At 68.4% G+C, this 56,678-nt stretch carries 56 protein-coding genes and 2 pseudogenes; 30 read left to right on the top strand and 28 right to left on the bottom strand.

The window, feature by feature from the left end:
- Positions 1-221: 221 nt before the first annotated feature.
- Positions 222-896 (top strand): HD domain-containing protein, encoded by a 675-nt coding sequence (locus AB0I53_RS28815; RefSeq protein ID WP_358609533.1) that lies wholly within the window; start codon positions 222-224, stop codon positions 894-896.
- 167 nt (positions 897-1,063) lie between these two features.
- Here AB0I53_RS28815 and AB0I53_RS28820 read toward each other — a convergent pair whose 3' ends face one another.
- Positions 1,064-1,309 carry a hypothetical protein gene (locus tag AB0I53_RS28820; protein ID WP_358609536.1) on the bottom strand — a complete coding sequence of 82 codons (246 nt, stop codon included), beginning with the start codon at positions 1,307-1,309 and terminating at the stop codon, positions 1,064-1,066.
- A 970-nt stretch (positions 1,310-2,279) separates the two neighbouring features.
- Between AB0I53_RS28820 and AB0I53_RS28825 the strand changes: the two genes are divergently transcribed.
- On the top strand, positions 2,280-3,890 hold the full coding sequence (locus tag AB0I53_RS28825; protein WP_358609539.1) for an FAD-dependent oxidoreductase: 1,611 nt from the start codon (positions 2,280-2,282) through the stop codon (positions 3,888-3,890).
- 216 nt (positions 3,891-4,106) lie between these two features.
- On the opposite strand, the gene AB0I53_RS28830 is transcribed toward AB0I53_RS28825, so the two are convergent.
- The 10 genes from AB0I53_RS28830 to AB0I53_RS28875 form a co-directional block, all read right to left on the bottom strand.
- Positions 4,107-5,021 carry an alpha/beta hydrolase gene (locus AB0I53_RS28830; protein WP_358609542.1) on the bottom strand — a complete coding sequence of 305 codons (915 nt, stop codon included), beginning with the start codon at positions 5,019-5,021 and terminating at the stop codon, positions 4,107-4,109.
- A gap of 44 nt (positions 5,022-5,065) precedes the next feature.
- Complete coding sequence (locus tag AB0I53_RS28835) at positions 5,066-5,773, bottom strand: isochorismatase family protein (RefSeq protein ID WP_358609545.1); 708 nt, start codon at positions 5,771-5,773, stop codon at positions 5,066-5,068.
- Positions 5,760-6,449 (bottom strand): SRPBCC family protein, encoded by a 690-nt coding sequence (locus AB0I53_RS28840; RefSeq protein ID WP_358609548.1) that lies wholly within the window; start codon positions 6,447-6,449, stop codon positions 5,760-5,762. Before AB0I53_RS28840 ends, AB0I53_RS28835 begins: the two co-directional genes overlap by 14 nt.
- The gene (locus tag AB0I53_RS28845) at positions 6,446-6,982 is read right to left on the bottom strand and encodes a (2Fe-2S)-binding protein (protein WP_358609551.1); all 537 of its coding nucleotides are present in this window, start codon (positions 6,980-6,982) and stop codon (positions 6,446-6,448) included. The genes AB0I53_RS28840 and AB0I53_RS28845 overlap by 4 nt, the downstream gene beginning before the upstream one ends.
- Positions 6,979-9,426, bottom strand: a complete 2,448-nt coding sequence (locus AB0I53_RS28850) for a xanthine dehydrogenase family protein molybdopterin-binding subunit (protein ID WP_358609554.1) — start codon at positions 9,424-9,426, stop codon at positions 6,979-6,981. Before AB0I53_RS28850 ends, AB0I53_RS28845 begins: the two co-directional genes overlap by 4 nt.
- Positions 9,423-10,319, bottom strand: coding sequence for an FAD binding domain-containing protein (locus AB0I53_RS28855; protein WP_358609557.1), 897 nt, complete (start codon positions 10,317-10,319; stop codon positions 9,423-9,425). The genes AB0I53_RS28850 and AB0I53_RS28855 overlap by 4 nt, the downstream gene beginning before the upstream one ends.
- A 44-nt stretch (positions 10,320-10,363) precedes the next feature.
- Complete coding sequence (locus AB0I53_RS28860; protein WP_358609560.1) at positions 10,364-11,773, bottom strand: MFS transporter; 1,410 nt, start codon at positions 11,771-11,773, stop codon at positions 10,364-10,366.
- A gap of 37 nt (positions 11,774-11,810) precedes the next feature.
- Positions 11,811-13,082, bottom strand: a complete 1,272-nt coding sequence (locus AB0I53_RS28865) for an FAD-dependent monooxygenase (protein WP_358609563.1) — start codon at positions 13,080-13,082, stop codon at positions 11,811-11,813.
- Between the two features lie 270 nt (positions 13,083-13,352).
- Positions 13,353-14,135 (bottom strand): Asp/Glu racemase, encoded by a 783-nt coding sequence (locus tag AB0I53_RS28870; protein WP_358609720.1) that lies wholly within the window; start codon positions 14,133-14,135, stop codon positions 13,353-13,355.
- A 14-nt stretch (positions 14,136-14,149) separates the two neighbouring features.
- Positions 14,150-15,196 carry a leucyl aminopeptidase gene (locus AB0I53_RS28875; RefSeq protein ID WP_358609566.1) on the bottom strand — a complete coding sequence of 349 codons (1,047 nt, stop codon included), beginning with the start codon at positions 15,194-15,196 and terminating at the stop codon, positions 14,150-14,152.
- 383 nt (positions 15,197-15,579) lie between these two features.
- Here AB0I53_RS28875 and AB0I53_RS28880 point away from each other — a divergent pair, with 383 nt between their 5' ends.
- Entirely contained in the window at positions 15,580-16,089 is a 510-nt protein-coding gene (locus AB0I53_RS28880; protein WP_358609569.1) for a MarR family winged helix-turn-helix transcriptional regulator, read from the top strand.
- Positions 16,090-16,673: 584 nt separating this feature from the next.
- Here AB0I53_RS28880 and AB0I53_RS28885 read toward each other — a convergent pair.
- The 4 genes from AB0I53_RS28885 to AB0I53_RS28900 are packed head-to-tail and all read right to left on the bottom strand — an operon-like array spanning position 16,674 to position 20,397.
- A complete protein-coding gene (locus tag AB0I53_RS28885) occupies positions 16,674-17,135 on the bottom strand; it encodes a lipocalin-like domain-containing protein (protein WP_358609572.1) in 462 nt (153 codons plus the stop codon).
- Between the two features lie 31 nt (positions 17,136-17,166).
- Positions 17,167-18,105 (bottom strand): VOC family protein, encoded by a 939-nt coding sequence (locus tag AB0I53_RS28890; RefSeq protein ID WP_358609575.1) that lies wholly within the window; start codon positions 18,103-18,105, stop codon positions 17,167-17,169.
- A 1-nt stretch (position 18,106) separates the two neighbouring features.
- Complete coding sequence (locus AB0I53_RS28895) at positions 18,107-19,276, bottom strand: alpha/beta fold hydrolase (RefSeq protein ID WP_358609578.1); 1,170 nt, start codon at positions 19,274-19,276, stop codon at positions 18,107-18,109.
- Complete coding sequence (locus AB0I53_RS28900) at positions 19,273-20,397, bottom strand: FAD-dependent monooxygenase (protein ID WP_358609581.1); 1,125 nt, start codon at positions 20,395-20,397, stop codon at positions 19,273-19,275. The genes AB0I53_RS28895 and AB0I53_RS28900 overlap by 4 nt, the downstream gene beginning before the upstream one ends.
- Positions 20,398-20,594: 197 nt before the next feature.
- On the opposite strand from AB0I53_RS28900, the gene AB0I53_RS28905 reads away from it, so the two are divergent.
- Together AB0I53_RS28905 and AB0I53_RS28910 are read left to right on the top strand one after the other, a co-directional pair.
- Entirely contained in the window at positions 20,595-21,449 is an 855-nt protein-coding gene (locus tag AB0I53_RS28905) for a fumarylacetoacetate hydrolase family protein (RefSeq protein WP_358609584.1), read from the top strand.
- 46 nt (positions 21,450-21,495) lie between these two features.
- Entirely contained in the window at positions 21,496-21,639 is a 144-nt protein-coding gene (locus tag AB0I53_RS28910; protein ID WP_358609587.1) for a hypothetical protein, read from the top strand.
- Positions 21,640-21,679: 40 nt separating this feature from the next.
- Here the strand turns inward: AB0I53_RS28910 and AB0I53_RS28915 are convergent, their stop codons facing one another.
- Together AB0I53_RS28915 and AB0I53_RS28920 are read right to left on the bottom strand one after the other, a co-directional pair.
- Positions 21,680-22,060: a hypothetical protein gene (locus AB0I53_RS28915; protein WP_358609723.1), complete on the bottom strand. Its 381-nt coding sequence runs from the start codon at positions 22,058-22,060 to the stop codon at positions 21,680-21,682.
- Positions 22,061-22,088: 28 nt separating this feature from the next.
- A complete protein-coding gene (locus tag AB0I53_RS28920) occupies positions 22,089-22,457 on the bottom strand; it encodes a DoxX family protein (protein WP_358609590.1) in 369 nt (122 codons plus the stop codon).
- Positions 22,458-22,554: 97 nt separating this feature from the next.
- Between AB0I53_RS28920 and AB0I53_RS28925 the strand changes: the two genes are divergently transcribed.
- From AB0I53_RS28925 to AB0I53_RS28935, 3 genes are all read left to right on the top strand, one after another.
- Positions 22,555-23,163 (top strand): TetR/AcrR family transcriptional regulator, encoded by a 609-nt coding sequence (locus AB0I53_RS28925; protein WP_358609593.1) that lies wholly within the window; start codon positions 22,555-22,557, stop codon positions 23,161-23,163.
- Positions 23,164-23,245: 82 nt separating this feature from the next.
- On the top strand, positions 23,246-24,871 hold the full coding sequence (locus AB0I53_RS28930) for an FAD-dependent monooxygenase (protein WP_358609596.1): 1,626 nt from the start codon (positions 23,246-23,248) through the stop codon (positions 24,869-24,871).
- Positions 24,872-24,905: 34 nt separating this feature from the next.
- Positions 24,906-25,778 carry an SAM-dependent methyltransferase gene (locus tag AB0I53_RS28935; RefSeq protein WP_358609599.1) on the top strand — a complete coding sequence of 291 codons (873 nt, stop codon included), beginning with the start codon at positions 24,906-24,908 and terminating at the stop codon, positions 25,776-25,778.
- A gap of 191 nt (positions 25,779-25,969) precedes the next feature.
- On the opposite strand, the pseudogene AB0I53_RS28940 reads toward AB0I53_RS28935, so the two are convergent.
- Positions 25,970-26,505, bottom strand: a pseudogene (locus AB0I53_RS28940) (DUF4158 domain-containing protein).
- Between the two features lie 103 nt (positions 26,506-26,608).
- Here AB0I53_RS28940 and AB0I53_RS28945 point away from each other — a divergent pair.
- Genes AB0I53_RS28945 through AB0I53_RS28955 form a run of 3 tightly spaced genes read left to right on the top strand, consistent with a single transcriptional unit; the run spans position 26,609 to position 28,853 of the window.
- On the top strand, positions 26,609-26,734 hold the full coding sequence (locus tag AB0I53_RS28945; RefSeq protein ID WP_358609603.1) for a hypothetical protein: 126 nt from the start codon (positions 26,609-26,611) through the stop codon (positions 26,732-26,734).
- Between the two features lie 46 nt (positions 26,735-26,780).
- Entirely contained in the window at positions 26,781-27,875 is a 1,095-nt protein-coding gene (locus AB0I53_RS28950) for a prolyl oligopeptidase family serine peptidase (protein ID WP_358609606.1), read from the top strand.
- Positions 27,876-27,878: 3 nt separating this feature from the next.
- On the top strand, positions 27,879-28,853 hold the full coding sequence (locus tag AB0I53_RS28955) for an AraC family transcriptional regulator (RefSeq protein WP_358609609.1): 975 nt from the start codon (positions 27,879-27,881) through the stop codon (positions 28,851-28,853).
- Positions 28,854-29,159: 306 nt separating this feature from the next.
- Here the strand turns inward: AB0I53_RS28955 and AB0I53_RS28960 are convergent.
- Positions 29,160-29,340: pseudogene (locus AB0I53_RS28960) on the bottom strand (IS256 family transposase); the annotation flags it as partial.
- Between the two features lie 247 nt (positions 29,341-29,587).
- On the opposite strand from AB0I53_RS28960, the gene AB0I53_RS28965 reads away from it, so the two are divergent.
- Entirely contained in the window at positions 29,588-29,941 is a 354-nt protein-coding gene (locus AB0I53_RS28965; RefSeq protein ID WP_192772849.1) for a VOC family protein, read from the top strand.
- A gap of 13 nt (positions 29,942-29,954) precedes the next feature.
- On the opposite strand, the gene AB0I53_RS28970 is transcribed toward AB0I53_RS28965, so the two are convergent.
- The 3 genes from AB0I53_RS28970 to AB0I53_RS28980 all read right to left on the bottom strand — a co-directional run bounded on the left by AB0I53_RS28970 (position 29,955) and on the right by AB0I53_RS28980 (position 32,986).
- Positions 29,955-31,226 (bottom strand): IS256 family transposase, encoded by a 1,272-nt coding sequence (locus AB0I53_RS28970; RefSeq protein ID WP_358609612.1) that lies wholly within the window; start codon positions 31,224-31,226, stop codon positions 29,955-29,957.
- A gap of 396 nt (positions 31,227-31,622) precedes the next feature.
- Positions 31,623-32,519, bottom strand: coding sequence for a TIGR01777 family oxidoreductase (locus AB0I53_RS28975; RefSeq protein ID WP_358609726.1), 897 nt, complete (start codon positions 32,517-32,519; stop codon positions 31,623-31,625).
- Entirely contained in the window at positions 32,519-32,986 is a 468-nt protein-coding gene (locus AB0I53_RS28980; protein WP_358609615.1) for a hypothetical protein, read from the bottom strand. Before AB0I53_RS28980 ends, AB0I53_RS28975 begins: the two co-directional genes overlap by 1 nt.
- Positions 32,987-34,621: 1,635 nt before the next feature.
- Here AB0I53_RS28980 and AB0I53_RS28985 point away from each other — a divergent pair.
- The 16 genes from AB0I53_RS28985 to AB0I53_RS29060 all read left to right on the top strand — a co-directional run bounded on the left by AB0I53_RS28985 (position 34,622) and on the right by AB0I53_RS29060 (position 52,021).
- The gene (locus AB0I53_RS28985) at positions 34,622-35,095 is read left to right on the top strand and encodes a peptidoglycan DD-metalloendopeptidase family protein (RefSeq protein ID WP_358609618.1); all 474 of its coding nucleotides are present in this window, start codon (positions 34,622-34,624) and stop codon (positions 35,093-35,095) included.
- Between the two features lie 231 nt (positions 35,096-35,326).
- Positions 35,327-35,806, top strand: a complete 480-nt coding sequence (locus AB0I53_RS28990; RefSeq protein ID WP_358609621.1) for a M23 family metallopeptidase — start codon at positions 35,327-35,329, stop codon at positions 35,804-35,806.
- 809 nt (positions 35,807-36,615) lie between these two features.
- Complete coding sequence (locus tag AB0I53_RS28995; protein ID WP_358609624.1) at positions 36,616-36,855, top strand: hypothetical protein; 240 nt, start codon at positions 36,616-36,618, stop codon at positions 36,853-36,855.
- 545 nt (positions 36,856-37,400) lie between these two features.
- Complete coding sequence (locus AB0I53_RS29000) at positions 37,401-37,826, top strand: SsgA family sporulation/cell division regulator (RefSeq protein WP_358609627.1); 426 nt, start codon at positions 37,401-37,403, stop codon at positions 37,824-37,826.
- A gap of 1,086 nt (positions 37,827-38,912) precedes the next feature.
- Positions 38,913-39,140, top strand: a complete 228-nt coding sequence (locus AB0I53_RS29005) for an integrase core domain-containing protein (protein WP_358609729.1) — start codon at positions 38,913-38,915, stop codon at positions 39,138-39,140.
- 550 nt (positions 39,141-39,690) lie between these two features.
- The gene (locus AB0I53_RS29010; RefSeq protein ID WP_358609630.1) at positions 39,691-39,966 is read left to right on the top strand and encodes a hypothetical protein; all 276 of its coding nucleotides are present in this window, start codon (positions 39,691-39,693) and stop codon (positions 39,964-39,966) included.
- A 296-nt stretch (positions 39,967-40,262) separates the two neighbouring features.
- Positions 40,263-41,408 (top strand): 4-hydroxyphenylpyruvate dioxygenase, encoded by a 1,146-nt coding sequence (gene hppD / locus AB0I53_RS29015; RefSeq protein ID WP_358609633.1) that lies wholly within the window; start codon positions 40,263-40,265, stop codon positions 41,406-41,408.
- Positions 41,409-41,436: 28 nt separating this feature from the next.
- Positions 41,437-42,486: a prenyltransferase gene (locus AB0I53_RS29020; RefSeq protein ID WP_358609636.1), complete on the top strand. Its 1,050-nt coding sequence runs from the start codon at positions 41,437-41,439 to the stop codon at positions 42,484-42,486.
- Between the two features lie 43 nt (positions 42,487-42,529).
- The gene (locus tag AB0I53_RS29025; RefSeq protein ID WP_358609639.1) at positions 42,530-43,570 is read left to right on the top strand and encodes a polyprenyl synthetase family protein; all 1,041 of its coding nucleotides are present in this window, start codon (positions 42,530-42,532) and stop codon (positions 43,568-43,570) included.
- Positions 43,567-45,252, top strand: coding sequence for a prenyltransferase/squalene oxidase repeat-containing protein (locus AB0I53_RS29030; protein WP_358609642.1), 1,686 nt, complete (start codon positions 43,567-43,569; stop codon positions 45,250-45,252). Before AB0I53_RS29025 ends, AB0I53_RS29030 begins: the two co-directional genes overlap by 4 nt.
- Positions 45,245-46,516 (top strand): NAD(P)/FAD-dependent oxidoreductase, encoded by a 1,272-nt coding sequence (locus AB0I53_RS29035; RefSeq protein ID WP_358609644.1) that lies wholly within the window; start codon positions 45,245-45,247, stop codon positions 46,514-46,516. The genes AB0I53_RS29030 and AB0I53_RS29035 overlap by 8 nt, the downstream gene beginning before the upstream one ends.
- Positions 46,513-47,919 carry an FAD-dependent oxidoreductase gene (locus tag AB0I53_RS29040; protein ID WP_358609732.1) on the top strand — a complete coding sequence of 469 codons (1,407 nt, stop codon included), beginning with the start codon at positions 46,513-46,515 and terminating at the stop codon, positions 47,917-47,919. Before AB0I53_RS29035 ends, AB0I53_RS29040 begins: the two co-directional genes overlap by 4 nt.
- Positions 47,916-48,719, top strand: coding sequence for a methyltransferase domain-containing protein (locus tag AB0I53_RS29045; protein WP_358609647.1), 804 nt, complete (start codon positions 47,916-47,918; stop codon positions 48,717-48,719). The genes AB0I53_RS29040 and AB0I53_RS29045 overlap by 4 nt, the downstream gene beginning before the upstream one ends.
- A gap of 50 nt (positions 48,720-48,769) precedes the next feature.
- Positions 48,770-49,609 (top strand): methyltransferase domain-containing protein, encoded by an 840-nt coding sequence (locus AB0I53_RS29050; protein WP_358609650.1) that lies wholly within the window; start codon positions 48,770-48,772, stop codon positions 49,607-49,609.
- Positions 49,606-50,790, top strand: a complete 1,185-nt coding sequence (locus AB0I53_RS29055) for a cytochrome P450 (RefSeq protein WP_358609653.1) — start codon at positions 49,606-49,608, stop codon at positions 50,788-50,790. The genes AB0I53_RS29050 and AB0I53_RS29055 overlap by 4 nt, the downstream gene beginning before the upstream one ends.
- 13 nt (positions 50,791-50,803) lie before the next feature.
- A complete protein-coding gene (locus tag AB0I53_RS29060; protein ID WP_358609656.1) occupies positions 50,804-52,021 on the top strand; it encodes a cytochrome P450 in 1,218 nt (405 codons plus the stop codon).
- A 265-nt stretch (positions 52,022-52,286) separates the two neighbouring features.
- Here AB0I53_RS29060 and AB0I53_RS29065 read toward each other — a convergent pair whose 3' ends face one another.
- Both AB0I53_RS29065 and AB0I53_RS29070 read right to left on the bottom strand, forming a co-directional pair.
- Positions 52,287-52,631 carry a hypothetical protein gene (locus tag AB0I53_RS29065; RefSeq protein ID WP_358609659.1) on the bottom strand — a complete coding sequence of 115 codons (345 nt, stop codon included), beginning with the start codon at positions 52,629-52,631 and terminating at the stop codon, positions 52,287-52,289.
- Positions 52,632-52,670: 39 nt separating this feature from the next.
- Positions 52,671-53,156, bottom strand: coding sequence for a hypothetical protein (locus AB0I53_RS29070; RefSeq protein WP_358609662.1), 486 nt, complete (start codon positions 53,154-53,156; stop codon positions 52,671-52,673).
- 19 nt (positions 53,157-53,175) lie between these two features.
- On the opposite strand from AB0I53_RS29070, the gene AB0I53_RS29075 reads away from it, so the two are divergent.
- Positions 53,176-53,526, top strand: a complete 351-nt coding sequence (locus AB0I53_RS29075; RefSeq protein ID WP_358609665.1) for an FCD domain-containing protein — start codon at positions 53,176-53,178, stop codon at positions 53,524-53,526.
- 247 nt (positions 53,527-53,773) lie between these two features.
- Here the strand turns inward: AB0I53_RS29075 and AB0I53_RS29080 are convergent, their stop codons facing one another.
- Together AB0I53_RS29080 and AB0I53_RS29085 are read right to left on the bottom strand one after the other, a co-directional pair.
- On the bottom strand, positions 53,774-54,538 hold the full coding sequence (locus tag AB0I53_RS29080; protein WP_358609668.1) for an SDR family oxidoreductase: 765 nt from the start codon (positions 54,536-54,538) through the stop codon (positions 53,774-53,776).
- Entirely contained in the window at positions 54,535-54,852 is a 318-nt protein-coding gene (locus tag AB0I53_RS29085) for a hypothetical protein (protein WP_358609671.1), read from the bottom strand. Before AB0I53_RS29085 ends, AB0I53_RS29080 begins: the two co-directional genes overlap by 4 nt.
- Before the next feature lie 70 nt (positions 54,853-54,922).
- Between AB0I53_RS29085 and AB0I53_RS29090 the strand changes: the two genes are divergently transcribed.
- Positions 54,923-55,798 carry a LysR family transcriptional regulator gene (locus AB0I53_RS29090; protein ID WP_358609674.1) on the top strand — a complete coding sequence of 292 codons (876 nt, stop codon included), beginning with the start codon at positions 54,923-54,925 and terminating at the stop codon, positions 55,796-55,798.
- Positions 55,799-56,174: 376 nt separating this feature from the next.
- Here the strand turns inward: AB0I53_RS29090 and AB0I53_RS29095 are convergent, their stop codons facing one another.
- On the bottom strand, positions 56,175-56,375 hold the full coding sequence (locus AB0I53_RS29095; RefSeq protein WP_358609677.1) for a hypothetical protein: 201 nt from the start codon (positions 56,373-56,375) through the stop codon (positions 56,175-56,177).
- A gap of 25 nt (positions 56,376-56,400) precedes the next feature.
- On the bottom strand, positions 56,401-56,601 hold the full coding sequence (locus tag AB0I53_RS29100; protein WP_358609679.1) for a hypothetical protein: 201 nt from the start codon (positions 56,599-56,601) through the stop codon (positions 56,401-56,403).
- Positions 56,602-56,678 lie beyond the last annotated feature (77 nt).

Raw genomic sequence — 56,678 nt, forward strand, 5'->3', positions numbered from 1 at the left:
CACGCCAACCTCCAACGGATGCGCCAGATCATCCACGACTGCGGCGGAGCCACCGCCGGAGCCGACGCCCTCGAAAACCACCTGAACTGACCACGACTGCCGGCTCGACCAGCGCCTGGTGGCCCGCCGCCATTCCGGGAATCGGTGGACTGCTCGCACTGCGGAAGATCCGCGATCACTCCCCGACGCACGCGCAAGCCCACACCCCCAGGAGAACTGACGTGACCGACACCTACTCGGAACTACCGTTCCCGCAGACCGATTTGGCGCACAGCGCGATCCGCTTCGTGCGGGGCATCGAGGATCCGGCGATCTTCAACCACAGCATGCGAACCTACCTCTACGGACGCTTCCTCGGCGAACAGCGGGGCCTGCGACCCGATCACGACTACGACAACGAACTGCTGTTCCTGGGATGCGTGCTGCACGACTCCGGGCTCAGCAACGAAGGCAACGGCGATCAGCCCTTCGACATCGACGGCGCCGACCTTGCCGCTCGCTTCCTCACCGACCATGGACTGCCGGCTGATCGGGTCGAGATCGTCTGGGACGCGATAGCACTGCACCTCTGCTACGAGGTGGCCACCCGCAAGCGGCCCGAGATCGCCTTGGTGACAGCCGGCGCCGGATACGACCTCGGCCCTGCCGGGTTCGCCGCCCTCCCGCCCGGGTATGCCGACCGCATCCATGCGGTCCTACCACGCCTACACGCCTCGGCCGTGCTCTACGACACGATCGTCGGCCAGGCACTCGACAAGCCACAAAAAGCTCCACCGTTCAGCATGCCGGGCGAACTCCTCCGCCAGAAGACCCAGGAAACCTGGCCGACCTGGCAACAGCTGATGACCCAACCGCCCAGTTGGCAAGACTACGACGGCTACCGGTCGTCGATCTGAAGTTCGCCGCGTTCGACCACACGAAGGGAAATCGCATACGCCCGAGCCAGCAATGCGACGCACGAGTCCGACAATCGTGCCACCACCTCGCTTTCCCGGCGCATTCTGACAGTGGTCGCAGGTCTTCTCCGGACGGAGCTTGCCGGGTGTGCCCACTGCGGCGTGCGTCACCAGCGGTGCCGCAAGATGGCCATGTTCAGCATCGCAGAGGCCACGAATGCACCGACGTCGAGCAGGAAGCAGACGAGGTCGAAATCGTAGAGGACCATGAATGCCATGGTTCCCAGGGCGAGTGCTCCGGCGATCGTGAACAGTCCTATTGCGACGGATCGGTGGAACGGATCGTCGAGGTCCAGCGCACTTTCGTGGTTCGCCCCGTCGTTCATCCTCGCTGCGCTCCGTTCGTCGAGCACGGATGTTCGTTCCAGCCCCGTGGGTCGAAAGCGCCCCGGCCGTGACAACTCGTACCGATCGACTCCGGTGGTCTCATCCGGCCACCGCACGACCTGCGCCCATGTCCCGCAGTGCGGAACACGCAGAGATCGAGGCTCGGCGACCGACGAGTTTCGGGAACCGTTGGAAACACGGCACGAAAGCCGCGGTGTCGCGCAAGACTGGCAGCGACCGCTATGCACGGCCGGACGCGTAACCACCAGCGAACGCGCCGATACCCGCCGCGACGACGGCGACCACCGATGGACCGGCCACGGACGCGGCGGCGATCACACTGACGCCGGCCGCAGCCACGCTCACAGCGACAGCCGTTCGGCGCAACGCTGGCCTTGGCCGGCTGGACCGCGCCGCGCGAGCCACCTTGAGCACGTCCAATGCCTCATCACTACCGTTGGCAACACGCGGAACTTCTGCCGCAACAGGCCGGCCCGGCACGGCAGCGGTTCCCGAGGGGGTGGAAGCGCCGGTCTGCGCAGTGATCAACTCGGCGAGCCGCTCGGCGAACGTGCTGACGAGTCGCGCAATCCGAGCCCGACGAGTACGTGCGGATCATGCACAACCCCGACCGGGCACGGCACCGCAGATGATCGCGCGGCCCACGCAACTCGGCCGTCAAGTCGGTTGCGGTGGATACCGGTCCGGTCGACATGTTGACCGACCGTGCTGTTCTGGACATCACCGGCTACGCCGTGGCTGATCAGGCGGCGGAGTGTTCCAGGTCGCCCGCGCCTTGCGGCGCCGCGAACCAGTGTGCAGAACCTGTTCCACAGGGGGCACATCGACGTGATCGGACTCAGCGCGTTGTCGGTGCTGTCAGGTGCGGTTGCTGCGATGCGCGTATGGACAAGGATCTAGAACGTGTTCTAACCTGATCGACGCTTGAACTGCCACTCGTCTGAACAAGGTCTGCTTGCAGTGAAAGGCATCGGGATGTCTGAGGCTGATTACGTCGTTGTGGGCGCGGGCAGCGCCGGATGTGCCGTGGCGCGACGACTCGCCGAGCGGGGATCCAGCGTCATCCTGGTCGAAGCCGGGGCCCGGGACGACCGAGGGCCGTTGAAGAGCCTGTTGAGCATCCCGGGTGCCATCGCCGTGGTGCACTCCACGCCGCAGCTGAAGAAGTTCTTCGACTGGGGCTACAAGTCGGTCCCCCAGGAACATGCGGCCAACCGCAAGATTCCCCAGACCCGCGGCAAGGTGCTGGGCGGATCCAGCTCGGTCAACGGCATGCTCTTCGTCCGGGGCAACCGCGAGAACTACGACGATTGGGCGAACGACGGCTGCAAGGGCTGGTCGTACGACGACGTCCTGCCGGCGTTCAAGCGCCTGGAGCACTGGGAGGGCGGCGCGAACGACTTCCGGGGGGCGGGCGGTCCGATCCGCGTCCGGAAGCAGGACGGCCTGACCGAGGCCGCGCAGGGCTTCATGGACGCGGCGACGAGCCGCCTCGACGTGCCGATGCTCGACGACTACAACGCGGCAGGCCAGGAGGGCATCGCGGCCATCCAGCTCAGCGCCGATCCTGGTGTGCGGTACTCCTCGTCGAAGGGATACCTCCACAACGATTCGGTGGACGATCTCACCATCGTCACCAATGCGACCGTTTCCAAGGTGGTGCTGAACGGCTCACGCGCTACCGGAGTGGAGGTCATCGGCAAGAACGGCAGCCGACGCGTCATCAGGGCGGGTCGCGAGGTCATCCTGTCCGCTGGAGCGTTCGGTTCCCCTCAGCTCCTCATGCTGTCCGGCATCGGCCCGGCGGACCACCTGCGCGAGCACGGCATCGAGGTGCGGGCGGACCTGCCGGTCGGGGACAACCTCCACGATCATCTCTTCGTGCCGGTGTCGTTCCGGATGGACTCGGCCCTGCGCAGGCCGACCCCGTCGTACTTCGCGCGTGGCCTCGCCCGGGAGTGGTTCCGCCCCGGCTCGGGCTGGGCCGGCGGCTCGCAGTTCGAAGCGACCGGCTTCGTGCGCACGTCGCACGCCGGTTCGGTCCCGAACCTCCAGCTGTTGAGCCTGTACTGGGTTTACCCGATTCCGAACCAGGACTCCGACAAGGCGGTGCGACCGCCTTCGACGAAGCCCGGGCAGAGCGTCTTCCCGGCGTTGATCTACCCCGAAAGCCGCGGCACCGTTCGCCTGTCCAGCGCGGACCCGCTGGCCGCGCCGCTGATCGACCCCGCGTACCTGAAGGTCGGCAAGGACAGCGACGTGCTTCTCGAAGGCATCAAGATGGTGCGAGAGGTGATGGACGGCGTCGGCGACAACCAGGGCGAGATCGGACCGGGCCAGCAGTACTCGGACGAGAAGGAACTGCGCCGGATCCTCCCGGACTACGTGCACAGCGTCTACCACCCGGTGGGAACCTGCCGAATGGGCGCGGACGAACGAGCAGTGGTCGGGCCGGACCTCAAGGTCCTCGGCATCGACGGCCTCCGAGTCGCGGACGCCTCGGTGATGCCTTCCATCATCGGCGGCAACACCAACGCCCCCTCGATCATGATCGGCGAACGCTGCGCAGACCTGATCCAGAACTGAAAGCCCTCAGCCCACCGACGATTCCAACCGATGGCTGCGCCGCCCCTCCAACGAGGGGCGAGGACGGAACGTGTGGAGAAGCATGCCCGGCCTCCGTGCCCACCACGACCGTGCTGGGCATCATGCCCTCTTCAGACGGCGTCTGGTCCGCGGCTTCACGGGATCGACAGGGACAGCTGTGTGCCGTCGGTCCGCGGTGTCGTTGAGGCTGGGCGATCAGCTCAGCTTCCGCAGTGCGGCGCGCACTGCGGCGAGGCTCGCGTTGGGTTCGTCCCAGAAGACCATGTGCCCGGCTCCGGGGATTTCGACGAGTTCGGCGGAGGGATTGGCCTTGGCGGCTTCCTGCGCGCCAGCGGCGGTGACGACCGGGCTGTCGGCGCCGTGGACGAGAACCACGGGGGCCGGCACGTTGGGCCAATGGGCGAAGAAGTCCTCGGATTCGAACCCGGCGTGAGTTGCCGCGATCGCGGTCCGGGAGCAGGAGGACAGCCAGCGGGCGCGCAGCTCCTGTTCCCTGCGGGGCCAGCGGGGCCAGGACTGCGCCACCTCGTCGGCGTTGGTGCCGTCGCGGGCTTGGTCGAGTTGGCGGAGGAAGGCTTCGAGGGTTGTGGGGTAAGGATCCCTGCCCGGGCCGCTCATCGGGGGGTCGACCAGAACGGTGCCGCGCAGTTCGTGCTGGCCGGTGGTCGCGGTCATCGCCGCGATCCGCGCACCCATGGAGTGTCCGAGCAGGATCGGGCTTTCCAGCTGTAGCCCGGACACGACCGCATCAACGTCCGCGGCGTAGCTGGCGAGGTCGTAGCCATGTAGTGCAGCGGCACCATTCGCGGTAGCGGGCTCGGGCGGGTTGTCGGAGAGTCCGCGGCCCCGGATGTCGAGCACGAGCGGGCGCACGAGGTCGGTCAGTTCTCGCGCCACGAAGTCCATCGTGATGGCGGGGCTGGTGATGCCGGGCAAGATCAGCACCGGCACGCCGTCGGCCGGGCCGTAGTCGAGCAGATGCAGCCGGAGCGGTCCCGAACGCACCCATCGGCTCACCGCGGGGACGGCGCCGAGATCGGCCAACGCCGGTTGGCTCATGGTGCGGGCAGTCGGTGGTTCGGCCGGGATCGACGGGAGGGACGTGGTCACGAGTGGCCTTTCTGTGTCGGCGAGTCGGCTCAGCGGTCGGCGCGCTACCCAGCCGCCGATGCGAGGGGCGCGGCGGGGTTGCGCCCGGGCAGGCGGTCGAGGTGGGCCAGGGCGTCGTAGAGGCCGATGACATCGGCGTATTTGGCTTGCAGGTCGAACAAGGCGGCATCGTGCGGGCCTTGCGCTCGGTCACCGCAGGCTTCTCGCACGATGAGGGTGTTGAAGCCGCACTGCACGGCATCGACCGCGGTGGCGCGGACGCAGCCGGAGGTGGTGGCGCCGCAGACGAGCAGCGTGTCGGTGCCCAGGCTGGTCAGCAGGGTGGCCAGGCCGGTTCCGTGGAATGCGGAGGCGCCCTTCTTCAGGACGAGGTGGTCGCAGGCGTGCTGCTCAAGTCGGGGATCGAGAGCGACCTCTTCGCTTCCTTCCCGCAGGGCGCGCATGCCCGGTGCTTTGCGGAGCCAGGCGATGGAGTCGCCATCGGCCTCGGCGGGCGTGTAGCTGATCGCGGTGTAGATCACCGGCACGTCGTGTTGCCGGGCCGTGGTCGCGAGGACGGCCGCCGCGGTCACCTCCCGGGTGAGGTCGGATCCGGAGGCGAAGCCGGGTTCGGTGAATCCGCGGGTCAGGTCGACCACGACCAGTGCCGGGCGGCTGCCGCGGGGAACAGCGGCGCCGAACCCGGCCCGGTCGTAGGTAGCATCGGTCTCGGCCCCGTGCAGGCCGGCGGATCGGTGGTCATCGACGGGCACGCTGCAACTCCTTGATCAGTTTGTCCTGGGTGCGGATCCGGCCGAGCAGCCAGCCCTGGAAGAACCCGAGCGCTGCGGCGGCCGCCAACGCGGCGTATCGCCGGGTCTCGGGTGGAAGCAGCATCGCCAGCCCGTCGAGGCTGTCGTTCGCAGCGGGGCTCGCGGCCGGAGCGGGCGCGGCGGCGTTGCCGGCCGTGGTTCCGAGGGCCGGTTCCGGAGCTGCGGTGCTCGGCCCCTGCTGCAGTTGAACGGCGAGGTTGCGGGCGAACTGGTCGAGCAGCCGGTTGGACACGGTGCTGATGGCGCCTTTGCCGAACTGGGCGAGCTTTCCGCGCACGGACAGGTCGGTGTGCAGGTTCAGCGTCGCTCCCCCGGGAGCTTCGACCACGGTCAGGGTGACATCGGCTTCGGCGTCGCCGTTGCCGTGGCTGTCCGCTCCCCGCGCGAGCAGTCGCAGCCGGCGATCGGCGGCAGCGACCTCGCTGAACCTCACCGTGCCGGAGTAGGCGGCGCTGATCGGGCCGACCTTGAACTTGACGCGGCCGCGGTAGGTGTCGCCGTCCCGCCCGTCGAGGGTCGCGCCGGGCAGGCAGCCCGCCACCCGCTCGACGTCGTTGATCAGGGCGAACACGGCATCCGGGTCGGCCGGGACTTCAAGGTGGTTTTCCAGGATCACGGTGTCTCTTCTTTCTCGGCAGAGGTGCCGCCCGGGCAAGCAGGTTCGGTGTCCGAAGTGGACCGTCGACGCACAGCGGTCGCGGCGATCGCGTCGACGATCGTCTGGTAACCCGTGCAGCGGCACAGGTTGGCCGAGACCGCCTCTCGGATCTCCTCGCGGTCGGCGTCCGGCTGCTGAGCGAGGAAACCCTCGGCGAGCATGAGGAATCCGGGAGTGCAGAACCCGCACTGCAGTCCGTGGTGGTCGCGGAAGGACCGCTGCAGATCGGAGAGCTCCCCGTCCTCGCCGAGCGACTCGACTGTGCGGATGTCGCTGTTTTCGGCTTGTACGGCGAACATCAGGCAGGCCCGCACCGGTTCGCCGTCGACGAGGACGGTGCAGGCCCCGCACACCCCGTGCTCGCATCCGACGTGGGTGCCGGTGAGACCGAGGTCGTGGCGCAGGGCGTCGAGCAGGGTCTTCCGCGGTTCGACGAGGGCCTCGTGCGTTGCACCGTTGACGTTCAGCCCGATCAGGTGTCGCTCGCTCATGACGGGGTGGTCGCCTCCTCTCGGCTGGACAACTGCGGGGATCCGGCCGCGTCGAGCGCGGCCAGCACGGTCTGCGGGTGCACGGGCGTGGTGTCGAGTTCGACTCCGGTGTGGCGCAGTGCGTCGTTGATCGCGTTCAGCACGGCGGCCGGCGCACCGATGGTGCCGCCCTCGCCAGCACCCTTGGCGCCGCTTTCGGTGAAGGCGCAAGGTGTTTCGAGGTGGGTGACGGTGATGTCCGGGATCTCCGTCGCGGTCGGCACGAGGTAGTCGATGAAGCTGGCGGCCGAGGGCTCGCCGTTGTCGGCGTAGGTGACCTCTTCGAACAGCGCTCCGGCGATGCCCTGGGCGATCCCACCGCGGCACTGGCCATCGACGACCTGCGGGTGGATCACCACTCCGCAGTCCTCCACACAGGCGTAGCGCAGGATTTTGATCTGGCCGGTGCCCGGATCGGCCTCGACGACCACCGCGTGGGTGGCGTTGGAGAACGTGCCGTCACCGGCGACGTCGAAGCTCGCGGTCGCCGTCAACGTCGGTTCGACGCCCTTGGGCAACAGGTGGCTGCGCAGATAGGCCACGTCCGCGATGTCCTCGAAGGACACTCGCTGCGCGGGGTCGTCGATCTGGACGACTCCCCCATCGCCGTCTAATCGGACGTTGTCCGGGCGTGTCTTGAGCAGGTGCGCGGCGATGGTGCACAGCAGCTCGCCGAGCCGTCCGGCCGCGACGGACACGGCCGACCCGCCGATCGTCACCGACCGCGAGGCGAAGGTTCCCCATCCGTAGGCGATGCGCTCGGTGTCGCCCTGCCGCAGCTTGACCTTGTCCAGGTCGAGTCCCAGCCGGTCGGCCACGATCTGGGCGAGGGTCGTCTCATGCGACTGCCCGTGGTTCATCGTGCCGCTGGTGACCACCACCGACCCCGTGGTGTCCATCCGGATCTCGGAGACGTCGAAACCGGGAACCACCTGCATCTTGCGCTTGGCGAAAGCATCGGAACCGTAGCCGGTCCGCTCCGAGAAGCAGCAGTGGCCGATGCCGATGTGCCGCCCCTCGGCGGCGGCCCGCTCCCGAAACTCGTACCAGCCCTCATCACGGAGGGTGGCCTCGGCGAGGTCGAGCGATTCCCGGTAGGTGCCGGGATCGTAGGTGACGTTGTTGACGCCGGTGTAGGGGAATTCGGTGATCACGTTGCGCCGGCGGATCTCGACCGGGTCGATGCCGAGTTCGCGCGCGGCGCGCTCCATGACGCGTTCCATCGCCATGACGTACTGCGGACGGCTGACCCCGCGGTAGGGCGCGGTCGGCGCCTTGTTGCTGGTGATGGCGCGGCCGCGGACCCGGTAGGCGGGCACCTGGTAGACGCCCGGCATCTCGGCGGAGGCCATCAGCGGTTCGATGCCGGCCGTGAACGGGTAGCAGGAGTAAGCGCCCATGTCGCAGACGACGTCGACGTCCAGGGCGGTGATCCTGCCCTCGGCGTCGAACGCCGCGCGGGTGCGGTAGCGCTGCTCGCGGGCCAGGAATGCGGCGGTCAGCGCCTCCCGGCGGTCCTCGATCCACTTCACCGGGCGGTCCAGCTTCCGGGCCGCCGCCGCGACCGCGATCTCCTCGCGGCCGACCACGCACTTCTGGCCGAATCCGCCGCCCATGTCGGGGACGGTGACCCGCACGGTGCGCTCCGGAACGCGCAGCGAGCGGGCCAGCACCGTGCGCACCTGGTGCGGGACCTGCGTGCAGGTCTGCACCAGCAGCTGGTCGTCGCGGTCGTCCCAGGAGGCGACCACACCGCGCGTTTCCAGCGGCAGCGCGTTCTGCCGCCCGCTTCGCGTGACGACCTCGACCACGCACCCCGGTCCGGATTCGGCGGCCTCGAACGCGGTGTCGACACCGGGTGTGTCGAACATCGACACGTCGAGGAGGACGTTCCCGGGCGCTTCCTCGTGCACGAGCGGTGCGTCCGCGGCGAACGCGGTCTCCTCCGAGACGACCGCGTCGAGGGGTTCGTAGGTAGCCACCGCGGCTTCGATGCCGTCTTCCACGCTGTACGGGTCGCGAGCGATGACCACGGCCACCGGTTCGCCGACGAAGCGCACCTTCTCCGTTGCGAGGATGGGCATCGCGGTGGGCGCGAACTCCTCCGGCGGGCGATCGAGCAGCGCCACGATGTCGCCGAGGTCGAGATCCTCAGCGGTGTAGGCGGCGACGACGCCCTCGACCTCGCGGACCGCGGAGAGGTCGATGTCGAGGATCCGGCCGTGCGCGACGGTGGAGCGGACGAAACCCGCGTGCAGCATCCCGCTCAGCTGGACGTCGTCGATGAACCGCCCCCGACCGCGCAGCAGGCGGGGGTCTTCGCGCCGGGGGACGGCAGCCCCGACCCAGCGCTTCCCGCCGGGCTGCGGAGATCCGTGTCGGACACCGGTATCGCGTCCGGTCATCGCGTCACTCCTTTCTCCCACGCCTCGTGCAGGGCCTGGGCGACGAGCGTCCGGGTGAGCCGACGGCGATAGGCGCCGGTACCCGCTGCGTCGTCGGGTGGATCGATGGCCGCAGCGGCAGCCTCCCCGCACGCGGTGAACAGATCCGGCCCGGGGACACCACCGGCCAGCACGGCCTCGGCCTCGGGAACCCGGATGGGCGCCGGGGCCACTCCGCCGAGCACCACCCGACCTCCGGTCAGCGGAACCGCTTCGGCGACGGGGTCCGCGTCGAGCGCGACCGCTGCGTCGACGGTCGCGAAATCCCCGTGGCGGCGGGCGAACTCGGTGAGCGCGGCTCGCGGCGCCGGGCGCGTGAAGCGCACTTCCACGACGACCTCGTCGGGTTCGACGGCCGTGGCGTAGAACCCGTAGAACATCTCCGCGGCCGGGATCTCCCGTTGCCCGTTCGGGCCTTCGGCGACGATCACGGCGTCGAGTAGCAGGGCGAGCAGGCACCACTCGGCGGTGGCGTCTCCGTGCACGATGCTGCCCGCGACGGTGCCGCGCGAGCGGATCGGCAGGTGGCCCACCCACCGCATGGCCCGGGAGATGACGTCGAACTCCGGCCCCAAGGCGTGGCCGGCGGTCTCGACCGAACGATGGGTGCTCAACGCCCCGATCCGGAGTTCCGAGCCGTCGCGCCGGATCGAGCTCATCGCCGGATCGCGGCGCAGCAGTCCCATGTCGACCAGGACCGTCGGCCGGGCGAGCCGGAAGTTCATCATCGGTATCAGGCTCTGGCCACCGGCGATGAGCTTCGGCTCCTCGCCCGCTGCGGCGAGTTCGCCGAGCAAGCCGACTGCATCGGCGACGTCATGCGCCCGGTGGTAGCTGAACGCAGCGGGCTTCACGCGGTCAACCTCCTCGTTGTTCGTTACCTGGACGGATTTCGCCGTCAGCGCGCCGAAGTCTCCGTTGTGGCAGCGGCTTTCACATCCGTCGGCTCAGCACCGAGATCGGTGATGTGGTCGAGTTCGCGGCCTCGGGTCTCCGGCGCGACGACCATCATGAACACGACCGCGGCCACCACGAGCACACCGAGCACCGTGAAGGTCAACGGCAGGCCCAGCACCGGCCACAGCACGCTGCCGAACAGCAGCGGGGCGAAGCCGGTGACGGCGCGGCTCGACGACGACGCCCAGCCGAAGCCCGAGGCACGCAGCTCCGTCGGGTAGAGCTCGGAGACGTAGGCGTACATGACCGGGATGACCACCAGGGCGAACAGACCGAAGGCGCCGATCGCCACGACCGCCAACGTGGGCGTTCCCAGCAGCAACGAGAACACCACCAGCATCACCGACATGATCGGCCCCGCGGTCGCGATGACCCGCTTGCGGCCCACCCTGTCGACGACGAGCACCGCCAGTGCGACGCCGACGATGCCCACCGCGTTCATCAGCGCGGTCGAAGCGAAGGCCGCGATCTCGCCGAAGCCCTCCGCCTTCAGGATCGACGGCATCCAGCTCAGCGCGGCGTAGTACACCAGCATCACGCTGGTGAACAACGTCCACGACACCGCAGTGATCCGCGGGTTGAAGGCCCACACCCGGCGAAGCTGGTCGAACGCTGCCGCCAGTGCCCCACCGCGGGTGTCCTCCGCTACCGCCGCCGGAATCACGTAGGGCTCCGGCTTCGCCCCGGTGCGCCGGACGAGATCGTCGATGACTGCGCGAGCTTCTTCCTCACGGCCCTTGCGGACCAGGTACAGCGGAGACTCCGGAACACCGCGTCGCACCCAGATCAGCAGAACCGCCGGCAGGATCATCAGCACCAGCATCCATCGCCAGTTCCCGTGCACCGGGACCAGCAACGTCGCCGAGACGCCTGCCAGCGTGGTCCCCACCGGCCACCAGCCGTCCATCGCCGAGAGCACCCGTCCCCGTTGTCGGCGGGGTGAGAACTCGCTGACGATCGCATAGTCGACCGGGATGCACCCACCGAGACCGACGCCGGCGAGGAAGCGGAGGAGCAGGAAGATCTCCAGGTTCGGCGACAGCGCCCCGATCGCGGAGAACAGCGCGAAGAGCAGCAGCGTGATGCTGAACGCCCGCTTGCGGCCGATGCGGTCGGCCACCGTCCCCCAGGCGACCGCACCGACCGCCATGCCGATCAGGTTAGCGGTGGCCACCAACCCCTTCTGGCCCGGCGACAGCCCGAACTCGGTCCCCACCAGCGGGGTGAGGAAGCCGTTCAGCGCGACGTCCCAGGCATCGAACATGTAGCCCAGTCCGCCGATCAGGAAGATCTTGCCTTGCACGCTCCATCGCCAGGGCAGGTCCTGGACGACTTGGTCTCCGGTACGCATGAGTCACTCCGTTGTGCTGTGGCGGCGGCGTCACGCGTCAGCGTGCGAACTGGTATTGGATGGATTCGGTGTCCGGGTCCGTGAGCGGGCTGCCGTTCCACAGCCAGTCGTAGGACACGTCGGACTCACCATCGAAGCGACGCAGCTTCTCGTCGCGCTCACGCTGCTCCGGGCCATCGGGCAGGTGGTAGAAGCTCATGTTCTGCAGGGACGCATCCTGGACCATGCCCGCGTGCTTCGCCCGTCGATCGACGTAGCGGACCAGGGCCGCCTCGATCCCGTCGCGGGTCACCCGGCCGAGCTCCTCCGCGAGCACAGCGGCGTCCTCCATCGCCTGGGAAGCGCCCTGCGCCTGGTAGGGCAGCATCGCGTGGCAGGCATCGCCGAGCAGGGCGACCCGCCCGTCGACCCAGACCGGGTCGCGGCGCCGGCGGTACATCGCCCACACCGACACGTCCTCGTCCTTCGCCTTGGCCAGCACGGCCGGAACGCGGTCGTCCCAGTCCTCGTACTCCGCGGCGAGCTGCGCCGCGGTCGCCGGGCCGCTCCAGTCCCGGGCGATCTCCTCCGTGCACGGGACGATCGCGACGACGTTGAGGTACTGACCGCCGCGGATCATGTAGTGCACCAGGTGCTTGTCCGGGCCGTACCAGATCGTGGAGTGGAAGCGGTCCACGAGGAACCGGGTCGCCGGGTCGGCGGCCACCAGGTCGCCGGGGATCAGCGCACGGTAGGCCATCTCCCCGGAGAACTCCAGGGTGTCGTCGAATCCCGCCAGATCCCGCACCGCGGACCGGATGCCGTCCGCCCCGATCACGAGGTCCCCGGCGAACCGGCGTCCATCAGCGGTCAGCACCGCCGGGCGCGCCGGATCGGTGCGATCGAGATCGACCACCTGCGCCGAGGTGGCGACCTCGACCACCGGGCCGGGCCCCGTCGGGTCCAAGCACGCCTCGAGCAGGACGCCGTGCAGGTCGGCGCGGTGGTAGTGCCAGTAGGGCGCCCCGTACTGGTCGATCACCCGCTGCCCGAGCGGCAGCTGGCCGATGATGCTCCCGTCGGCCCAGCGGCGGCGGACCTGGTCCTGGGGTTCGGTGCGCACGCGCTCGAGCTCGGCGCGAAGCCCCAGTCCGATCAGGATCCGGCTGGCGTTGGGCGCGGTCTGGATTCCCGCGCCGATCTCCCCCAGCTGCGCCGCCGCCTCGACCACGGTGACCCGCAGGCCGCGCTGCCGCAGCGACAGCGCGGCGCACAGGCCTCCCAAGCCGGCACCGACAACAACGACTTCGAACGACTGGCTCGCAGCCACGCTGGCCTCCTCGTCCTCGCCGGAACCCGCGTCGGATTCAGATGATCCGAACACGTACTATCCGGATATGCAAGGTCTTGTTTGAAAAGATTTTGTTCGCAGGTGATTACCGCTTGATGCGCTTCTGATCAGCGCGAAAAGGGCGCAGGCGATCAGGATGCGGACGAGCGAGCACGAGCTCGCATCGGGTGAATACGTGCAGCGCAGCCCGCGGAGCCGGGACGCCCCACCAGAGGGCAGTCCCGGCCGCGAGCGTCGCGCGCCGGAGAGTCAGGCCGCGTGCGTCGGCACTCCCGGGGCGGTGACCGCTCCGCTGAGCAGCTTGCCCGCACCGGGCACTCGGGGTTCGAGTCCGAGTTCGGACAGGATCCGGAAGGTGGTGGCGGTCGCGGCCGAGAGCACCGGGATCCCCACCTCGTCCTCGACCGGCTGGATCGAGGGCAGGGACGGCATCTGCACGCAGGCCGACAGGACCAGCGCGTCAGCGTTGGACAGGTCGAGCTTGCGGTAGTGCTCGCGCAGATCGGCCGGGTCCAGCCGCGCCACAGCGAGGTTGTCCGGCACCTCCAGCGAGAGCGCGTCCACCACCTCGACGCCGGCGTCCTCGATGTAGTCCGCCACCGCCTTGGTCAGCGGCTTCATGTACGGCGTCAGGATCGCGACCTTGCGCGCGCCCAACGCACCGATGCCGGACAGCAGTGCACCAGCACTGGAAACGACCGGGGCATCGGACCCCTCGGCGCGCAGCGCGCGGGTGATGTCGTCCTCCGCGGTGCAGTGGTAACCCGGCCCCTGCGCCATGATCGCCACCAGGCACGCGGTGGCCACGACCGCCGGGCGAGCGTCGGCCAGTTCCGCCGCCGCTCGTTCGGCCTGCGCGTTCATCGCCCGCAGTTGTTCCGGGGTCACGTGCTGCATCCGCGCCCGCGCGGAGTGGAAGATGAACCGGTCCCCCGGATCGACCTCCTCCCGAGCTCGCAGCATCCGCGGCAGCTCGGTCTCCATGGTGAGGTTCGAGCTGGGCACGATCATTCCGATGTGGTGCTCGCGCACCACCGCCGCCGCGCTCATCGGCGACCGACCGGGCGCATCTCGGCAACGGTCAGCTCGCCCGCGTCGACGATCAGCTCGTCGTCGAGGTACAACGAGTTGCCGCGCATCGGGATGTCGAAGTGGCAGGCGGTGTCGTTCGGGCCGCCCAGCTCGTTGTTCGGCCCGATGGAGAACATCACGTTGCCGTAGAAGCTGCGCAGCTCCATGCCCATCCCGCCGGGGAACTGGGTCAGGCCGTGCCAGTGGGCACGCTCGTCGAGACCCCAGCCGACGTGGCTCATCCCGTAGCCGCGCGGGTCGTCGAAGCTCTCGATGTACGAGCGCAACAGGTCCGCGTCCAGCCCGGACGCCCCGGCGCCGCCGCGGATGTCCTGGATGAAGCCTTTCTCGATGGTGATCTCCACCGGGGTCTGCACGTAGGTGTTGAACGGCAGGAGCACGTCCCCCGGCGAGAGCACGATCTTCCCGTCGACACCGTCGTCGGCCCCGCCGGTGAACACGAACGCTGCCGGCCAGTGGTCCCATCGACCCGGGGTGTCGGTGTAGCCGTACTCCGACAACGTCGGGTACATGCCGAGCTGGTAGGTGACGTCGGTACCGGCCGGGCTGGTGATCCGCATCGTGCTCGCCTTGGCCAGCAGCTCGGCGCCGATCTCCACCCGCTCGCGCAGTTCCTTGGTCGGCATCAACCGGGCGAGCAGCTCCGGCGGCTCGACGGCGGTCAGGATCCGGACTCCGGCGTCCTGGATGGCGAACTGCTCCTTGCTGAACAGCAAGAAGGTGCAGTCCACGACCATGTCGACGCCCTTGAGGGCATCCACGGCCTTGGGGATGTTCCCGAGGCCGGAGTCGCCCACGGCCCACGCCCCCGAGGCGCTCGCCGGCGAGGGCAACCGCATGTGGAACGCCGCAGCTCCCAACTGCTGAGCAGCCCACAGGAACGCGTCCGCGTACTCCGCGCGCTCCCCGCCGCGGGTGAGCACGACGACCGTCTCACCCTCGTGCACGCCGGACAGGCGCAGTTGCTGCAAGCAGATGTCGTTGAACAGGTTCTGGTCCACCGTTGACCACCTCCTCATGTAATCCGAACACGTATTATCCGAGCACGCAAGAGTTGTTTTCGCGGAACCTGTGTGCACCGAACCTGCGAGCAAGATCCACGCGTCAGCAACGGCGCTTGCACACGTCACGCGCGGGAACAACCCCTGCTACACGCGGAGAGCCGGTCAACCAGATGACATGGCGGACAAGATGATTCCCTTGCACAGCCCAAGTTACGCCGTCCAGGCGAACCCACACCCCGGACGAGCGCGACCTGGCTCGGATCGCACCGGAGCGACCTGGATCCACCCCGGCCAAGCCAGTCCTGTACCAGCGCAACCATCCGGGTACGTATTATTAATCGGCACCTAACCCAGGTGCCGAGCTGCATGGGAGGAACGCAATGGGGGAGCCAGCGCGCACGGACCGACGTGTTGCAGAAACGTCCGCCGTCGCTCCGGCACCACCCGCCGACCTGCTAGCCGCCCCCGGCTACGGCGCCCGCCGGCTGTACCAGGCCTACCTCGCCGCTTGGAACCGGCACGTCGACTCGGTGCTGACCGGTCCGCAGTTCGCGGTGCTCTCCGCCGTCCGCGCCTATCCGGGCAACGACCAGAGCTCGCTGGCCGGTGCCGCCGCGCTGGACACCTCGACGATGGCCGACTTGTGTCGCAGGCTCGAGCGACGAGGTCTCATCCAGCGCATCGAATCCCCGCGCGACGCCCGGCGCAAACTGCTGTCCCTCACCGAGGAAGGCGAGGCGGTGCTCACCCAGGTGCACCACCGAGCCCGGCAACTGGACGAGGCACTGCTCGCCGGCAACGACATCGCCCGCGACGCCAACATCGCAACACTGCTCAACGCACTCGGTGCCCGCTGGGAAGCCGTCGCAGCATTCGAAAAACTGGACTGAGCCGGGCACAGTACCCGCTGACCAGCACACCGGCAGCAGGGTTGGCGAGGCCGGATGGCCGGTCAAGCAATATTTCAACCCCGACGGCATTCGGGCCCGTTCGCTAGGCGGGCCTCCTGCTGAGGATCCGGGCGACCGACCACATGTCGGGCGCGGTGCGCAGGACTTCGGCGAGCTGTCCGCGGCCAGGTGAACCACCCCCGCCGAGCACTGGCCAACCCGCCGAGCGCCCCACTCGCACGCCGTGGCCGAATCCTCCACCACCAGAAGCGATTCCGGCGCTACACCTAGGTCCTCCGCCGCTCGCAGGTAAACCAGCGGCGCCGGCGCTTGGGCCGGATCACCTGGTCTCCGGCGACCACGCCCCGACGCGTAGCACGCTGCCCGGGCCGGGGGCGCCAGCGGCACCCCGGGTCCGACCGGGTCGAGGTAGGGGCCCGCGTTGCCGGGGCGTCCCTCGTGCAGCCAGAGGTTGGTCACGGTGGCGTTGGCGGTGATCTCGACGTGCGGACATTCGCGGTCTTCGGCGACGGCGGATCGTCCGTCGCGGTCATGGCCGGTGACGATCCTGCGGAATGCCCGCATTATCGGGCCTCCGTCCCTTTCCGCTGCCAGCGAATGTAACTTCCGAGCGATTCGCCGCCGATCTTCATCGGCGGAGTGTCGAGTTTCAGCGTGTCCTCGCCCTCGAAGACGCACGTTCTGGTGAGGTCGGTACCGACGAAATTCGGGAATGTCGCGATCTGCACGTGATGGACGACCGTCGCGGTTGGCTCGTCGACCTCGTAGGTACCGGCGTACGAGATGACCGAGCGGTACGCTTCGGCCCGTTCCTCTTGCGTGCCACCGTCGAGCGACCCGTCGGCGAAGGACGCTCGCTCGGCGAGCATGAGATTGGCGCTCATCGTTCCCTCTTCGGTGTAAATGAGTAGCCCCGTGCAGTCCGCGACCGGGCCAAGGGGCGGATCGATCGCCTCCTCGCCACGGAAAACCTTCCAGTCGATCATCCGCCAGCTGCCGAAAAGACGGGCGCGGACCGAGGTCATTGCCGGTGATCCTTTCATCTCGTCCGCCCGGTCACATCGGCGGCGCGATGAACAGGCCGCGGTCGACGTCGTTGTGCGAGCGGGCGGCGATGAACTCGTCCATCTCGTTCGCGGTGCCCCACTGGTCGGCGTTGGCGGGATCGGTCAGGTCGTAGATGTGCGGGTGCCAGGTGTCCTCGTCGATGACCTCGAGCTCGGTCGTGTACTCGACGGTATTCCCGGCGTGGTCGAGGAAGTAGCTGAACGAGTTGTCCCCGGCACGGTGTCGTCCCGGTCCCCAGAGGCGCTCGAAGCCAAGGCGGTGCAGGCGCCCGGTGCCACGCATGAACTCGTCGACGCCGCGCATCTCGAACGAGGCATGGTGGAAGGCGGCATGCGGACCGCGTACGAAGCCGAAGCTGTGGTGGAAGGTGTTGCACCGCAAGAACCACATGATCTCGCGGTCGCCGATGCGCATCGTGTCGGATAGCCGGAACCCGAGGTTTTCGACATACCAGCGGACGGTCACTTCTGGGGTGGGCGTGTTCATCAGCACGTGCGAAAGCCGTACCGGCACGGACTCGCGCTCCTCGATCTTGCGGTGCGCCCGGACCGCGACGTCCGCGGAGACCTCGACGACTCGCCCCTCGTTGTCGAAGAACCGGACGCCGTAGCCGCCGCCTGGGGTGTCCAGCACGCGGGGTTCGTGGACGAGCGTCACTCCTTGACCGATCAGCTGCTCGGTCAAGGCATCCACGTCGGCGGGGCTGGCGGAGCCGAACGCGATGAGGTCCGTGCGCTTCTGGTCGTCCTTGCGCAGCCGGACGACGTACAGCTCCGGTGAGCCCTCGGCGGCGAGAAAGGAAACCCCCGAGTCATTGGCCGTCTCCGTCAGCCCCCACGTCTCCTGGTAGAACGTGCGCTGTTCGGCGAAGTTCGGCATCGCGATGTCGACGTGCCGCAGGTGTGTGATCAGACCGGTGGCGGGCATATCAGTTCCCTTCTGTTGCTGGTCGGCCGAGCCGGTCGGTCAGCCAGTCGACGATGGTTGGCAGGACGGGGCCGGATCCCATGTGTCCGCCGGGAAAGAGCCGCGCGGTCTTCGGGTCACCGTGCTCGAGGGCGAGGTGGATGTCGGCGGAGGCGTTCTGCTGATCGTCCTTTCCGTTGACCAGCAGCAGCGGGCACGACTTCAGGTCCAGAATTCCCTGGTCCAGCAAGGAAAGTTCAGGGCAGCGCGCGACGTAGTCCGCGAAGGTGGCGCCACCGAAGATGCGAGCGCGGGCGGGCATGAGATCCATCAGGTAGGACGAGGCGTTCCGGGACTTCTCCTGCCATTCGGGCTGGAACGTCAGGTGCACCCCGCCGCCCCAGTTGACCGCGGCGGTGAGATGTTCGCGGTGCGTGTGCGCCAGTTTCATCGCCCAGTACCCGCCGAAGGACAGCCCGAGGGCCGCGACCCGATCCGCGTCGAGGTCGTTCCTGCTCCGCAGCCAGTCGAACACCGGATCCCACTGGCGTTCCGCGTCCGGACCGGCCAGCACCGGAGACTGCCCGACACCCGGCTTGTCGATGTGCACCGTGGCGAAACCACGTTCGCGCAGTAGCCGGCCGCGGGCGTAGCTCTCCTCTTTCCACACGTCGATTCCGCCCCACATCAGCACGATCGGTGACCTGGCCGCGCCGGAGCCGGGCGGCCGGGCCACCAGGAACGAAACGGAGTCGCCTTCGCCCGCACGGCCGTCGAACGGGACGCTGACCTGCTCGACGGGCGTGCTTTCCAGTTCGCAGACCCGGGCGAAGTAGGTCCGAGCCAGCTCGTATGCGGCCAGTTTGGCGGGATGGATGGGCGATGGGTATCGCCCGAGGAATGCGAACTGGTAGGCCTGCCACCAGTTCTCCAGCGCGGTGCCGCGGTCGCCGTCGACCTCGGCCCGCTCGGCCGCCGCCGCGAACTCCGCCGCGCCGCCGAGCCAGTGCTCCGCCCAACGAACCGGGTCGACGCCGGGAAGCGTCTCGATGTATCGGGAAGCCGCGGCCTCGCCGATGGCGTTGAACGGGTTGCGCCGCTGCGCGAGATGCGTGCGCAGCCACGACTTCGCCTCGGGCAGGGACGGGGCGGTTTCGTCGGACAACCGAACCTCCTCCTTCACGTCGGTCATGCCGGGAGCGCCATCCGTTGGTGGCACGCCTCGATGAGCGGATACGAATCGCGATGTCGTTGCTCCTGCTCCAGGCCTGCGATCGCGACCGATGTCTTCACCAAGACCGCGCACCGTTCCCGACGGCGGTCCATGAATGCCTTGAGAGCCTTCCGGGTGTCCTGGCAACGGTCCAACTCCTGCGCCAGGACCAGGCCGTCCTCGATGGCGAGTGCGGCCCCGCTGGCCATCTGCGGCGAGGGCGCGTGCGCGGCGTCGCCGATGACGATGCTGGTCCCGTCGGACCACGACGTGTCGACGAACGCGGTCTGCACGGGCCGTCGAATCACCGAATCGGACCGTGCGACCTGGGGACGAATCTCGGCGACACGTCCGGTGAACGGTGCCAGCAGATCTCCCATCCGCGGGGCGAGGTCGGCATCCGGGAGCACGTCCGGTCGAACCCCGTTCTCGGTGAGGAAGACGTATGCCTGGCTCGGGGAGATCGGCACGACTCCCGTCTGGTGGCCGGTACCGGCGAAGGTGTGGATGCTGGTGGCCCAGTCGGGACGCGGCACGAGGGCCCGCCACACCATCTGGCCGTGATGGCGAATCGGGGTAGGACGGCCGATAAGGTCACGAACGACGGAACGAATGCCGTCGGCACCCACGAGCAGGTCGACGGTTCGCACCGTTCCGTCGGTCAGCTCAGCACGTGCCTCACCGTCTCCCTGGTCCAGGCGGGAAACACTGAGTCCATAGTGGATCCGCGCACCGCGCCGCAGCGCCTCGGTGCGCAGGATTCGGTGCAGTTCTGGGCGCGCGATTCCCGCCATGGCCGGGCGATCCTGGCCGATCAGGCGCGGGAGCTCGATCGGGTTCGCCACCCCGTTCGCATCGACGTTGGTGATCACACTCATGCCGTATCCGGTGGCAAGGCACTGCTCGGCCAGCCCCAGGCCGTCGAGCGCACGAAGCGAAGGGCCGGTCAGGCTCAGCCCCCATCCGGCGGCGGCACCCTCGGCGCCCGTTTCGATGACCTCGACAAGCCATCCCCGTCGAGCCAGGGCGCTCGCTGTAGTCAATCCCGCGATGCCGGCACCGACGATCAGCGCGGAACGCGCGCCGTCACTGTTGTCCATAGGCCCTCCTTGCCGCTGTACTCGGCCAAGCTAGGTCGGCAGCCTCGGGTTCCCAGTCCGGTTCAGGCGGATGTTGTCCGGTTCCGGCAACGGTTCCGGAATTGGACACCGACGTCTGGAACCGGACAACGACCTGGTGGCCGCCGACCTAGCGTGTCCAGCACGGCGACCGGAGGTCCGAACCAGGAGGACGACACGTGCGCATCGGCAACCTTGCAGGACGGCTCACCCTGTTCACCGCGACCGACCCGGTCCGCGCGGTCGACGTCGAGAAGGCGTCGGCCGGCCGGTTCGGCTCGGACCCGCAGGCGGTGTTCGCGGTGTGGGAGGAGTTCCTCGGCTGGACGCGTGCCGCCGACCTGTCCGGCGCGACCGGGTTCGACCGAGCCGACCTCGGCGCCCCGGCGCCCGCCCCCGGCCAGGTTTTCGCGATCGGGCTCAACTATGCCGAGCACGTCGAGGAGTCCGAAATGGACTGTCCGGAGCGGTTCCCGTTGGTGTTCACCAAGTTCCGATCGGCCCTGTCCGGCCCGGTGACCACGGTGGTGCTGCCCGACTGCGGGCACACCGACTGGGAGGTCGAGTTGGTCGTGGTGATCGGCCGAGACGCGCGAGCCGTCGCCGCCGATGCCGCGTGGAGCCACGTCGCCGGGCTGACCGTCGGCCAGGACATCAGCGAGCGGATCGGACAGCTCGCCGGCCCCAGTCCGCAGTTCAGCCTCGGCAAGTCACATCCGGGCTTCGCGCCGCTGGGGCCGTGGCTGGCCACCGTGGACGAGTTCGACAACCCGGACGATCTCGCCCTCGGCTGCGAGATCAACGGCGAGCCCGTGCAGCACGGCCGGACCCGGAACCTGCTGTACGGGATCCCCGCGCTGATCGAGGGACTGTCCAAGGTCACCCCGCTGCGCGCAGGGGACATCGTGTTCACCGGCACTCCGTCTGGGGTCGGACTTGGGCGCAGGCCGCAGCGTTTCCTGCGCGATGGCGACGTTCTCACCAGTCATGTCGAGGGCATCGGGGAGCTGCGCCAGACCTTCACAGCGGGCTGAGCCCGGGAGTGCCACACAGCCACCGCCCAACCCGACGAGGAGAACCATGGCACTACACAGACTGGCGCGCGCGGTCATCGGCGTTCCGGACATCGTCGCGACCGGCGCCTACTACCGCGACTTCGGACTGGACCAGCTGTCCAACGACCCCCGCGGGCAGCGCTTCGGTACCCGGGGCGGTGGCGAGTAACTCGGCCTTGTCCCGAGCCCACGACGCAGGCTCGTCGAACTCACCGTCGGCGCCGACGACCGCGCTGGAACAGGTCGTTGAGGACGATCAGTCCTTTTCGTCTTGACTGGCCCGAATGGCTCCAGCCACCACCCCGACGTGCCCTGGGCTGAACTGTGCGTTCAGTCCAGCAGTTCCTGCGAGCGTTCCCACAGGCGGCGGTGCGGGGGGCGAGGGCGGCGAGTTCTGCCTGGTCGCTCCAGGTGAGGGCGATCTGGGAGACCAGGGCCATGATGTCGATCGGGTCCCAGGCCGCGTCGAGGAGGCCGTCCTGCTGCGCGCGGCGGATGCGCGCCAGCTTGCCGACGACGGCGTCGCGGTAGGGGCCGGGCTCGCCGTCGGCGGATTCGGCGGCGGGTAGTTCCATGCGACCCCAAGCGATGAAGCGGTGCTGTCACCGAGCTCTTTGCTCAGGAAGTCGCGAGTAACAAGGCCATGGTTGTTCCGGTGACCACGGCCAGCACCACGGGCGCCACGGCGTGGGAGCGGTGGCGCCGGTGCGCGAAGTCGCGGGTGCGGAGATGGAATCCCACTGCGCCGATCAACAGCAGCGTGAGACCGGCGGCGGCCGTGATGGCGAGCGGTTTGAGCCAGAGGCCGACCGCGAGCCCGAGCGCGCCTGCGATCTCCAGGGTGCCGATCGATCGGGTCATCGTCGAGCCGACGCCGAGCCTGAGCAGGTTGGCCGTCACGGGATCCCGTAGCAGGACCTTCTGGGCGCCGGCGAGCAGGAAGACGAGAGCGACCAGAGTGCTCAGCGCGTTGGCGGCAAACGACATGGTACGACCTTTCGCGGCAAATAGAACGAACATTCCTTTTTTAAGAGAGAGGCAGCAAGGTTGTCAAGTACGAATGTTCGTTCTACGTTGTGACCCCATGGCACGCATGCCCAAGGAGCACCTCGAAGCCCGCCGCCGCCAGATCCTGGACGCCGCCCGGCACTGCTTCATCCGCAACGGCTTCCATGCCACGTCCATGCAGGACGTGCTGACCGAGGCCGAGCTGTCGGCGGGGGCCGTCTACCGCTACTTCAAGAGCAAGGACGACATCATCGCGGCGACCGCCGTTGAGGCTCTCGCCGAGGTCGCGTCGGCGTTCGAGGCGGACGACGGCGCGCAGCCGCCGGATTTGGACAACATCGTCGATCTCGTGCTGGGGGTCGAGCACCCGCCGCTGTCCGGATCGCAGGAGTCGGCTCAGCTACTGGTCCAGGTCTGGTCGGAGGCGCTGCGATCGCCGTCGCTGGGCACGAAGCTGAAGGAGGTCATGGCGGAGGCCCGCGGCGTGGTCGGCGGCCTCGTGGCGCAGCATCAGCAGCGCGGGCTGCTTCCCGCCGACGTCCCTGCCGAGCACGTGGCCGATGTCCTGATGGCTCTGGTCGACGGGTTCCTGGTGCGCCGCGCGGTATACGGCCACGCGGATTCGGCGACCTTCAGGAACGGCATGCGAGCCCTGATGTCAGCGCCCGCGCAAGCCGCCCGATAGAGATGAACGTGCGCTCTTGACGACGATCGGAGGATCATGCTCTTCTAAAAAGAACGATCATTCGTTTTAAGAAGGTGGATTTGTGACTACGAAAGCGGACGTTCTCATCGTCGGCGCGGGGCCGACCGGCCTGGTGCTGGCCATCGACCTGGCACGGCGGGGAGTGATCCCACGGATCATCGACGCCGGGCGCGCGGACCACCGGGAGAGTCGAGCCGTGTCGATCGTGGCGAGATCGCTGGAAATGCTGGACGATCTCGGGCTGGCCCAAGCCGCCATCGAACGAGGCGTCCCGCTGCACACGCTGAACTTCTACCAGGGCACGACGACCCTGGCCGAGATGGACGTGACGGCCGTGGACTCCCCGTTCCCGCTGGACCTGTGCATCCCGCAGTGGCAGACGGTCACGCTGCTGCGCGAGCGCGCCGAGGAACTCGGAGTCACCATCGAATGGGGCACCCGCCTGGTCGGGCAGCAGGCCGGCGAGCACAGCGTCAGCGTGGAACTCGGCCACGGGGACGGCCGCGGCGAACGGTGCGAGACCCGCTGGCTGATCGGCGCCGACGGCGCCCACAGCACCGTGCGCGAGACGGCGGGCATCACCCGGGAGAGAGCCGACCTGAAGCGGGGGTTCATCCTGGGCGACGTCGCCGCGGACTGGCCGCTCACGCGCGACCGCTTCCATGTCTACTTCGGCAAGTCCGGCCTCGTGGCCGCCTTCCCCATGATCGGGGGCTACTGGCGCATCCTGGCCAGCACGCCGGACGACCGGCCGCCGCAGACCCCAGGGCTGGACGACTTCGCCGCCTACGTCGCCGAACGCACGCCCCTGGACTCTCGCGTACGCGATCTGCAGTGGAGTTCATCGTTCGTGGCCCGCGAGAGCCTGGCCCACCGGCTTCGCCAGGGCCGGATCCTCCTAGCCGGCGACGCCGCGCACAGCCACAGCCCGGTGGGCGGCCAGGGCATGAACACGGGCATGCAGGACGCCTACAACCTGGGCTGGAAACTCGCGCTCGTTGTCGCCGGGCGCGCTGAGGAGTCCCTCCTGGACAGCTATCAGGCCGAACGCTGGCCCGTGGTCAAGGCCGTGGTCGACGCAACCTCGGCCACCACAAAGGTCGCCACCGGCAGCACGCTGGTCGCCCGCAGAGCCAGGCGGCACACGCTGCGCCTGTTCGGCAGGCTCAACCCCGTGCAACAACGGCTGTCGAACGCCTTCGGCGAACACCTCGTCCACTACCGCGACAGTGACCTCGTCTTCGAACGCTGGCACGAGTCGCAAGCCAGGGCATGGAGTGACGTCGCCTGTACCGGACCGGAAGCCGGCGAGCTGGTACGGGACGCCTACGTCGAGAACCGTGAGGGGCCGGTGGCGCTTCGGCACCTCCTCCGGACGCCGGGCCACCACCTCGTCCTGTTCGCGGCGGACACGACGGACTCCGCCACCCTGGCCGCCTGGCAGGCCTCCGCACGCGAGGCAATGGCCGGGCACGGCGAGGTCCATGTCATCACCCGCGGCCACCTGCCGCACGACCCCATGGACGGGGTTTTCGCCGACCTGCGCAGCGAAGCGCACAACCGCTACGGCGTGCGCCGCCCCAGCCTGTACGTGATCCGGCCGGACAAGTACGTGGGCTACCGCGGCGACAACGTCGACTTCGCACCCGTGAACGACTACTTCCACGCCCTGGGCGCCCGCCCGTGACACCGCCTGTCAAGAAGAGGAGCTGGACAACCCCGTGACACAAGAACCGACCGTCCCCAAAAGCCTGACCGGAATCGGCGCGACCGCCTTGGGCGTGGCTCTCCTGCGCGCCCAGGAGAGCAGCCGACCGGACCGGCTGTTCGACGACCCCTACGCGCGGCACTTCCTCCAGGCCGTCGATCCGGCGTTCACCCCTTGGGCCGCCGGGCCTTCTCCGGCGACCGCACGTTTCCTGCAGGTCATGGCCGAGCAGGTCGCCGTCCGCACCCAGTTCCTCGATCGCGCGCTACTGGATGCCGCCGAACGAGGATGCGAGCAGGTGGTCCTGCTGGCGTGCGGCATGGATGCCCGCGCGTTCAGGCTCGCCTGGCCGCCCGGCACCAAGGTCTTCGAGCTGGACTTCGCCGACGTGCTCGCGTTCAAGGCGGCCGTGCTCGACGGCCGCGGCGCGACCGCCGCGCGCCACCGCGTCGAGGTCGCCACCGACCTGCGCCAGGACTGGCCGCGCGCGCTGGCGGAGTCCGGCTTCAACCCGGAGCGGCCGGCCGCCTGGCTGGCCGAGGGCATCCTGTACGCGCTGCCGCCCGAAGCCGCCGACCTGCTCCTCGACCGGATCACCACCCTCTCCGCCCCAGCAAGCATGCTCGCCCTGGATCACATGAAGGACTCCGAGCTGCTCCGCAGCGCCCGCGCGGACATCTCCGCCGAGCTCGTCGACCTGTGGCGCGGCGGCCCCACCGAGAACCTCAATGCCTGGCTTACCCGCCGCGGCTGGCAACCCACCGTGACGGACATCGCCGAGGCTGCGGCCGCCTGCGAACGCCCGATTCCACCCGCGTTCGATCCCGCCCGCGCCGACGCCGGCCGCGGCTGGCTGGCCACGGCACACCTCCCGAAACCTCGCTAAGAGGCCCTCGACGTGCCAACCATCGAGACCGAGTTCGCCCCTTGCGTCAACACCAACTGCCGCGTTCGGGCCCATCGCGCATCTCAAGCACGATCCTGATCTCCTTCGGACTGGCCCGACGCCGAGTCTCCGCCGAGGGGCAGCCGCTTGGTGACGTCCAGCCGTACCTCGCCGTAGGGCTGGACGTGCTGCTAGAACAGCGGGGTCAGCCCGCGGCGGTCGGCGGGCTTGAGCAACTGGGCCCATGCGGGTCGGCAAGGACGTCCTGGAGCCACGATCCTCGAGATCCGTCCAGGCGTCGGCGGCTCGATCCGCTCCTCGCACAGATGCTTGAGCAGCTCCTCCCGGACCCGCTCGGCGTGCGCGACGTTCTCGGCCAGCCACACCGTCAGCTTCGTCGCGTCCGCCGTCGTGCAGGTGCGAAAGCCCAGGTGCGTGCGGATCTGATGCCGGTGGTACTCGATCGTGGAGCGGACCACTCGTAGAAGCCCAGTTCTGAGGCAGGCACCTGCACCTGCTTGGCCACATGCTTCACCACGTCGTCCGGCAGCTCCGAGCGACCGCGCGGGAACCGGCCGTGCTGCGTGTAGAACTTCAGCAAGATCGCGAAGCCGAGCCGCGTGGCGTCGCGTTTCCGGCGATGAGGTCGCGCTCTTCGTCCAGGATTGTCCAGTGCTCGACCAGCTCGTCGATGTGTATCGGGGGGTGTTTCATGACCAGCCAGCATTGATCAGGCAAGTCACAGCAAGATCAACGCCGTTTGGGGCTCATGACACGTTTCTTACCGGCACCCCTACTACGCCGGCTACTTCGCCCGGACCGGCGTCTCGATGATCCTCTACCGCCCGGACTTCCACGTCTTCGGCGCCGCCGAGGCCAGCGGCGCGGTGGGCCGGGTCGTCGACGCGCTCGACCGGGCGATCGGTGGGCCGGCGCGGATCGCGGCCGCTTCGTGAACGAGACCCCGAGCTGGAAGGCCGCGGCGGAGGCGCACAAGGGGCGATGCCGGTGCAACGTCTCGTCGGCAACGGCATGGATTTCGCCGACGTCAGCGAGCTCTACCGGCTCGTCGACACCGGACGGCCGTGGGACGAGGCCGCCGAGGAGCTGGGCGAGCAAAACCTGGCCCGCGCGGATGCCGCGCTCGCCGAGGGGCACACCGCGACCGCACGCGACTGGTACCTGTTCGCCTCGGCCTGCTTCCGGGTCGGGCAGGTCCCGCTCGCCGACACCGAGCCGCGCAAGCGGGAGCTGTACCGCAAGCTGATCGCCGCCTTCGGTGCCGCGGGCGCATTGGCCGAGCCGGTCACCGAGCACCTGGACGTGGACACCCCGGCCGGGGTCGTGTCGGGCTGGCTGCTGCGCCCTACCGAGGCCCAGAACCCGCCCACCGTGGTGATCGTCGGCGGGTTCGACGGATGGCGGGAGGAGTACCACATCGGTGCCACGTATCTGCTCGACCGCGGAATCGCCGCGTTCCTTGCCGATGGTCCCGGCCAAGGGGAAAGCAGGCTGTTCCATGGCAGCCGGATGACCCCGGACGTGGACAAGGCGTTCGGGACTGTCGCGGAGACCCTGCGTGTCGACGGCCGGCTCGGCGACCGGGTAGGGATCTGGGGGAACAGCATGGGCGGGTTCCTCGCGGGGCTGGCCGCGAGCGCGGGCGAGGGGTTCGCGGCCTGCTGCGTCAACGGCGGCACCGTCCGTCCCGCCGAGATTTTGGACCGGTACCCGAGGTTCACCGCGAAGGTGCGGCCACTGCTCGGGATCGACGACCCCGAGCAGGCTCGGGTGGCGATGGAGCGCTACCGGCTCACCCCGGAGCGCCTGGCCTGCCTACGGGTCCCCTTGCTGGTCCTGCACGGTAGGCCCGACCGAATGTTCCTCATCGAGAACGCCCACACGCTGTTCGACGCCGCGGGATCGCCCGACAAGCGCTGGGCCGAGTGGCCTGACGGCGACCATTGCGTCTACAACCATTCGCACGAGAAGCACGTGCTCGTCGCGGACTGGTTCGCCGACCGACTCTCCGCCTCGATGGCCGGTGCTCCGTCACCTCGATCGGTAGCATCATCGTCCCGCCTACCAAAGAGGTGAGCAGTGTTGTCGAGTCCCCTCCGTGATTTCGTCATCACGAAGTCCGGCAATCCGGTGAACCTGCTCCACTCGGCGGCCCGGCTCTTCGGCGGGGCGGTCACCACCAGCCCCCTCGGCCCCCTCTCCGACGGTGAGCACGAGGTACGCGGTGTCGCGGCCGCGGACTTCGCCGTTGGCTACTTCGCCTCCTCGTTGGCGGTGCGGGTCGGCACGGCGCCCGGCAGGGACTCGTACTTCGTCAACCTGGGCCTGGCCGGTGAGATCTCCGCGAGCCGTGGCGGCCGGCAAGTCGTCCTCAGCCGGGCAAGGGCCGGGGTGTTCAATCCGGGCGACGCCCAGGAACTTCGCCCGAACCGGCCGGGGACGAGATTCCTGGGTCTGCGGATCGACGCCGGACTCGTCCGGCGAGAACTCGCGGCGCTCACCGGGCGCCCGACCGGTTCCGCCGTGCGTTTCGACCTTCCGCTCGACCTGTCCGAACCGCGGGGCAGGGCGGTAAAGCTGCTGATCGGGTCATTGATCGAGCAACTCGACTCCGGCGATCCGCTGTTCCAGCGGGAGGAACTGCAACGGAGCCAGTTGCGCTGCATCGTGACCGCGCTGCTGCTGGCCCAGTCACACACCCATACCGCCACGCTGCGCGGCGTCCCCGGGACGCCGCATCCCAGAGCGCTGCGTGCAGCCGTCGCCTTCGTCGAAGCCAACCTGCCGGAACCGATCTCCCTCGGCCAGATCGCGGATGCAGCCGGTTGCAGCGCACGGACGATCAGCAGCGCGTTCCGGGAGAAACTCGGGACATCTCCGATGGGTTACGTCCGCAACCTCCGGCTGGACCGGATACGCCACGACATACTGTCGACCGATGACCGGATCGGAGAAATAGCGTATCGCTGGGGCATAACCCATCTTGGCCGATTCGCAGACGAGTACCGTTCGCGGTTCGGCGAGCTTCCGTCGACCACCGCCGCCCGGAGGTAGCCTCCACAGTCCTGGGGCCCCTAAGCCGCCTTCAGCGCGGCGGGTCGTGGGTTGGATCAGGAGTGATCCGTTCAACATGGAAGCGGAAAACCAACGTCGGCTCGACGCCATTCTCGCCGCCAGCCCACAACTAGCCGCGCTGGCTGGTCATGTCAGGGCCTTCGCCACCATGATGTGCGGCCTCCGCGGCCACGAGCTGGAGGGCTGGATGGCCGCCGTCGACGCCGACGAGGCGCGTCCTGCTCAGCGACTGAGCCCCCGGGCCAGATTCACGGAGCTATTGTCAATACCTGTGGATCAAGATGGTTAGGCGGCGGTTGAAGTGGTTCGCTCGTCGGGTCGTTCGACCAGTTTGCCGTTGACGAATGTCGCGCCGGAGCGCACCAGCGCGTCCAGGTGAGGCGCGTTCACCGCCCGCCAGCGGGCCCGGAACCGCGCGGCCACCACACACCGGGCCTGGCGGGCTTGCGGACCTTGCTGCCGGCCCCGGTGCGCACGATGAGCGCGTTCGCAAGTGGCCCGGCTACTCGGTTCTGCGGAGGGTTCGCGAGCTCCTGATGGTCACGTGGCTGTCTCAGAACGCGGCCACAGGTTCGCGCGCCACGGCCGAGGTTGAGAAGAGAGTCCAGGCCCTGCGTACGGGAGCGTCGCGACGCGACTGGGCACCGTTCTAGGTGTGATGTCTCACGTGGCCGGTGCCTGAGGCGACCGCCGGTCTGCCTAGGATCCGGTCCATGGCACTGGAATGGGAACAGATCATCGTCGACTCCGCCGACCCAGTCGCTCTCGGGCGCTGGTGGGCCGAGGCTCTCGGCTGGGTTGTGGTCGACGAATCCGAGGAGATCATCGAGATCCGGCCTGAGCCGGACCGGATGCCGGGCCTGCTCTTCGTGCCTGTCCCCGAGGGCAAGACGTCGAAGAACCGGCTCCACCCCGACTTCCGCCCTGACGACCAAGAGGCCGAGGTTGCCCGGCTGCTCTCCCTCGGTGCCCGGCGCGTCGACACCGTGAAGGACGGGCAGCACTGGGTGACCCTCTTCGACCCGGAGGGCAACGAGTTCTGCGTCCTGAGTGACCGGAAAAGCTGAGCGGGGACCGGCGTCATGCGGCGGTGTCCTCGTCGCGCTCGATCAGCAGACCGCGTTCGAAGCGGGTTCCGGCGCGCACGAGTGCGACCAGGTGGGGGGCGTTGACCGCGCGCCAGCGGGCCTGGGCCGACTCGATCAGCTTGAACGCCATCGCCAACCCAGCCGTGCGCGAGCCGGGTCCCTTGGTGACCTTCGTCCGGTGCCGCACGGTGGCGAAGGTGGACTCGATCGGGTTGGTCGTGCGTAGGTGGATCCAGTGCTCAGCCGGATAGTCGTAGAACGCCAGCAACTCGTCGACATCATCGGTGATCTTCGCGACGGCCTTGGGGAATTTCGCGCCGTAGGCGGCACCGAAGGCTGTCACCGCGTTCAGGGCATGCCGGCGATCCTCGGCGTTCCAGATCTCCGCCAGCGCCTTCTTCGTCCCCGGATGCGCCGACTTCGGCAGCGCGGCCAGCACATTGGCGATCTTGTGAAACCAGCACCGCTGCTCCCGTGTCACCGGGAAGACCTCCCGTAACGCGCCCCAGAACCCGAGCGCCCCGTCACCGACGGCCAGCGCCGGCGCGACCATGCCCCGCCGACGGCAGTCGCGCAGCAGATCCGCCCACGACTCGGTCGACTCCCGGTAGCCGTCGGCCAGCGCGACAAGCTCCTTGCGGCCATCGGCGCGCACGCCGATCATCACCAACAAGCAGAGTTTGTGCTCCTCCAAGCGGATGTTGACGTGGATGCCGTCCGCCCACAAATACACATAGTCCACACCGGACAGATCCCGATCGGCGAACGTGCGTTGCTCGGCCTTCCACTGCTCGGTCAGCTTCGTGATCACCGGACCGGACAGGCCCTTCGCGCTGCCCAGGAACTGGCCCAGTGCGGGCACGAAGTCACCGCTGGACAGGCCGTGCAGGTACAGCAGGGGCAGCACCTCGGTGATCTTCGGGGTCTTGCGCGCCCACGCCGGCAGGATCGACGAGGCGAACCGACGCCGTGCGCCCGTCTCGGGGTCCATCCGGCGGTCGTTGACCCGCGGCGCGGTCACCTCCACCGCACCCGCGCTGGTCAGCACCTCCCGAGGCTGGTGGTAGCCGTTGCGCACGACCAAGCGGTGGCCATGCTCATCTCGCTCGTCGGCGAACGCGGCGATGTAAGCGTCGACCTCGGCGCGCAGGGCTTCGGCCAGCATCCGGCGCGCGCCTTCACGGACGATCTGATCGATCAACGACGCCTCACCCGCAGTTGGCTGGTCGTCGTCGGATGCGGGGCCGGGGACTACGGTGAGCATGGGCGTGCCTTCCCAACCGACGCGCCAACGTCGGCTTGTTTGAGACCTCTACTCGATCACCGGGAAGGTACGCCCTTCACCGGCCGATCCACAGGTCTCAAGCATTGCTCGATTCACCGAAACCTTGCCACAAGCAAACCCAGCCGGCTTACCTTGACTGTCTTCATTGGACACTTGTGAATTTAATCGATAGTTGGCCGTTGTCAACGCTTTCTGACCACGCAAGTCGCCGTAGACGATTTGCGGTCTCAGCCAGTCAGGCTCGAGTCGGTCGCGTTGGCGCCGATACGGCAGTTGCGGCAGCGGCCTTGCCCGCACGAATTCTGGTTAGCCGGGTTCGAGTTTCTGCGCCACAGCGCAGGCAGCGGCATCGCCAGGCGGCGGCGCCAGGATGCGTCAGTGGTGTAACGCGTCATCCAAGACGGAGGCGATGTCTGGGTGCCAGCTCTCGAAACCCGCTTCGGTCAGGCGGGTAGGGACGACCCGCAAGCTGCCCAGGACCTCGGGACCCACTTGACCCATCGCTACCCGCAGCAATCCAGTAGGCACACGCAGCAATGCTTGCTTGCCGATCGCGCTCGCTAACGCGTGGGTGAATGCCCGGCTTCGGATCGGGTTGGGCACGGCGATGTTGTAAGGCCCTTCAGCTCCTGGACGGGCCATGAGAAACCGGATCGCGCGGACCGCGTCGGCGAGTGATACGTAGCTCCAGAACTCGCTCCCGCTACCCAAGGTGGCCCCCAGTCCCACTCGGAACATGGGCAGCAGCCTGGGCAGGAATCCACCGTAACGGGAGACCACCAGGCCAAGTCGCAAGTGACATACGGCGATTCCCGCAGCACTCGCCGGGCTGGTCGCCTCCTCCCAGGCGCGCGTGACCGTGGGAAGGAAACCGTCCGCCACACCACTCGCGGACTCGCCCAGCACCTCGTCACCACGGTCGACGCCGTAAAACCGAATGCCGGAAGCCGAGATCATCACCCGAGGTGGTCGATGCGCCGCCGCTGCCGCGACCGCAAGCATGTGAGCACTATCGATCCGGCTGCGCAGTAGCAGGGACTTGTACCCTCGTGTCCAACGCTGCCCACCCAGAGGTGCACCGGCCAGATTGACGATGACCTCGGCTCCCGCGACCCATGCCGAACTGGGCTCGGCAACTGGGTCCCACCGCACTTCATCCGGCGACGCCGGCTGCCGCCGCACAAGCCTTCGGACCGTGTGGCCATCGCTTTCCAGTGATCGGCGCAGTGCCGTACCAATCAACCCGCTGGCTCCCGCCATGACCACGAGCATCACGCCACCATCCTCACGCTAGCGGCCAACGCGACGACAAACGCGGCGCTGACCAGCCCCAACATGATCCACGCCTGCCACCGCAGCCGCTGGCGGAACCCCGCCAACTCGTTGACGGAGGCGAAGACCCGTGCAGGCCAATGCCGCCACGAAACGTTGCAGAACACCGCCCCGGCAGCCGCGTACAGCACGGCGACGGCGCCGTAGGCGACCACCCGCTGCGGCACGAGAGCGGCAAGGCCGGAGTCGGTCAGTAGGAGGGTGCAGATCACGCCCGCTACCGGCCACCGGTTCCCGCTCGCCAACTCAAGCAGGAAATCCTCACGCTGATGCTCGTCGGGAAAGAACCGCGCCACCCGCGGCTGAACCACCACGAGGCTGTACACCATCGATCCCAGCCACACAGCGGCGAGGGTCAGATGAACCAGAACAAGGATCACGGCGAACGTTCCCACGGAGGTGGACATTCTTGAAGACTAATCATTCGTCCGATCTCGCGTAGCCGGTTGCCCCAGACTGAAGAATCCCGATGACACCGAAGTCGTCACGGACCCGCCGTATCAGGGGGAGTGTTTTTCGGCCCGGGTGGGCGAGCGGTACAAGTCGGTGTCGGTTTCGATCGGGGCGCTTCGCGAGGTCACCGGCCATGAACGCCAACTGGCCGCCTCCGGGCCATCCCTGAACCGGGGCCGACCACGTAGTCGCCCCGACTGAAGCCTCCCGTCGAGTACCTCGACCAAACCCGGCCGGGAATCGGTCGTACCGCCATCCAACAGGTAGCCACGGGGAGCGCGTTCTGTTGGCGGCAGGCAGTGCTCGATGTCGGCCCTCCCCAGGGCTTTAGTTCAGAGAATTCTTCACCTGGTCGGCAACCGATCCATTGGTCCGCGCCGCAGCCGTCCGCGTGTGTCTCGCCAATCAGCACGGCACAGTCCGGGCACGACGGCCTTGCACCGTGGGCTTCGTCGATGTTGCCATCCGCTCACTGCGGGAAAGCGTGATCGTGCCGTGCGTGTCAGCCTCTCTGCCCTACCTGGCGTCGCCGACCGAGTGGCCGGCTAGGTCTGACATTCTTGGCCAACTGAAATCACACGGACCTCGCACGACCCCAGGTAGAGGCATTCGCCATGGCCAACTATCGATGACAGTCACAACACTCCCCCGCTACAGCAGGAACGTGCAGCTTCAGAATCCGTCCCGCCATCCGAGGCTGACCACCAGTCCCTCACCGTCGGCACTCCTGCCAGCGAGTGCATCGCCGTCACCAGCCGAGCACTACTCGGATAGCGCAGTGCTCCGGGCGTGGCTCGCGGCGGCGTAACGGGGGCGCCATCCAACTGTGGTCGTCCGTGGCTTCGTCGAGAATTTCCTGCCGCCAGGAGCAGAAGACCGGAAACCACTGCATGAGACCGGATCCGGCTGCGGTTGGCCCACTACGGTCAACGCTGAAATCCTGGCGTGCGCTGCTATTCCTGGGGCTTTCACGTGGGGTGTTGTGACGTTGGGTTGAAATGAGTGGAAGTGCCTGTCCGATCCCACTGTCTCGCGGCTGATCGATCTGCTGGCCACCGATGCCGAGAGGGCGTGGGCATCGCTGGTGCGCGGGCGGCGGCTCGGGCCCAGCTGCGGGGCCATGCCGGGGTCCCGTGACTGGACCGCCAGGTCGTCATCGATGTGGACGCGACGTTGATCGAGGCCTACTCGGACAAGGAATCGGCGGCCAAGACCGTAAGAAGGGGTTCGGGGGAATGCGGAGAGCAGGCGTCCACGCGGCGAGCTTGTCGAGGTCACTTGGCGGTTTTGCGCCACGTTCCGGTCTGCCGAACTGAGCCTGCGTCATATCCAGCCGCCGAGTTCAAAAATGTTCAATCTGGGAATATTGGCAATAGACCGAGTTGACCTCGTTACCGACTGGCAATGAAATGTGATCGGTATCACAAATTAGCTTGTTGCAGTAGATTATTGACCACCATATTGTCCCGTTCGTGAACAAATTACTCAGGGCGGCCGCGATCGCCTCGACCCTTGCAATCGGTACATTCGCAGGAGTCAGCGTCGCTGCCGCCGCCCCGAACATGACGACCACCGCGACCGTCGCTTCTGTGCAGGCGACCGGGCTGCCCGACAACACCTGGTGGGGTGTGCCGAACGGCGTAACCGAAGCCGCGTACAACCTCTACGTTCCCGGTTACCAGTTCGGCTGCAATGGCGATCAGCGCCACAAGGGCCTCGACATCTCAGCCCCCACCGGAACCAACATCCACGCTTGGGGATCGGGCCAGGTCGTAGGCACCGGTTATGACGCCGGCGGATATCACCGCTGGATCCAGGTCTACTTCCCGTCGATCGACATGACGATGACCATGGGCCACCTGCTGGACGGTTCCCAGCTGCCGGTTGGCCGCACCTTCGAAGAAGGCGATGTGTGGGCGCAGGTCGGGACGACGGCGGACGGACTCACCTTCCCGCACGTCCATTACCGCGCGTCGCACGGCAACTGGGGCGCCTCGCCCATCGGCCCCTGCGACGATGTGGACCCGTTCGTGGTGTGGTCCTCTTTGGGCTTGCCCGCCTGATCCACATCCCCCAGTGCGCCGCCAGGCGTGTGCCGCTGCCGACGACGATCAGCAGCTCCGAAGTGGAACTGGAGTCTCTGTTTTCTCCTGCGACCCCGGAGCAATTCGTCATCGCGGCCGGCTTGTTCTTGCAGTCCGTTCTTTTCGAAAGGTGACGACGTGGTGAACCGGAAAAATTCATTCAGGAGAATTGTCGGCGCTGTCGCGCCGGTGTTCATGGGCGCAACGTTCATGTTAGGGAGTGCGACGCCGGCTTCGGCCGCGGACGACTACGCACTGCCGTATCCCGCTGGTGAGTCGTACGTGGTGACCCAGGGGCCGGAGGGCACCTACTCGCACGTTGGCCCGTACAACGAGTACGCCTGGGACTTCGGTCTTCCCGCCAACTACGAGGTGTCAGCTGCCCAGGGCGGGATCATCCTCGCGTCGGACTGGTCGCCGTACTGGCAGAACGGCATCGAGGTCATCATCCAGCACCCGAACGGCCAGTGCACCCACTACGCGCACCTCAACAAGGCGATCTACAACACCGGCGACCAGGTTCCGCAGGGGCGGGTCATCGGCTTGTCGGGGAGCACTGGAGCGTCGTCTGCTCCACACCTGCACTTCCAGGTGATCGACTGCAACACCCGCGTAGGCGTTCCCGCCATATTGCAGGGGCAGACGCCCGGCACCGGTACGTCGCCGGTGAGCGTGAACCCCCGATCCTGACCAGCTGAACGCGGACGCGATCCTGTTGCACCTCCTTGCGGCTCAACAGGGTCGGAACTGAACGAGCACGCAACGGCGGGGGTTGATCTCGGGATCTCGAACGAGGTCAACCCCCGCCGTTGCGTGGAGGCGTCAATCGGAAGGTCGACGCAGGCTCGTCGAGCGGCGCTGTCCTTTTCGGGCCGGATGCATGGAGTTGCCTGTCCTGGTCGAGAATGCGGTCATCCGGTTTGACCTGGTCGATCGTGACGTCCGATGACCCGCGATCGTGTCTGTTCGTCTGGTCTATCGGCTCATCGTTCAGGTGCCGTCCTGGCTTGCCCTGTTCGCTCGGTCGTCGGCGTCGAAGGACGCGGAGAAACTCGCATAGCGGCACGAGGTGGCTGTGCTGCGACGGAACAACCCGAGGCCCCGCCCGTCCTGGCCGGATTGCGCGGAACACCGCCAACCCCACCCGAAGTCCACAGTGGATCCGCCATGTCCGCGTTAGGGCCACTCCGACGGTGCGGAGTTCGGTCGCCGAGCAGTGGCGGAGGGCCAAGAGTGGGTGAACATCACCGTGCGCACCACGCTGCCGCGTCCGTCGCCGCGGGAATCATCGAACACGGCGGGGCCGAGGTGGGGCGGATGCCCGGTTGGGCCCATCGGCCAACCGGCACCTATGACGCGCGGAGCGTCTCCTCCTGCAAGGAATCCCTACATGTTCGGTTCACCGTTGCGGCTCCGGAACCGGGTGAACGTAATCTTGGCCCTGCAAGAAACCGGCTAGGCCATTCTGGCCTTGTTTGTCAGGAGAGTTGCATATGAAGATGCGGCGTTCCCTTATCGCTGCTGCTCTGACCGTCGGCGCCGCCGTGGTTTCCATTCCGCTGACCGTCGGCGCCGCTTCCGCGGCTGGCTGGGAGACCGTCGGCGGCGGACCCGCGGTGTATTCCTCGATGGACCAGTGCAATGCGGAGGCAGCGCAGCTCAAGGCCGACGGCACCTACAAGGACGCCAGGTGCTACACCGACAGCAAGGGCTGGATCTACCTGGAGGTGCTGAGCTGACACCCGGCTCGCATTGGGGGCAGGGGCGAAGCTATTACCTCGCAATACCCCCGTCACGAACGCGATAGTCTTGGACCCGCGTCCCGGACACAATGCTGCCCCGGTGTGCTGACTCCGGGGCAGCATTGTGTCCGCCGTGGGCACGGGTGGTGGCGCGGTCACGACCGCGGGCGCGTGCGGAGGCGTACCGGGATTCCGGCTGGCGCTGAGCCGCACGGTCGACTCGGTCGGAATCAGCTTGTTCGCACTGGTCCCGATGCTCCTGGTGCTGCTGTCCGCGTGCCCCTGGGAAGGCGAGCGGGCGGGGCTACCGCGATCCGCCAAGCCATCACCGGCAACCTCTGGCGACCACCCATCCAACACCCGCCTGACGACACCGCCAACCCCACCCAAAGTCCACAGTGGGCCCGCCATGTCCGCGTAGGGCTACGTGAATACTCACCCGAAGCTCCTTCCCCAGGCCTGAAGACGTCGTGATGAAGGAATAGACCCAAGTTGGGCAAGCTGGCATCTCGGAAGCGAAACCGATGCTCGGGAGTGCGGACATGATGACAAACGATCACAGTACGGTGCTCGCCACCATGGTCTTCAACCTGGTAGTCCCGGCAGGAGTGGTCGCGCCGGTTGGCGTGGAACTGCGGTACGACAGCCGCAATCCGTACGAGATCTGCATGAAGCTCAACGTGGGTAAGGCCGGTCAGGTGGATTGGGTGATCGCCCGCGACCTGCTGGCCGACGGGCTGGTCGCCGAGGCAGGCGAAGGCGACGTCCGAATCGGCCCTCGACTGGACTTTCCGAGGTTGATCGTGATCGCGTTGAGCTCGCCGTCAGGGCAGGCCACCTTCGAAGTGAATGCTGATCAGCTTGTGGAGTTCTTGAACGACACTTACGACGCGGTCGCACCCGGTGACGAACACCGGTGGATGAGCGTCGACGAAGCGCTGAGCCGGCTGCTCCCGCACAACCTGTAGTGCCCAGTTCGCTCTGGGCGCGGGCCTGGGCCAACAGCTCGACCAGACGCCGGTCGGGATCCTCGCCGTCGTGGTGCAAGGCATCAATCCGGCACACCGCGTACTCGTCGGATGCGACTTCCCACTGGTCACCGCCTCCGCCGCCGACGGTGCCCGCGGTGGACACCAGGAGGTCGTACTTGGGGTAGGAATACTGGTGACCTCGCGGCGCAGCTGATCGACCAGGCCCGCCGCCAAGGCGTCACCTGGGACGAGCTCGCCCCGCCCTGGCGGTCGCCGACCGCCGCGGCGCCTACTCCCTCGCCCAACGACTCGAACTCGCCCACGAGGCGCGCAGCGTGTGACCGAGGAAGGGGCCCCGGCGATCTCTCGGCCCGCTCGCCGGGTCGTTCAACTACTGACCCGATTTCAGCCTGACCACGCACTGCGCAGAAGGTCTCCCTCGAACCGGCGACGGTCAGGGCGAGCGACCGATCACTGCGCAGTACCGACATCGGGCTGCGCGCGTCCGCCAGTGGGATCGGCTCTCCCAAGTCCTTGCTGAGCCTGATCGCGGCTCGATCCAGCGGGCGAGGCGGGTCCGTCGACGAGAGGCCCGCTGCACGCAGGCGTGCGAGTAGTACCGGCGCACCGACCCCGAGGGGAGCGGTGCGTGGCGGACCGCGCAGCGCCGCGTCGACTCCGGCATGGCACCAGTACACGCCCGCGGCCCGCCCGGAAGCCTGTCGGGTTCCAAAAGTTGGCCGCGGCCGTGACCTGCACTGATCGGCACACAGCGGCGATCCAGGAATGATCGCGCGCCGTGTCGTTGCGCCTGCTCCACCTGATTTCATCCGGCTTGCGGGCTGGCTGGTCTGAAGCGGATCTATGTGCCGTTCGTGTTGGAAATGCACAACCGCTCCGTGCACATCCTCGGCACGACCACGAAACCGGACGGAGCGTGGACCACACAGCAGGCCCGCAATCTTCTGATGGACCTCGGCGACCGGGCCGCTGAGTTCAGGTTTCTCAATCCGAGATAGGGCCGGTCAGTTCACGGCGTCGTTCGACGCGGTCCTGGCTGACGCCGGCATCCGTGTCGGGAAGATTCCTCCCGGCTGCCCCCGAGCGAACTGCTTCGCCGAGAGGTTCGTGCTCACCGCTAGAACCGAACTCACCGATCGCATGCCGATCTTCGGTGAACGACACTTGCGAACCGTGCTGGCCCAGTACATCCGGCACTACAACGGTCGGCGACCGCAGATCAGACCCACCGGCCGAGTTTTGGAACCCGACACGCACCTGAAGGCAGGCGTACTGATCGCAACAACCTGATGATCCGCATTGGCCGGCAGATCGTCATCGAGTACCAGGCCCACATCTCCGCGCGATCAGTGCAAAGCGCCCAGCACGCACCAAAACCACCCACGCGGGCGAACAGCAACGGCTCCCACAACGCGACCCCATTTCGCCACGAAACCGATCCTCCCAAAAATGCCGAAAAATCGAGACGGCACCCATCAGGACGATCATCCAAGATCCACACCGGGGCACGAAAATCAAGCTGACCTGCACTTACGTGCCAGTCAGCGGGCTTCCGCCAACGTCGGGCTGACAGGATTTGAACTTGCGATCCCTTGGCCCCCAGATATGTCCACAAGAGACACTGATCGCGAGAACCCAGAAACCGCAGCACAAATCGGTGCAGATCGCTGACGTCGAGCGCAGTACAACACAGCCCAGGAAAGCACAATCCTCCCATTTTCCTCCCATCGCCAGCGTCAAAACTGATGGCCTGAACACCGCCGATGGGAATCAACTCTTCGGCCGGGCCGACCCGTGCACCTGATAGTGCTGACACCGCACAGCTACCGGCGAGCCCGTGTTGACCAGCAGAAATAGCGATCAAGAGAACTACCGTTACGCGCCGCGAGGAACGCTGTGCGCGCAACTGACCCCGGTCCGGCTCCGCTACACCGGGATGTCGTTCGTGTACCAATTCTCCGGCATCTATGCGTCGGGGCTGACGCCGCTGATCGTCACGGGCCTGCTGGCCGTCGGCGGTGGTTCCCCGTGGTGGGCCTGCGCCTACCTGGCGCTCACCGGCGTGATCGGCGCCGGAGCCACCCTGGCCCTGCGACCGCGTGACCTGTGGTCGTGAACGGCCCCTTCGTCACGCCGACCGCGACATTTCGCTCAAGACCGTTCCAAATCCTGGCCAGCCAGGGCAAAACAAGGAGTTAACACGTCCATTGTGGTCGGGCACGACGTCGGGAGCGCGTACTCGCGGACCGCGTGAGAGCTTCGCGCGCACCGAGCCAGTGTTTTGTGATGCTGGATACGGTTTCCGCGACAATCCTTTCACGCTGCGGTGAAAGGATTGTCGAGCCCTGGTCCGGTAGTAGAGGCTTCCTGCCGCTGACCCGACCGACGGCCGGAAAGGGGACTTCGCCAAACATGTTGCCTTCCGAGGACTTTCTCGAAAGCACTGCCCTCGACGCCACCGCCGCGGCACCCTGGTCACTCGATTCGTTCCCGGTCCTGGGCATCGACCACCCCCGATTCGTCGTGGGGAACGCCAAGCAGGCCGCCCACTTCTACGCGACGGCCTTCGGCATGCGCTGCGCCGCGTACCGGGGACCGGAAACCGGGTATCGCGATCGAGCCGAGTACCTCATGGTTGCCGGGCGAACCCGGTTCCTGCTCACCGGCGCGGCGCGTGCGGGCACCGAGATCGACCGCCACCTAGCGGTCCACGGCGACGGCGTCATCGACATCGCGCTGCGGGTCGCCGATGTGGACCGCGCGTACGAGAACGCCGTGCTGCGCGGCGCAACCGGGCTGGAGGCGCCGCACGACGCTGAAGGCGCCGACGGTGTGCGGCTCGCGGCGATCGGGACCTTCGGCGACGTCCGGCACACGCTCGTCGAGCGGACCGACGACGCGGTGTTCCTGCCGGGCTTCGAGGCGCGGGAATCGACCGGTGCCGCCGAGGGCGCCTTCCACGAGATCGACCACGTGGTCGGGAACGTCGAGCTCGGCCGGATGAACGAGTGGGTGGAGTTCTACCGGCGGGTGATGGGCTTCACGAACATGAAGGAGTTCGTCGGCGACGACATCGCCACCGAGTACTCGGCGCTGATGTCGAAGGTGGTCGCCGACGGGGAGCGCAAGGTCAAGTTCCCCATCAACGAGCCGGCCGTCGGCGAGAAGAAGTCGCAGATCGAGGAGTTCCTGGAGTTCAACGGCGGGCCCGGGGTGCAGCACATCGCGCTGGCCACCGACGACATCGTCGCGGCGGTGCGCCGGATGCGCGCGGCCGGGGTGCAGTTCCTGGACACCCCGGATGCCTACTACGACACGTTGGACGAGTGGGTCGGGGAAACCCGGGTGCGGCTGGACGAACTGCGGGAGCTCAAGATCCTCGCGGACCGCGACGAGGACGGCTACCTGCTGCAGATCTTCACCGCGCCGGTGCAGGACCGGCCGACGCTGTTCTTCGAACTGATCGAACGCCACGGCTCGCAGGGATTCGGCAAGGGCAACTTCAAGGCCCTGTTCGAGGCGGTCGAGCGCGAGCAGGCCCGGCGCGGAAACCTCTGATCGGCCTCGGCGGGAGGGCCCGTACCCGATGACATCGAACCCAACTGAGACCGCGCCGCGACCGCTGCTGGCGTTCGTGCGCCTGGGTCGCCCGAAGTTCCTATTCCAGAGCATGCTGGTGGTCGCCGCCGGCGTCACCATCGCCGTTCACAGCGGTCACCAGGCGAGCCTCGGCTGGTACCTGGTGACCCTGCTGTTCGCGTGGTGCACGCACCTGATGACGCACTACTGCAACGAGTACTTCGACCTGGAAGCCGACCGCGCCAACGCCGCACCCACGTCCTGGACCGGCGGCAGCCGGATCCTGGTCGGCGGGCACCTGCGGCCCGAGGTGAGCCTCGGCGCGGCGTTCGTGCTGCTGTTCGTCGGGGTGCTGCTGCTGGCGCTGCTGCCGAGCCTGGAGACCCGGCTGGTGGCGACGACGATCATCGCGCTTGCCTGGCTCTACACCGCTCCCCCGCTGCGGCTGAACTACCACGGCCTGGGCGAGGCCAGCTGCGCGCTGGTGCTGTACGGGCTGGGACCGCTGCTGGCGTGCGTCGTGCAGGCCGGGACGATCGACACCGCCGGGCTGGGCTACGTCGGCGTGCTGTTCGTGTTCCAGTTCCTGCGGATGGCCATCATGAACCTCTCCGACATCGAAGGGGACCGAGCCACCGGCAAGCGCACTCTCGCGGTGCTGCTCGGCGCGGCCGGGCTGGTCCGGTTGTTCGCGGTCGGCCAGTTCGTCGGGTACGCGGCGATCGCGCTGCTGCTGGTCACCGGCGTGATCCCGGTGTCGGCGGGGCTGTTGATGCTGGCCACCGCACCGGTGCCGATCTGGGTGACCCGGCAGTTGACCACGGGTGCGCTCGCCGAGCCGCGGCGGGCCAACGCGGTGACGTTCTGGGCGTCGATGCACATGCCGCTGACCTCCTCGTCGATCATCGTCGGCCTCCTCGTGGACCTGGGGGTCCACGGTGGACGGCTGTGGCAACCGTGGCTGGCGGTGGTCGGCGCGACCTTCCTGATCTTCGGCACCTGGCTGGTCCGCGCCGCGCAGACCAACCGCGCCAGCGCGCCGAGTCCAGCTGAGTGAGCCCCCACCCGAACCTGCCCAACCACGAGGAGCGAGGTCGACCATGACGACGTCTCCGGTCACCGCCGATCACGACCTGATCGCGAGCGCGACCCACCGGGCACGCGGACTCACCGAACCGCTGCTGCGCAACATCGTCGAAGCGCTGGACCCGTCGCTGGCCGCGATCGGGTGCTACCACTTCGGCTGGCAGACCGACGAGCCCTACACCGCGGGCAAGGCGATCCGGCCGACCATGGCGATCCTCGCCGCGGAGGCCGTCGGCGCCCCGCATTCGGCCGCGCTGCCGGCCGCGGCCGCCGCCGAGCTGGTGCACAACTTCAGCCTGATCCACGACGACATCATCGACAGCGACGAGCAGCGGCGCGGCCGGCCTTCGGTGTGGAAGGCCCACGGCGTGCCGGCGGCGATCCTGATCGGCGACGCGCTGCACGCCGCGGCGTTCGAGTGCCTGCTCGGCACCGGCCAGCCGAACGCGGCGGCGGTCGCGGAGCGGCTCGCGGTGGCGATGCGCGAGATCGTGATCGGGCAGGTGCAGGACATCGAGTTCGCCAGGCGCCCCTGGTCGGGCCCGCAGGCGGTGACGCTCGACGAGTACCAGGCGATGGCCGAGGCGAAGACCGGCGCGTTGCTGGCCTTCGCCGCCGCGGGCGGCGCGCAACTCGCCGAGGCTCCGCCCAGCGCCGTGCGGACCTTCGACGTCCTCGGCCGCCACCTCGGCTTGGCCTTCCAATGCACCGACGACGTGCTGGGCATCTGGGGTGATCCGGCGGTCACCGGGAAGCCGGTCTTCGGAGACCTGCGTGAGGGTAAGAAGACCTTGCCGGTCATCGCCGCGCTGGCCACCGACACGCCCGCCAGAGCGCGGCTGGCGCCGCTGCTCACCGAGGGCCTGCGCGACGACGCCGGGCTCCGGCTGGCCGCCGAGCTCGTCGAAGAGGCCGGCGGCCGGAAGTTCGCCGAGAAGGAGGCGTCGAGGCACCTCACCGGGGTTGGCGAGTGCCTGGACTCGCTGGACATGCCCGACACCGTCCGAAAGTCCTTCGAGGCGCTGGCAAACACGCTGATCGGAAGGACACGGTGACCCGAGAACTGTCCACAACGGACCGGCTGGAGCAGGCGATCCACGCCGCCGAACAGGTTCTGCTCGGCGCGGCGGGCGTCGGCTCCTGGCCGAATCCGCGCCGCGCTGCGGTCTCCGGTGCCGCCGGCGCGGTCCTGGCCCTGCACTTCGCCGACGCCGATCGGTCGGCGGACCTGATCGCCGGCGGCGTCGCGTGGCTGCTGCGGGTGCAGAACCCCGACGGCGGCTGGGGCACCCTCGAAGGCTTCCCCAGCGACTTCGTCGCGACCGCGATGGCCACGGCGGCGTTGCACCTGGCGGCGGGTTCGGACGGCGCGGACAGCGTCTCCCGCGCACGCGGCTGGATCGACCGCCGGGGCGGCGTGGCGGGACTCGACGACCCGATGATGGGACAGCTGTGTGGCCTGGTGCTGTCCATCGCCGGCCTGCAGGACGCGAACCGGTTGCGACGGGTTCCGGTCGAGCTGGTCCTGCTGCCCGCCGCGCTGCGCAGGCGGCTGCTGTCCTACCTGACCCCGCCGTTCCTGGCCCTGTCGTTCATGCAATCCCGGCAGCGCAAGCACAATCCGCTGGCCCGGGCCATCGACCGGCTCGCCCGACCGGTCGCGGCACGACTGCTGGAGGCGTTCGACCAGCAGGAAGGCGGGGTCGGTTCCTACGGCGGCGATCCATGGCTCACCGGCCTGGTGTGCACGGCGCTGACCCGGGCCGGCGCCGCCCCGGAGCTGGCCCGGCGTTCGGTGGAGTACCTGCGGATGACGGCGCAGCCCGGCGGTTCCTGGCACCTGATCCACGGCGTCGAGGCCGAACGGGTGGAAGTCACCGGCATGGCCTTCAGCGTCCACGGGCTGGCGCTGGCGGGCCACTCCGCCGATCCGCGGCTGCTCCGGGCCCGCAGTTGGCTGGCCGGGTGCCAGCAGCTCGAACCGTCCGAGGTGTACGCGAGCCCGGCGGGCGCGTGGGCCTGGACCGGCCGCAAGGGCTGGCCGAACGCACTGGAAACCGTTCTGGTGCTGCGGATCCTGGTGGCCGACGTAGAACTCGATCCGGACACCGAGCGGATCATGCGGCGCGGCATCGCGTGGCTGATGGCGCAGCAGGACAAGCGTGGCTCGTGGAGCACTTTCGTGCGAAACACCCTGGTGCCGCTGGACGGTCCGTGCCCGTTCATCACCGCGCTGGCGATCGAGATCCTGCACAGCGTCGGTGTCGCCACTTCGGACCCGCCGATCCGCCGCGCCCTGCGCTGGCTCGAGCGACACCAGGCGCCCAACGGGTCGTTCGAGGCCAGGTGGCATCGCGGCGGCGTGCCCGCCACCGCCGCCGTGGTGCACGCGCTGACCAAGCTCGGCATGCGCGGGCATCCGGTCGCGGCCAAGGCCCGGGACTGGCTGCTGGCCGCGCAGCTCGACGACGGTTCGTGGAGCACCGGGCGCGGTGATCAGGACGGCACCCCGGACGAGACCGGGCACGCGACCCGCGCGCTGGTGGCCTGCGGCGAGCACGAAGCGGCGCGGCACGGCGCCGAGTGGCTGGTCGCCGCCCAGCAGCCGGACGGCCGGTGGGAGCCGGGCCAGACCTGCATCTACATCCGGGACTACGTGCACTACTCGGATCCTCTGATCGCGCAGGGGTTGGCGATCGGTGCGCTCGCGGCGTATCGGGAGGTGGGCAATGGCTGAGTCGTCCGCGACCTACGACGTCGTGGTCGCCGGGGCCGGTGTCGGCGGCCTGGCGGCCGCGCACGCGCTCGGCGCGCGGGGCTTGCGGGTGCTGTTGTTGGAGAAGCAGCGGCAGCCGGTGGCGATCGCCAAAGGCGAAGTGCTGCAACCGAGTTCGATCCGCATCCTGCGGGAATGGGGCGTGCTGCCCGAGTTGCGGGACCGCGGCGCGGTGCAGATGGACCGGCTGGTGATCCGCGAAGCCGACGGCCGCGAGGTGATGGTCTTCGACTACGCCGCGCTCGCCGGTCAAGGCCACCACCTGCTCAGCCACGACTACTCGGAAATTCTCGGCGTGCTCGCGGACGGCCTCGCCGACGAGGTCGAGTGGCGGCGCGGTGCGCTGGTCAAGGACCTGAGCCGGGATGCGAGCGGGCGGACGGACGGGGTCGTGGTCGGCGAAGGCGACCGGACCTACGAGGTGCGCGCACCGCTGGTCGTCGCCGCCGACGGCCTGTCCTCGCGGCTGCGCAAGCTGGCCGGGATCACCACCGACCCCGTCGAATACGCCCACCGGTTGGCGTCCTTCGAGCTCTCCGGCGGACCGGAGCTGCCCAGCGAGGTGTCCGCCTACCTCACCGACCGCGGCCTGCGGCTGCTCTACCCGTTGCCCGGCAACCGGATTCGGCTCTACGTGCAGGTGGGTGCGGATGAGCTGCGCGGCATCAAGAAGGACGAGCTGACGACGTGGTGCGACGGGCTGGCGGCCGATGCGCCGTCGCTTCGGCCGCTGCTCGATTCGTTGCGGGCAAGTCTCGACACCCGGCAGTTGCTGAAGCTGTGGCGGTTCACGGCATCCAGGATGTCGGTGCCCGGACTGGCCATGGTCGGCGAGTCGGCGCACGCCGTGCACCCGATGGCCGCGCAGGGCATGAACACCGCCATAGCCGACGCGCACGCCCTGGCCGGGCTGGTCGGCGACGGCCCGCTGCAGAAGTCTGCGGTGGACACGGCGTTGGTGAGCTACCAGGAGGCGCGCGCCGGTTGGGTCCGCCACATCGACCGGATGAGCCACGATGCGACCCGGATGATCACCGACACGTCGTGGGCGGGCAAGGTGATCGGCCGCCGGATGCTGCGCCACACCAGCCGGAACAGCCGCTTGCGCTACGTGGCGACCTACAACATGGCCGGGCTGGGCATCCGCCCGTTCACCGTGCTGGACCGCATGCACCAGCTCGGGCTGCCAGATCCGCGAGCGGGAAGGACACCGGCTTGGGTGTGAACGGACGAGCAGTGGTGCTGGGCGGTGGCCTGGCGGGTGTGCTGGCGGCGTCCGTGCTCGCCCGGCACCTGGATTCGGTCGTCGTGGTCGAGCGCGACCGGTACCCCGACGGTCCGGTCGTCCGCAAGGGCGTTCCGCAGGCGCAGCACGGGCATCTGCTGCTGACCGGCGGGGTCCGGCGGCTGGACGCGCTGCTGCCCGGCGTCGTCGACGAGCTGCTCGGGCACGGCGCGCGCCGGCTCGGGCTGCCCCGCGACGTGGTGTCGCTGACCGCGCAGGGCTGGATGCCGCGGTTCCGCGAGATGCGCTTCGCGCTGTCCTGCAGCAGGGCCCTGCTGGACTGGGTCGTCCGCAAGCGGGTGCTCGGCGACGGCCGGATCCGGGTGGAGGAGGACACCACCGCGTTGCGGCTGTGCGGCGACGGTGCGCGGGTGACCGGGGTGCTGGTGCGGGACCGGGCGTCCGGGCAGCCGCGGCTGCTCGAAGCGGACCTCGTCGTCGACGCGACCGGGCGCGGTTCGAAGGCCCCGGAGTGGCTGCGGTTGCTGGGACTACCGGAGGTGCGCGAGGAGCTGGTCGATCCCGGACTCGCCTACGCCACCCGCCTCTACCGCGTGCCGCCCGGTGCACCCGCGGACTTCCCCAACGTCTCGATCCAGGCCGAACCCGGCAACGGTCGTCCCGGCCGGGCTGGGGTGATCTTCCCCATCGAGGGCGACCAGTGGTTGGTGACCCTTTCCGGCACCAGGGGCATGGAACCTCCGGTGGACGACGCGGGTTTCGAGCAGTTCGCCCGGGCGTTGCCGCACCGGGTCGTCAGCGAGCTCATCGCCGCCGCCGAACCGCTTGGCCGCGCCCGCGGTTACCGCAACAACGCCAACCGCCGTCGCCGCTTCGACCAACTCCGCCGGTGGCCGGACGGCTTCCTGGTGATCGGCGACGCGGTGGCGACGACGAACCCGACCTACGGGCACGGCATGTCGGTGGCGGCCGGCGAAGCCGTTGCCCTGCACCGGGGGCTGCACCGACATCAGCTGCGCCCAGGGAACTGCCGCCGCATCCAGCGCGGGATCGCCGCCGCCGCACAGGCGTCCTGGATGATGGCGACCAGCCAGGACCGGCTCTACCCGGACGTGGTCGGCGGCGGGCCCAGCCGCGCCTTGCTCGTGCAGAAACGGCTGACCGACCGCCTGCAACGGGTCGCCGCCCAGGACCCGGCCGTCTTCGACGCGCTGTTGCAGGGCCACACGCTCTCCGGCGTGCCGTCTCCGCTGGTCATCCCCCGGATAGTCCGGGGCTTGCTCCGCGGCGGCGCCCGCCCGAACAACGGCGACCCGCCGTTCACCCCCGCCGAACGAGCCGTGTTGGCACCGCAGGACCCGCCCGAAGGAGGCAAGGCTTGACCGATCAGATGGCGTTCACCGAAGACGAAGTCGCGCAGTTCTACGACGGCCTGGAGAAGTTCCTCTCCTCCTGGCTCGGCGAGAGCATCCACTACGGCTACTGGACCGGCGGTGCCGGTGGCTCGTTCACCGAGGCCCAGGATCGGCTGACCCACCTCCTCGGCGACCGCCTCGCGCTGCGCCCCGAGCAACGGCTGCTCGACGTCGGCTGCGGAACCGGCCGCCCCGCCACGCTGCTCGCCCAGTCCTCGGGTTGCGCGGTCACCGGGATCACCATCAGCCAACGGCAGGTCGAGACCGCTCGGGAGCGCACGGCCGGGTTCGCGGGCAAGGTCGGCTTCGAGCTCGTCAACGCGATGGAAATGCCTTATGCCGACGGCGAATTCGACGCCGCGATGGCGCTGGAATCGCTGCTGCACATGCCCGACCTGAAGCGGGCCCTGGCCGAGGTGCGGCGCGTGCTGCGACCGGGTGGCCGCTTCGTCGTCGCCGACTTCTTCGAGGTGTCGAAGGCGTCGGCGCCACCGGGTGGCATCCCGTTCAACCCGCCACCGCCGCTAAGCGAGCTGACCGACCGGATCCGGACTGCGGGATTCGAGGTGACCGACGTCCTCGACATCACCGAAGCCACCCGGCCGACCTACGCGGAGCTGCTCGCCGCGGTGCGCGCGCAGCGATCCACATTGGACTCCATCCGGGACGCCCGGATCGCGGAGCAGGTCCAGCGGGCCATCCCGCTGATCGTCGAACACGCCCAAGAGCACACCGGCTACGCGGTTCTCACCCTCCGCAGGAGCTGAAAGCACCGCTGTGTCCCCTGCGAAGCCAAGGAATGGAAGGAAGAACCGACTTGACCGACCAGAGCACGTTCACCGCGGACGAGGTCGCGATGTTCTACGACCAGCTGGAGGAGTTCTTCTCCGCCGTGCTCGGTGAGAGCATCCACTACGGGTACTGGCCCGATGGCATCGATTCGCCATCGCTGACCGACGCCCAGGACCGGTTGACCGCGCTGCTCGGGGAGAAGCTGGCGCTCGGCCCCGAACACCGGCTGCTCGACGTCGGCTGCGGAACCGGCCGCCCCGCCACGCTGCTCGCGGAAGCCCTCGGCTGCGACATCACCGGCATCACCATCGCCGAGCGCCAGATCGAGGCGGCCGACCAGCGCGCCGCTGCCGCCGGGGTCGCCGACCGGGTGCGCTTCCAGTTCGCCGACGCGATGGGAATGCCGTTCGCCGAAGACGAGTTCGACGCCGTCCTGGCCCTGGAATCCCTGTTGCACATGCCGGACAAGAAGCGCGCCTTGACCGAGGAGCACCGGGTGTTGCGGCCCGGCGGGCTCCTGGTCATCGCCGACTTCTTCGAGACCAAGCCGCTGCCGCCGGGCACGGTGCCGGACGCGGCGGTCGACGTGCTGCCCAACCACGTGCCGCCGCCCCTGGACGAGATGACCGGCCTGGTGCGCGAGGCCGGGTTCGAGGTGACCGAGGTCCTCGACATCACCGAGCAGACCCGGCGTTCCGGCGAGGCGATCCTGGCCGCGATCGGCTCCTACCGGCCCGCGGTGGATTCGGTGCAGGGCAAGCGGATCGCCGAGCAGGTCCAGCAGGCGATACCGCTGGTCGTCGAACACGCCCAGGAGCACACCGGCTACGTCGTGCTCACCGCGCGCAAGGCGGTGTCGGCATGACCGCGGCCGAGCAGCGGTTCTGCCCGTTCGACGTGGGCGAGGAGTTCCGGCGGCTCCGGGAGGACGATCCGGTCTCCCGCATCGAGCTGCCCAGCGGAACACCGGCGTGGTTCGTCGCCCGGCACGCCGATGCCCGCCACGTCCTCACCGACGAGCGGCTCAGCAGCGTCGACGCGTCCCGGCTGATGCGGCCGGGCGCGGGCGACGACCAGGTCGCGCCGCCCGGCCCCGGGGTGCTGCTGTTCTACGACCCGCCGGAGCACACCCGGCTCCGGCGCATGCTGGCAGGGAACTTCACCGTTCGGCGGATGAACCAGCTGCGGCCAATGGTGGAGTCGATCGTCGACGCCCAGCTCGACGAGATGGCGCGAGCCGGTTCGTCGACCGACTTCGTGCGCTCGTTCGCGCTACCGGTGCCTTCCCTGGTGGTCTGCGAACTCCTCGGCGTGCCGTACGCGGACCGCGCCGAGTTCCAGCGGCGCACCGCCGCGCAGGTAGACCTGGCAATGGGCGAGGAACACGCCGCCGCGTTGTGGGCCGAGTCGACCGAGTACATGGCGCGGCTCGTCGTCGACAAGCGCGCCCATCCCACCGACGACCTGCTCGGACGGCTCGTCGCCGAGCACGGCGAGGAGCTCTCCGATGCCGAGCTCGCCGGTATCGGCGTCTTCCTGCTCGGCGCGGGCTACGAAACCACGGCCAACATGCTCGGGCTGGGCACGTTGCTGCTCCTGCGCCATCCGGAACAGCTCGCCCGGCTGCGCGACGCCATGGGCGACGGGACCGCGGTCGACCGCGCGGTGGAAGAACTGCTGCGGATTCTGACGGTCGTCAACAACGCGGCGATGCGGCAGGCGAAGGAAGACATCACCGTTGGTGGGCAGCTCATCCGCGCTGGGGAGTTCGTGCTCGTCTCGCTGGGCTCGGCCAACCGGGACGACGCGGTTCACGAGCGCTCCGACGAGTTCGACACCGGGCGCGCTTCCGGCGCGCACATGGCTTTCGGCCACGGCATCCACCACTGCCTCGGCGCGCCGCTGGCGAGGCTGGAGATGCAGATCGCCTTCCCGGCGCTGCTGAAGCGGTTCCCCGCGCTGCGGTTGGACGCGCCGTTCGACGAGATCGAGTACCTGCCGCAGTCCCTGGTGCACGGCGTGCGCGCCCTGCCGGTGGCGTGGTGAAACGGGAGGCGCGATGACCAACGTCCAGCACGAGGCCCCGGCGTTCCCGATGGCCCGGCCACCGGGCTGCCCGCTGGACCCACCTGCGGAGTACGGGCGGATGCGGGCCGAGGCCCCGGTGGCCCCGGCGATCCTGCCCGACGGCAGCCGGACCTGGTTGATCAGCCGGTACGCCGACGTGCGCGCGGTGCTGCGCGACCCGCGGGTCAGCGCCGACCTGCGGAAACCCGGCTTCCCGATCATCTCCGCGGCCGAGCGCACCCTGGTCGACGTCGGCTTCCACCCCGGGTTCATCCGGACCGACCCGCCCGAGCACGGGCAGCTCCGCCGGATGGTTTCGGCGGACTTCACCATCAGACGCGTGAAGGCGTTGCGACCGGCCATCCAACGGCTGGTCGACGAGCGTGTGGACCGCATCATCGACGGCCCGAAGCCGGTGGACCTGGTCGCGGAGCTGGCGCTGCCGGTGCCGAGCACGGTGATCTGCTGGCTGCTCGGGGTGCCCGTCGCCGACATCGGCAAGTTCAACGAGTGGACCCGAGCCGTGGTCGACGCCGACACGACCCCCGAGCAGACCCAGGAGGCCAACGCGGCGATCCTGGGCTACTTCGACGAGCTGATCGCGATCAAGCAGCGGGAACCGGCCGACGACATCGTCTCCCGGCTGGTCCGGCAGCACGAGGCCGGCAAGCTCACCCGGCCCGACGTGCTCACCACCTCGATGCTGCTGCTGGTGGCGGGGCACGAGACCACCGCCAACATGATCTCGCTCGGTGTCCTCACCCTCCTGCAGCACCCGGAGCAGGCCGCCGCGCTGCGCGAGAACGCAGGCCTCGCCTCCCGCGCGGTCGAGGAACTGCTGCGCTACCTGTCGATCTCGGAGTTCGCCACCACCCGTGTCGCCACCGAAGATCTGGAAGTGGGCGGCCGGCTCATCCGCGCCGGTGACGGGATCGTGGCCCTGACGCCGTCGGCCAACCGGGACGCGACGGCCTTCCCGGATCCGGACACTGTGGACATCCACCGGAAGTCCAGGCAGCACGTCGCCTTCGGCTTCGGACCGCACCAGTGCGTGGGCCAATCGCTGGCCCGGGCCGAACTTCAGATCGTCTTTCCCACGCTGCTGCGGCGAATTCCGGGCCTGCGGCTGGCCGTTCCCGCCGAGGAACTCCGCTACAAGCTCAACGAAGGCATCTTCGGCGTGCTGTCGCTCCCGGTGGCCTGGGACTGAGCCCGCCAAGCGGGGAGGCCCGAGCTCCGGCCCGCGTCGTCACCACGCCATCGTCGACGGGTCCGCGGCGTGTCGACTTCTGCCGACTATTCCGTTACGAAGGAGAGCATGACCAACAAAGGGAACGGCCCGCCGCATGAAAGTCCAGGCCAGATAATCGAATTTTCGACCAGCACAGGTGGTTCCCCCGCCTGGCCCAGGCCGGACGCGAACGGGGCAGTTCCGACACCGTGCGCCACGATGTCCGCACTGCCCCGCCCAGCCGTCAGGACCAGAAGAAGCCGGGCCCTTCGACGGTGGTGACGGTCACCCCTTCGCGCGGGTCGTACGTGCCGCCTCCCATGGTCTCATCGTTGCTCGCGATGCGGATCTCGTACCGCTCCGTGCCGCTGATACCGAGCGTGATGCACTGCCCGTCGGGGACGATCACAGTGGACGAGTGCGAATCCGGGAAGGCGGCGTAGGAGTCGTAGCCTCCCTTGGAGCACAAGGTGAACTGGCCCGGGGTGGCGGCTGCGGCGGTGCCGGCCGTCGCCGTGACCAGCGCCGCACCCAGGGTTGCGACCAGCACGAGACCACGGCCGGCCCGACGCTTGGTTGACTGCTTCATTGGCGAATCCCTTCATCGGATGTCGATTGCACCACCGATTCAACCGAAAACTTCCACCGCAAAAGGGAAACGGCCGCCATGCGGCGACGTTCGGGCATGTGCGGCTGCCCGAACGTGCTCCTCCGCCCGCGACTTCAGCCACTGCGCCCACGCCGCCGCTGACGCTGCCCGGACTTCCGATGAAACGTCGCCGCCGCCGTCCTTCCACCTGAGCGTGCCGAAAACCCCAGCGAACTGGCACGATGCTTGATCGTGGCGTTGAAGCTGATCTACCTGGTGATGACCCGGCTCTTCGCGTGAGCGCGCCTTGCCGTGCAGGACTCGACGACGAAGAACATCGAGATCCTGATCCCGCGACACGAACTCGCCGTCGCCCAGCGGCGCGATCCGCTGCTGGCACGGAAACTCACCTGGGCCGACAGGGCATGGCTGACGCTGCTGGCACGGCCACTCCCGTCCGGCCAGCTGCCGAAGATCCGGTTGATCGCCACCCATCTTCGCGCCGCAGCAAGGGTTCCGGGTCATCGAGGTTTCCCCGAATACCTTGCAGGATCTCACCGAAGCGCGCGTAGTCGTCGAGACGCACGTGGTACGCGAATCCCTCGCACACGGAACCATCGAGTGGGAGTCCGATCTGCTCGCGGGCCACCACAATCTCGCACGCACGACGTTCACCGACGAGGGCAGCGCGATCAACGAGCGGTGGCTGACCGCGCATGCCCGCTTCCACCAGACCCTCCTGGAGGGCTGCCCCAACCAGCACTTGCGAGAGGTGGCGACCCAGTTGCGTGAATCCGCCGAGGTCTACCGGTGCTGGGCCCGCACCTCGGGCGAACACAGCCACCGGGATGTCCCCGCAGAACACAGGCTCATCTGCGAACGCGCCATCGAGTGAGACGTCCCGGGCACGGTCGAAGCACTTCGCGACCACATCGAGCTGACCACGAAGCTGCTGCTCGACGAATACCGGGATCGGCGGCAACGAGGCGAATGACCCTGCATGACCGGGTAGCGCCGCGCCTGGAGATCGCGGGCGATCTCCAGGCGGACCCAGGCCCAAGCGATGGCGAACACACGCATTCAGCCGTGCACGATGCGCAGAAACGCCTCGGTGGACATGTGCTCTTCGACCGCGATGACCGTCATGCCCGCCGCCCGCCGTCGACCGACATCGCGATCCCGGTGACGTAGGACGCGGCGTCCGCGCAGAGCCAGACCGCGGCCGCCGCGGCCTCCTCCGGGGTGGCCAATCGGCCGAGCGGCGTGATTGCCTCCTGCCTCGCGAGCATGTCGGTGCCGGCTGCCACCTTTTCGAACCCGGGAGTGCGGGTCGGGCCGGGACAGACGGCGTTGACCCGGATGCCGTCGGCCGCGTAGTCGACCGCGGCGGCTTTGGTGAGCCCGACGATGCCGTGCTTGGCGGCTACGTAGGCGGGGGCGTGCGGGATCGCGTACAGGCCGCCGTTGGAAGCGACGTTGACGATCGCGCCGCCGCCTTTGAGCAGGGGCAACTCGTACTTCATGCACAGGAAGGTCCCGGCCAGATTGACGTGGACCACGCGCTCGAACTCGTCCAGGGTCAGCTGGTCGAGCTGCCGGTGGTGCGAGGCCAGACCGGCGTTGTTCACGGCGAAATCGAGGCCGCCAAAGGCCTCGACCGTGCGCTCGACGGCCGACCGCACGGAGTGTTCGTCGGCGATGTCGACGACGATGGCAAGCGCTTCGCCGCCGTCCTTCTCGATCATCTCCGCGGTCTCGGCCGCCGTCGTCTCGTCGATGTCGAGCACGGCGACCGCGGCGCCTTGCCGGGCGAACTCGATCGCCGCCGCGCGGCCGATCCCGCTGCCCGCGCCGGTGACCAGACCCGTCTTCCGGGTGTTGTCGCGCATAAAGGCCGCATCGCTCATGCCAGCGGCCCGTGGTTCGCCCAGGCGACCTTGTACGGGTGCCGCGACTGCCAGCGCTCGATGACCTCGTGCATACCGGGCGCGGCGAACGCCTTCGCCAGCGTGTCGGTGTCGGCCACGGCGACCTGCACGATCGCGGTCGCGATCAGCGCCGGAATGGCCTCCTCGCCGGGGATCGGAAGGTGGCGCCGGGTCGTGACCGACCGGGTGAGACCAGTGTCGAGCATGACCCGTTCGATGTCCGCCAGATATTGGTCGAGCTCGCTGTCCGGCAAGGGCTGATCGAAGGAAACGATCATCGTGTGGTTGATCATGCCTCAATTCTTGGCAGCGTACGTGGCCGATGTCCAAGATCGGTTCGCTATTCAGCGATAACCTGGAGGCATGATCGAACTGGAGACCCGCGAGCTTGAGTACTTCATCGCGGTCGCCGACGAGCTGCACTTCGGCCGGGCCGCCGCCCGGCTCTCGATCGCCCAGCCGGCGCTGTCGAAGGCGATCCGGCGGATCGAGACCCGGCTCGGCGTCCCGCTGTTCATCCGCACCAGCCGCCGCGTCGAACTCACCCCGGCCGGGCAGGCATTGCAGGAGCACGGGCGGCACGCGCTCAACGCGGTCAGCGCCGCCGTCCGCAACGCCCGGCGCGCCGGCGACGCCGAAGCCCACCTGCGGCTCGTGATCAAGCCCGGCGGCGACGCCGGCCTGCTGTCACCGGTCCTGGCCGAGTACGCCCACCAGCCCGACGCCCGCCAGGTGGACATCCTGTTCAGCGGCGCGGGCGACCGCACCGACTTCCTGCGTGACGGCCGGGCCGACGTCGGCCTGCTCTACGCGCCGTTCGACGATCTCAACGGCCTGGCCCACGAGACGCTGCACACCGAGGACCGCGTGGTCATCGTCCCGCCCGGCCACCGGCTGGCCGGGCACGCTGCGGTGCGAATGTCCGACCTGGACGGTGAGACACTGCCACGCTGGAAAGGCATCCCCGGAGGCGACGGCACCGGCCCCGAAGTCGCCGACGTCGTCCAGCTGCTCCACATGATCACGGTGAACCGGATGATCGGAGTGCTGCCCCGCTCCCTGGTCGAACCGGTCTCGACCGGCCTGATCCGCATCCCCGTCACCGACGCACCACCCAGCCGCCTCGTGCTCGCCTGGAACGAGCAGGACCGCCGCCCGCTGGTCGCGTCGTTCGTGGCCGCCGCGCTAAGTCATCGCGACAGCGCCCTGACCGCGATGGTTCGGTCCCAGTCCAGTTAACGCCGTACATGCCTGACGTGCTGATCGCCTGCAAGACACCAGGGCCTGCTACTGGACCCACAGCGTCGAAAACCGCCTTGCCGAATTCGGCAGCGACGAGTGGCTCCCGCAAGGATGACCAGGCTGGCGAAGATCAGCAGCCAGCGGACTGAACGCAGCACATCTGCGGATGCTCCAGCCAGAGCCCGGTGCCGGGCGTGTCACGGTCAGTTCAACGGGCCTGGCCCATCGCCCGCACGGATCGTGGCCCACGAGCTGTGCCCGGCCAGCGCGGTTGGCGACCTCGAACCGAGTCAGCGCCCACCACTCGCCGGTCACGGCGAGACCATACGTGCAACGTCTCGACGAGCAGGACGCCGGTTCTGCGTCATTTGTGTCAGCCGCCTTCGACGCGGCTTTGGGTCGAGCTGGCCAGTGCGTGCGCGAGTTTCCGGTGCGCCTGCGTCACCAGCGGCCCGTACTGGACCGCCTTCGACTTGATCCCGAGGTCCACGCGGGTCCCGGCACCCTCCGCGTAGACGACGGCCGGGTAGAAGAAGCCCCAGGTGAAGGCCGTCGGCCGGGAAGACAGGAGCACGATGCCGCGGGCGGGGTCGGCGTCCTCAACTGAGTACCCGGGTCGGGCAGTGCTGGGTGAGCCCGGCATACACCACGTCTGGCGGCGCCGCCGAGTGAAGCACGATTCGCCTCGCGGTCATCGCGACGGTGGCCACCGAACCCTTCCTTGTGAACGCCACCAGCAACGTCACGCCTACAAAGACAAACACGAACACGAGCGGACCGAGAAGACCGAAGAGGTCCATGCCGCAGAGTATCTCCGCACGCGTCGCAATGTGAGCAGCTTTCGCACGGATCGAGCGCCAGGAACGACGGAACAGCC

The sequence above is a fragment of the Saccharopolyspora sp. NPDC050389 genome (genome assembly GCF_040655595.1).
Lineage (GTDB): Bacteria > Actinomycetota > Actinomycetes > Mycobacteriales > Pseudonocardiaceae > Saccharopolyspora.

Excerpts from the sequence above, each read along its gene's own strand:
- AB0I53_RS28825 (WP_358609539.1), top strand. The coding sequence starts at position 2,280 with ATGTCTGAGGCTGATTACGTCGTTGTGGGCGCGGGCAGCGCCGGATGT.
- AB0I53_RS28845 (WP_358609551.1), bottom strand. The coding sequence starts at position 6,982 with ATGAGCGAGCGACACCTGATCGGGCTGAACGTCAACGGTGCAACGCAC.
- AB0I53_RS28850 (WP_358609554.1), bottom strand. The coding sequence starts at position 9,426 with ATGACCGGACGCGATACCGGTGTCCGACACGGATCTCCGCAGCCCGGC.
- AB0I53_RS28860 (WP_358609560.1), bottom strand. The coding sequence starts at position 11,773 with ATGCGTACCGGAGACCAAGTCGTCCAGGACCTGCCCTGGCGATGGAGC.
- AB0I53_RS28880 (WP_358609569.1), top strand. The coding sequence starts at position 15,580 with ATGGGGGAGCCAGCGCGCACGGACCGACGTGTTGCAGAAACGTCCGCC.
- AB0I53_RS28885 (WP_358609572.1), bottom strand. The coding sequence starts at position 17,135 with ATGACCTCGGTCCGCGCCCGTCTTTTCGGCAGCTGGCGGATGATCGAC.
- AB0I53_RS28890 (WP_358609575.1), bottom strand. The coding sequence starts at position 18,105 with ATGCCCGCCACCGGTCTGATCACACACCTGCGGCACGTCGACATCGCG.
- AB0I53_RS28895 (WP_358609578.1), bottom strand. The coding sequence starts at position 19,276 with ATGACCGACGTGAAGGAGGAGGTTCGGTTGTCCGACGAAACCGCCCCG.
- AB0I53_RS28900 (WP_358609581.1), bottom strand. The coding sequence starts at position 20,397 with ATGGACAACAGTGACGGCGCGCGTTCCGCGCTGATCGTCGGTGCCGGC.
- AB0I53_RS28910 (WP_358609587.1), top strand. The coding sequence starts at position 21,496 with ATGGCACTACACAGACTGGCGCGCGCGGTCATCGGCGTTCCGGACATC.
- AB0I53_RS28920 (WP_358609590.1), bottom strand. The coding sequence starts at position 22,457 with ATGTCGTTTGCCGCCAACGCGCTGAGCACTCTGGTCGCTCTCGTCTTC.
- AB0I53_RS28925 (WP_358609593.1), top strand. The coding sequence starts at position 22,555 with ATGGCACGCATGCCCAAGGAGCACCTCGAAGCCCGCCGCCGCCAGATC.
- AB0I53_RS28945 (WP_358609603.1), top strand. The coding sequence starts at position 26,609 with ATGATCCTCTACCGCCCGGACTTCCACGTCTTCGGCGCCGCCGAGGCC.
- AB0I53_RS28950 (WP_358609606.1), top strand. The coding sequence starts at position 26,781 with ATGCCGGTGCAACGTCTCGTCGGCAACGGCATGGATTTCGCCGACGTC.
- AB0I53_RS28965 (WP_192772849.1), top strand. The coding sequence starts at position 29,588 with ATGGCACTGGAATGGGAACAGATCATCGTCGACTCCGCCGACCCAGTC.
- AB0I53_RS28970 (WP_358609612.1), bottom strand. The coding sequence starts at position 31,226 with ATGCTCACCGTAGTCCCCGGCCCCGCATCCGACGACGACCAGCCAACT.
- AB0I53_RS28975 (WP_358609726.1), bottom strand. The coding sequence starts at position 32,519 with ATGCTCGTGGTCATGGCGGGAGCCAGCGGGTTGATTGGTACGGCACTG.
- AB0I53_RS28980 (WP_358609615.1), bottom strand. The coding sequence starts at position 32,986 with ATGTCCACCTCCGTGGGAACGTTCGCCGTGATCCTTGTTCTGGTTCAT.
- AB0I53_RS28990 (WP_358609621.1), top strand. The coding sequence starts at position 35,327 with ATGTTAGGGAGTGCGACGCCGGCTTCGGCCGCGGACGACTACGCACTG.
- AB0I53_RS28995 (WP_358609624.1), top strand. The coding sequence starts at position 36,616 with ATGCGGCGTTCCCTTATCGCTGCTGCTCTGACCGTCGGCGCCGCCGTG.
- AB0I53_RS29000 (WP_358609627.1), top strand. The coding sequence starts at position 37,401 with ATGATGACAAACGATCACAGTACGGTGCTCGCCACCATGGTCTTCAAC.
- hppD (WP_358609633.1), top strand. The coding sequence starts at position 40,263 with ATGTTGCCTTCCGAGGACTTTCTCGAAAGCACTGCCCTCGACGCCACC.
- AB0I53_RS29020 (WP_358609636.1), top strand. The coding sequence starts at position 41,437 with ATGACATCGAACCCAACTGAGACCGCGCCGCGACCGCTGCTGGCGTTC.
- AB0I53_RS29025 (WP_358609639.1), top strand. The coding sequence starts at position 42,530 with ATGACGACGTCTCCGGTCACCGCCGATCACGACCTGATCGCGAGCGCG.
- AB0I53_RS29035 (WP_358609644.1), top strand. The coding sequence starts at position 45,245 with ATGGCTGAGTCGTCCGCGACCTACGACGTCGTGGTCGCCGGGGCCGGT.
- AB0I53_RS29055 (WP_358609653.1), top strand. The coding sequence starts at position 49,606 with ATGACCGCGGCCGAGCAGCGGTTCTGCCCGTTCGACGTGGGCGAGGAG.
- AB0I53_RS29060 (WP_358609656.1), top strand. The coding sequence starts at position 50,804 with ATGACCAACGTCCAGCACGAGGCCCCGGCGTTCCCGATGGCCCGGCCA.
- AB0I53_RS29065 (WP_358609659.1), bottom strand. The coding sequence starts at position 52,631 with ATGAAGCAGTCAACCAAGCGTCGGGCCGGCCGTGGTCTCGTGCTGGTC.
- AB0I53_RS29070 (WP_358609662.1), bottom strand. The coding sequence starts at position 53,156 with ATGACCCGGAACCCTTGCTGCGGCGCGAAGATGGGTGGCGATCAACCG.
- AB0I53_RS29080 (WP_358609668.1), bottom strand. The coding sequence starts at position 54,538 with ATGAGCGATGCGGCCTTTATGCGCGACAACACCCGGAAGACGGGTCTG.
- AB0I53_RS29085 (WP_358609671.1), bottom strand. The coding sequence starts at position 54,852 with ATGATCAACCACACGATGATCGTTTCCTTCGATCAGCCCTTGCCGGAC.
- AB0I53_RS29090 (WP_358609674.1), top strand. The coding sequence starts at position 54,923 with ATGATCGAACTGGAGACCCGCGAGCTTGAGTACTTCATCGCGGTCGCC.
- AB0I53_RS29100 (WP_358609679.1), bottom strand. The coding sequence starts at position 56,601 with ATGGACCTCTTCGGTCTTCTCGGTCCGCTCGTGTTCGTGTTTGTCTTT.